This is a genomic window from Methylobacterium aquaticum (assembly GCF_016804325.1).
Classification (GTDB): domain Bacteria; phylum Pseudomonadota; class Alphaproteobacteria; order Rhizobiales; family Beijerinckiaceae; genus Methylobacterium; species Methylobacterium aquaticum_C.
In genome coordinates, this window is record NZ_CP043628.1 from 57,672 (window position 1) to 115,342 (window position 57,671).

The following is a 57,671-nucleotide window of genomic DNA, read 5'->3' on the forward strand; positions in this document are numbered from 1 at the left end:
CCGTCGCCTTCCGGCGGGCGATAGAGAACCTCGTCGACAACGGGGTGCGCTACGGCTCGCGGGCACGGATCGGTTTGAGGATCGCAGCGGCCACCCTGATCGTGTGGGTCGACGACGATGGTCCTGGCATCCCGTCCGGGGACGTTGCTCGCGCCTTCGAGCCCTTCACTCGGCTGGAGGGCTCGCGCAATCGCAACACGGGTGGAACAGGACTTGGGCTGACCATCGCGAAGCGCGCCATCGAGGCCGAGGATGGCACGCTCGACCTAGCGAATCGGCCCGAAGGGGGGCTGCGGGCCGAGATCCGCCTGCCCCGGGTCGGTCCCAGCGGCTGACACAATTTGTCACGAAGGCGGTGACTGGGAGACAAAGGGCTCGGTACATCACGGTCGGACGCGGTCACTGCCGCACCGAAGCTGGAGACGGACCGATGAACCGCATACTGGCCGCGGCGCTCTTCTCAGGAGGGCTGACCGCGGCTGACCCGCTCCAGCACCATGCTGGGGCGGGCTTCGACAGTATTAGTCCCACGGGAGCATGGGTATTAATTTTTTTGAAGCGTTCAACCATAAATTTAATAAATAATATTATAATTTAAAAATAATTATGTTTTATTTTTTGTTTTAGTGATGTCCGCCTAGGCACAACATATGTGTATGGCATTGGTTTGAATGAACCAACCGATAGTGAGGAAATCCTCCGTTCCTAGCTCTATGATAACATTCATGATCGGAGTGAACACAGCCCAAGCTGTCCCAATCAGCATGCTGGGCCATCCGTAGAGTTGAAACCGGTTCCGATGACCGACCATATATCGGGGTTTGGTCTGCAAGTACAGGTGAGGTTGAGATAAAGAACAATGCGCATGCAAATTTCGAGATGCGTTTCATAACCTATCTCCGTTGCTAGTTGGGCGGACGTCAGATTATTATAATTCTGTCGATTAACTGAAGCTTGCGTTTGACGCATATTGGCGGCAGAATTCAAATAAGCAGGTGCGAGCGGCTTCCCTCCTCGGTGTGAAGGCAAACACAATTAGATCACCTTTTTTGAGCCTTGCCAATATGAGGGTAGCGAAGCGCCATCTCTCCATCTTTAGACAGGCGATCCTATCGCCGCCATGAATTGGATCGAGGCTCTTCCCTGGCCTACTCTCTGCTGCGGTTATCAAGATTTTCTGGCAAGCTGATTGGCTAATTGTTGTTGCTCATAGATAAAACATTCTAGATAGGATGAAAGTCGCTAATATTGTGTACGCAATTATTAGAACAAACTTTATGTAAGATAGGCAGATGTCGCATTGCGTCATTGAGTCTCTTCGGTAGATCTGGATAAATTTACGTGGATCGCGCGGCGATGATCATGCCGGAATTTAGGAGATCGAGATCCGCTCTTTCGTAGCGTCGGCGCTTGACGAGCTTGAGTTGGTGATCTGAAATTCAGACTGGCCGCTACTCTAAAGCTATGTCGGATTAGCCCTGACTGCAGCAATGTCCCCATTCAGTCCTGAGTTTGACCGCGTCAGACCGGACACGGGCAAGCTGCTTTTGAGTGCGGATGAACTCGCAAGGCGAGCGCATGCCGAGCCCTTAATGGGGATGGTGTTCGTTGTAGTCGATTATCTAGTGACCCAGGCGCACGAGCACGGTGTCGGCGTCGGGGCTAGGCTGCACGCGGGCATAGTCCCGCTTGAGCGAAAGCGGAAGCCACTCCATGCATGGTTCGCGCTGCGGTCGCTGGCACTCACCCTCACCTCACGGGTCACGGCACTTACGGCTTGGTTGTTGCTTTCGCTGACAGTATCGGATCGTTTTGGTGCCATTGAGCGTTCCTGCAGAGAGTCCACGATGGAATGCGCGATGAAAGTCTTGTCAGCCTTGCTGGTAGCCACAACGTTTGCTGTCGCTCCTGGCGTTGCCCTAGCGCAGCATATCGATGTGGGACCCGGTGGCGTGTCCGTTCATGGTGGCGGCCATGGTGACCGGCACGGCGGTCATGGTGGCGGCTATGGCGAGCGTCATGGTGGCGGCCATGGCGAGCGTCATGGTGGCGGCCATGGCGAGCGTCATGGTGGCGGCCATGGCGAGCGTCATGGTGGCGGCCATGGTGAACGTCATGGTGGCGGCCATGGTGAACGTCATGGCCATTAACCGATGCGTGTCAAACAATGCCCGCCAATGCTGAAAGCTGGGTGGTGTCGGAATTGGGATTGCTCCGTTTATGAAGTTATTGCCCGCTTTGCGTGGATGGCGATGGATTGACTCGGGCCGATGGTGGCCCGATCTGCGCTTCCTACTGTGAAAGGCGTGGACATATCCTTCGCCATCCCCGAGTACCCAGTCTCCGTTTCATCGATCGTCGAACGAAATGAGGATCACCCCGTCATCTCTGGGCTGCTGGGCGCAGCCAGTGGTCGGTGTCAAGATTGTAGGCGTGCAAGCCAGTCCGTATATGGCTGCTACTCCCTCCATTCGACTGACCTAAGGATCGAAGCGGCCCAACTGATCGTGTAGGTCGACGGCGATGGTCCGGGTATTCCGTCCGGAGACGTTGCTCGCGCCTTCGAGCCCTTCATCCGGTTGGACGGCTCGCGCAATCGCAACTCAGGCTGACAATCGCGAAGCGCACTATCGGGGCCGAGGAGGGTATGCTCCACCTAGCCAATAAACCCGAGGGCGATCTGCGGGCCGAGATACGCCTGCCCGGGTCGGCCCCAGCCGCTGACACACTTTGTCACGAAGGCGACGATCGGGAGACAAAGGGCTCGGATATATCACCGTTGGACGCGGCCACTGCCGCACCGAAGCTGGAGACGGACCGATGAACCGCATACAGGCTGCCGTGCTCGTCTCAGGAGGGCTGACTGCGGCCATCGCGCCTGCTTTTGCCTTAGACGGGCACGGCAACGCGTCGAACCCGGAACGTGCGGTCCCGAACACCGGCTCCGTCTCGGGTGGGCCAGCTCACCGTGACGACCCACGGATCCGCGAGGCGCAGGAGAAGAGCCCCGACGGCAAGCCGGCGCACTCCGAGAAGGACGGTCACAACCACGGGCACAGCCACGGCAAGAATTGACGCGATGGCGTGAGGCCGCTCCGATACGGGAAACGCCGACATGCGGATGCTGCCTTTGCTGATCGCTTTCACACTCCTCGCCGCGGGCATCAGCTACGCGCTCGCGACCGAGCCGCTGCATGTCCGTGGCCCATTCGTCACGGTGCAATTTCCCCCATCTCACGCACCGTGATCGGCCCGCTCCAGCACCATGCTGGGGCGGGCTTCGATTGCATTGAGATCTTGTCGTGTGTGGCATGGTGGACACGGGCTTGTGAGCGGAGGCGTCGATCGCACATAAGGAGCGCAATGTTCTCGGCACGACGCCATAGGGTTTTCGAGATGACGACGGGCTGGTGGGCAACCACGGCCCGCATGCTCGCGCTCGTTCTGGTGCTGGCCGTCAGCTTGCCGGTAACCGGCCTCGCCGAGGATATAGACTTCCACGGCGGCCATACCCGGGCCGAACTCACCGCCTCCCTCGACGCTGCTTCGCATGGACTAGGCGCCAAGGATCCCGGCCTGATCGGGCATCTGCACTGTGACTGTCACGTGCTCGCAATCCTAGATGCCGTGGCGCCTGCGCCGGTTTTGGAACTGGCTCGCCCACGCTATAGCCGTGTGAGCGAGGTCGCGTCCTCCCGAGCTCCGGGCCGCCTGCGCAAACCACCACGAGCCTGACGAGACAGCCCGCCAGCGCCCGTCCACACCCGGTTCAAACGGTCCGGGAGTTACTACTGTACACCACCAGACGGGATCGACGGGGACGCATGATCGTCTCTAGATCCCTGCCGAGCAGGCAATTATGCGCATTCTCCTGATCGCGGTCCTCGTGGCCACCGGCGTCTTCGTAGGGGCAGCCGTTCCCGCCGTGTCCGGCTTCATTCAAGGCATTCTTGCCTCAGCTGGCCTCGCTCCATCCAGGCTCTCCGCGTCGGTCGCTGCCCCGACTGCGTCGACGACGTTCCCCTCGGCTGGACCGACGCAAGGCAGCGGTGACGGCCATAACCACGGCAAGCCTGAGACGAAGGGTGACGGCCACGCCCACGGCGAGCACGCCCATTCCGAGGCCGAGGGCGAAGAGGGTCACATCAAGATGACCACCGAGCAGATCGAGAACCAGGACATCAAGGTAGCCAAGGTCGAAGGCGGAGCGATCTCCCGGCACATCCTCGTGCCCGGCACGATCACGCCCGATACCGATCGGATCGCCCGCGTCCCGGCCCGGGTCGTCGGTACTGTGGCCGAGATGCGCAAGCGCCTCGGCGATGTCGTGCAGAAGGGGGAGGTCGTCGCGATCCTCGACAGTCGCGAAGTGGCAGACGCCAAGAGCGAATATCTCACCGCATCGGTCAAGGCTGACCTGGAGAAGACCAACTTCGATCGCCAAGCTGCGCTCTGGGACAAGCGCATCTCGGCCGAGTCCGCCTACCTCAACGCCAAGGCTGTGTATGCCGAGGCGGCGCTGCGGCAGGACCTCGCTCGCCAGAAGCTGTCGGCGCTCGGGCTCAATGCGGCGGAAGTCGCTAAGCTCGCCAAGCAGGACGAGACGACCCCGAACACGTCCACCTTGCGTCAGTACGAACTACGCGCGCCGTTGAGCGGGCGGGTCGTCGAGCGCAAGGTTGACGTCGGCACCACGGTGGGTGGCCAAGGTGATCCCTCCGACCTCTACACCGTGGCCGATCTTTCGACCGTCTGGATCGAACTTTCAGTGTCGACCTCCGACCTCGCCAAGGTCCGGGAAGGCGCGTCCGTCACCGTGACGCCGGGCAGAGAGGGCGGTGAGCGTAAGGAGCAGGGCAAGGTCATTTTCGTCAGTCCCCTTCTCAACGCCGAGACTCGCTCGGCTCGCGTCATCGTCGCACTACCGAACAGGGATATGGGCTGGCGGCCCGGCACCTATGTCAATGCCGAGCTCGAGGTGTCGCGGGACAAGGTGCCCGTTCGCGTACCCAAGTCGGCGCTGCAGACGATTGAGGGCAGACGCGTCGTCTTCGTGCGCACGGACGAGGGTTTCGAGAAGCGCGAAGTCGAACTCGGCCGGTCCGACGATGATGCGGTGGAGGTCGCCTCCGGGCTGAAGCCGGGCGAGGAGATCGCGATCGCTAACTCCTTCCTCCTCAAGGCTGAGCTCGGCAAGAGCGAAGCCGATCACGATCATTGAGGAGAATGGACATGATCAGCCGCATCCTCGACTTCTCGGTCCACCAGCGCTGGCTCGTCCTGCTCATGTCATTGCTCGCCGCCGGCTTTGGCGGCTACGCGGTGACGAAGCTGCCCATCGATGCGGTGCCGGACATCACCAACAATCAGGTCCAGATCAACACGGTCGCGCCCTCGCTCTCGCCGGTCGACATCGAGAAGCAGGTTACCTACCCAGTCGAGACCGCATTGGCCGGCATCAAGGGGCTCGAGTACACCCGCTCGCTCTCACGCAACGGCTTCTCCCAGGTGACAGCCGTCTTCGCCGAAAAGCTCGACATCTACTTCGCTCGCCAGCAGGTAGCCGAGCGGCTTGCGCAGGTGAAGCAGGATCTGCCGCCCGGGGCGGAACCCAGCATGGGCCCGATCTCGACCGGGCTCGGCGAGATCTACATGTGGACGGTCCATTATGCCAAGCCCGTCGAGCGTAAGATCTCGGAAGCCGGCAGGCCCGGCTGGCAGCCGGACGGCAGCTATCTGACGCCGGAGGGGCAGCGGCTGCGCACCGCGCTGGAGCAGACTGCCTACCTGCGTACCGTTCAGGACTGGATCATCCGGCCCCAGATCAAGACAGTGCCCGGGGTTGCCGGCATCGATGGCATCGGCGGCTTCGAGAAACAGTACCACGTCCAGCCCGACCCGACGAGGCTCGCTGCCCTCGACTTATCCTTCAGTGATGTCGCGCGGGCACTTGAGACCAATAACGCCAACCAGGGCGCCCGCTACCTGGAGGACAATGGCGAGGGCTACGTCGTGCGCGCCGCCGGCCGCCTCGAGAGCATGGAGGAAATCGCGGAGGTTGTGGTTGCGACGCGAGGCGGCGTGCCGATCCGGATCCGCGACATCGCCGAAGTGCGTATCGGGCGCGACCTGCGCACGGGCTCTGGCAGCGAGAACGGGCAGGAGGTCGTTGTCGGCACTGCCCTGATGCTGATCGGCGAGAACAGCCGTACTGTCGCAGCCGCGGTCGACGCCCGGATGAACCAGATCCGCCAGTCGCTGCCTCCCGGAGTCGAGGTTCAGACGGTGCTCGACCGCACTCGCCTCGTCGAGGCGACCGTAAAGACGGTCGTGAAGAACCTATCCGAAGGCGCGGCCCTCGTTATCATCATCCTCTTCCTGCTGCTCGGGAACATCCGAGCGGCCATCATCACCGCGTTGGTCATCCCGGTTGCCATGCTGATGACCTTGACCGGCATGGTCGAAGCGAAGATTTCAGCCAATCTGATGAGTCTCGGCGCCCTCGACTTCGGCCTGATCGTCGATGGAGCCGTCATTATCACTGAGAACGCCCTGCGGCACCTCGCCGAGCGGCAGCACGAACTGGGGCGGACCCTTGATACCGAGGAGCGTCTGCAGACGGTGCGAGCCTCGGCCGAGGAGATGATCAAGCCTTCGCTCTACGGGCAGGCCATCATCATCCTGGTCTACGTGCCTCTCCTCACTTTCACCGGCGTCGAAGGCAAGATGTTCGAGCCAATGGCGCTCACCGTTATCATCGCCCTCGCCTCGGCCTTCATCCTGTCTTTGACCTTCGTGCCAGCGCTGATCGCCATTGCGATTACCGGCAAGGTCACTGAGAAGGACAATTTCATCATCCGGGCGCTCAAGGCGGTCTACCGGCCTGTGCTCGACGGGGCGGTACGCGCTCCCTTGGCGTTCATTGGGGGAGCGCTGTTGCTCCTCGTCGCGGCCGGCATGCTGTTCACTCGGCTCGGCACGGAGTTTATCCCGCAACTCGACGAGAAGAGCATCGCGCTCAATGCGACTCGCATTCCCTCGACCTCGCTGACTCAATCGCAGGCGATGCAGCTCAAGGTTGAGCAGGCGATCGCGAAGTTTCCGCAGGTGGCCTATGTCTTCTCGAAGACCGGTACGGCGGAGGTCGCATCCGACCCGATGCCGCCGAACTCCTCGGACACTTTCGTCATCCTCAAGCCGCAGGACGACTGGCCGGACCCGTCGCAAAGCAAGGCCGAGCTGCAGGAGCAGATCGAGGCTGCGGTCGGCAAGCTCGCCGGCAACGTCTACGAGTTCTCCCAGCCGATCCAGCTTCGGTTCAACGAACTTCTAGCCGGCACCCGCGGCGACCTCGCCGTGAAGGTGTTTGGCGAGGAGTTCGAGCCGATGCTGAAAGTGGCCAACCAAGTCGCCGGGGTGTTGCGGGGCATTACGGGCGCCGAGGACGTGAAGGTCGAGCAGACGGCAGGCCTGCCGTTCCTAGAGATCAAGATCGACAAGGCTGAGGCCGCCCGCTACGGCCTGAGCACTGGGGCGATCCAGGAGGTCATCGGCGCGGCGATCGGCGGGCGAGACGCTGGTATCGTCTTCGAGGGCGATCGGCGTTTTCCCATCGTGGTGCGTCTCACCGACAAGGTGCGCGAGGACCGCGAGGCACTGGAAAACATCCCGGTGCCGCTGCCGCCGGGCGCGAACGGCAGGGCGTCATCCGTTCTGCTGAAGCAGGTGGCACGCTTCTCCGTCACCGAGGGGCCAAACCAGATCTCGCGCGAGAACGGCAAGCGGCGCGTCGTGGTGACCGCGAACGTGCGCGGTCGCGACATCGGCTCGCTCGTGGCTGAGGCCCAGTCCAAGGTCGGTAGCCAGGTCCAACTGCCGCCGGGGTACTACGTGACCTGGGGCGGACAGTTCGAAAATCTCGCCTCTGCCAAGCAGCGCCTCGTGATCGTGGTGCCGGTCTGCTTCTTCCTGATTTTCCTATTACTCTATTCGGCCCTGGGTTCTCCGCGGGACGCGCTCCTGGTGTTCAGCGCCGTGCCACTCGCATTGACTGGCGGCATCTTCGCCCTGTGGCTGCGCGGTATGCCGGTCTCAGTACCGGCAGCTGTCGGGTTCATCGCATTGTCGGGTGTAGCAGTGCTCAACGGCCTCGTGATGCTGACCTTCATCAAGCAGCTCGTCGCCGAGGGGCGCCCGAAACGTGAGGCCATTCTCGAGGGTGCCATGACCCGGCTGCGGCCGGTGGCGATGACTGCGCTCGTAGCGTCCCTCGGCTTCGTGCCGATGGCCATAGCAACGGAGACCGGCGCGGAGATCCAGCGGCCTCTGGCGACCGTCGTCATAGGTGGCCTGATCAGTGCAACTCTGCTCACGCTTATCGTGTTGCCAGCGCTCTACGCCCGCTTTGGCAAGGTGACACTCGCGAAGGCGGCCGAGCGCCCGACCGAACCGGTGCCGCGACGCCTCAAGGCAGCGGAGTAGGAGCATGAGCGGTCGATGTGCCAGATGGCTCGGGATGATCGCAGTTGCCGCACGCCTGCACATTGCAGGCGCCGATGCGGCTGAAGCACCTGTGGCCGAGGCACCGTTCGGCTTCGCTTGGGGGCCAACCACCAAGGTGCCGCGCCCAAGCAACATCGAACGCGAGGCGAACCTGACTGCGCTGTTCTACCCCCGCGGTTGGGATCCAGCCACCGGACCTGCAACGTCCGAGGTGATCTTGGTGGTCTGCCGGGACGAAGGTCTTCAGCAGGTAGTCTGGGTCGGGCTGCCGATGGCCGGCGCAACCCTTGAGAGGACACGTCAGGCCATTCATGCCGAAGGTGTTCGTCGATATGGGGAGTCCGGCTCGGGGGCGACTTCCGACTCGGAGGTCTGGCCTGGCGGCCGCGCGCTTCTGGCAAGCCGAGAGGTTGCGGGCGGTCACCGCGAACTCGTCATGACATCCTTCGGTCCTGATTACGCGGCCTGCTCCAAGACCCATCGTACCGAGACCGGGCACCCCGCCGGTACGCACATGGCTGATTTAATCGGCACCGACAGTCCCTGAAATATCTGGCTGTATCGGCCGTCATCACAAGGGGGTCAAAGGCGATTATGGGACACGGACACGCGCACGGCGCCAGCATTCCATCGGGCTCGGCTGCAGCGAGGAACAGGGCGCGCCTCTCCTGGGCGCTGGCCCTGACCCTAAGCTACATGTTGGCTGAGGTCATTGGCGGCCTGCTCACCGGCAGTCTCGCGCTGCTGGCCGATGCCGCACACATGGTGACCGACGCCGGCGGTCTCGCCCTGTCGCTGCTTGCCATCCATTACGCGAGCAAGGCGCCGACGTCGGGCAAAAGCTTCGGCTACCTACGCTTCGAGATTTTAGCGGCGCTCGCCAATGCCGTGGTGCTGCTCGGGGTGACAGCCTACATCCTCTACGAGGCTTATCGTCGCTTCGTGGAGCCCAACGAGATCCTTGGCTGGCCGATGATGCTGGTGGCGTTCGTCGGCCTCGGCGTAAACCTCGCCAGCATGAAACTGCTGGCGGGTGGCTCATCCGAGAGCCTCAACGTGAAGGGGGCCTACTTCGAGGTCTTCTCTGACATGCTGGGCTCGATTGGTGTCATCGTCGCGGCGCTTGTGGTAATGGGGACTGGTTGGCGCTGGGTCGATCCGGTTGTCGGAGCGGTTATTGGCCTGTTCATCGTCCCACGGACATGGCGGCTTCTCAGCGAAGCGTTGCACATCCTTTTGGAGGGAACGCCCCCAGGCCTCGACCTTGCCGTCCTTAAGACCCAAATTGAGACAATGCCGAACGTGATCCGGGCCTATGACTTGCATGCTTGGACATTGACGTCAGGCTTCAATGCCATGACGTGTCACGTCGTCGTGAACGATGTAACATCCGGTCCTAATTTGGTTCGGTCAATTCGTTCTATTATGAAGGTGCGATATAACATTGATCACGTCACCGTTCAGATTGAAGATGAGCAACTTGCATCAGAAGCCTCAGTGTTGCCGGTCTAAATTCCATGTCTGGCAAGAAGCTAGGGCGTCAGCATTACCCGACACAACATGCCCCCAAAGGACGTCGGCGTGTCCGACGTCATATATTAGAAAATGCAAATAGGAAATTTTCGACCATAATAGCGGGTATGATATTTTTACTGATGACATTGTTCCTATTTTTAAGTATTAACAACTTCCATCAATCGTAAATTGTAAAGATGAGATTTTATTTGATATGCAAATTTATTGCCTTGCATACGCTCACTGACAGTATGATAAAATAAATATTTACGACTAAAATAATTGATGTGGTTCTCCCCATTTCTACGACAGCGAATTGCCGACTTTCTTGTCAAAAGCGAGTTTGCCATTTTCGCCAATGATGTTGTTTCCGCTATGGGGCAGTTATCTTGTATGGCTTTGGATCTCACTACATCCGAACTCGAGAGATGAACGGGAGCGCCGGCTTAGTTCTGCCAACTACGATCCCTCCAGACAAATGACTATTTGACGCCCACTCTTTCCGATCGCCAACACGTCGAACTCGCAATTCCAGCCTACCTTCTCTACGCGCTGACCGCTGGAGCGGGTGTGTTCGTCCCAAGCGACCCCGATCACGCGGTAAGGGCCGAAGCCGACGTCGCAGCGTTGCGCACCGACCTGCATTTCGCCTGCCTCGAACTGCTCGACGATTTGATCCCGAGAAAGAAGCACGCCCTCCTGCGCCGGATCGAGCTCATCGGTAAGGGCGTGATCGCAAACTGGGGTGAGCGACCGGCGCTGACCGTCATGTTGGCGCTTTGGTATTTCCTCAAGGACCTGACCGACCGCGAGGTATTGATCCTCTGGGAGGGCTCAGCGATGGAGCGCGCGACGAGCAAGCTCCTGCCTATGTTCGAGCACGGCTTCGACGAACAAAAGCGCGACACCGCGGCCCAGGAACAATTTCGTCAGCTTCTCGCTCACCTGCAGGATGAGAGGTTGTACTGCTAAAGACCGAAGCAATCCATCTTGCGAACTAAGCGCTGTAAGCACATAAGTATGGAATAAGATAGATGTTGAATATCTAATAGACGAACATCAATATTAATTGTTGAGCTTGTAATAAATTGCGGAGCCAGTCAGAAACCAATGAGAAACCGAACTGGGAACGAATACTCCCGGACGATGGAAGCCGGCGCGCCGGGCCCCGGCTGCGGTGACGGTCTCATCGCGCGCCGTCCCTCTTGTCGAGGTCCAGCATCATGCCGTCAAACAGCCGCGACGCATTCTCGCCCGTGCCCAGTCGCTTTCGGTTCTTGTCCGATCTCAGGCAGATGGGGCGCCATCTCTTTATCTCTCGCCAGAAGAACGTCAGTGATGTCAACGATGAAGTTGATCCAGCTGCCGACGTTAGTATCCCTTCTACGCCCTCCTTGTTCCTGCTGAGCGATCCGCCATGGCGTCGGGTGGCAGACGCAGGCGCCGGTAATTTTCGACACTTCGGCCCTGCCACCCTGGCCCCCATCGCGGCTGTTACGGGGCCCGGAAAGTTCGAGGTGCCGGATGAGGATCTCGTGATCCGGTCCGCCAATCTCGCAGATAAGTCGTTCTCGGCCCCGTCCTCTTCCATGCCGGAGGCAGCTTCGATCAACTCGCTGGCGGGAGCGGAGAGCGTCATACTGGCAGCCGCCCTGCCCGCTGCCGGCGCGGCCCCGGTTGGATCGAGCGCGCCCAACCCCAACGTCGTATCGCCGTCCAACGCCGGAGGCTATCCGAGCATTCTCGAGACAATCGCCTCGGGTGCCGCGGTCCAGACCAACGCCGTGGCCTGCTGTGGGACCTGCGGCTACGTCAATTGCCCGCTGCGGCCTCTAGAATTGGAGGCTGGTAGCATCCTGTCGTCGAACGGCCAACTACCCGGAAGCGGCAGTGGGGCGCCCGCCGGCATCACCACGCAGATCCCTGGTGGCGCCGAGACCGGTGTTCTTGCCAACGGTCGGGTCCTCATCCCATCCCTGAGCGGCCCCATCAGGACCGCAGTCGCGCCAGTGCGCACGCCCGGACTGACCGCCAATTCCCTGTCATTTAGTGCCACCGCTACGACAACCAACAAGATCATCCTCGAGAACCAGAAAATCGGCAATCCGGTTAGCGAGTGGGGCATTGATGGCGCGGGTAGTTCGAACATCGAAGGTTTCGCCACGGACATCAGCGTGAACGTCGGCAAGACGACCACTTTCAAGATCAACACCGACTCGACGAATTATCGGATCGACATCTACCGGCTCGGCTATTACGGCGGCCTTGGCGCGCGCAAGATCGACACGATCCAGCATACTGGGCTGCAGACACAGCCGACCCCGTTGCGCGACGCGGCGACCGGGATGGTCGACGCCGGCAACTGGTCGGTCTCAGCGTCATGGACCGTGCCGACGGACGCTGTCTCGGGCGTCTACATCGCCAAGCTGACGCGCCAGGACGGCACAGCGGGCGAGAACGAGATCCCGTTCATCGTCCGTGATGACAGTAGCACAAGCGACATCATCTTTCAGACGGCCGACACGACTTGGCAGGCCTACAACCCTTGGGGTGGGGCCAATCTCTACGGCGGCAACGGCCCGGCCACCGGCCAGGGCCAGGGGCGCGCCTACGCGGTGAGCTACAACCGGCCGATCACCACCCGTGGCGGCGGCCTCGCAGCGGGGCCCCAGGACTACATCTACGGCGCCGAGTTCCCGGCAATCATGTGGCTAGAGCAGAACGGCTATGACGTCTCGTACATGTCGGGCATCGACGCCGACCGTAACGGTGGTCTGATCAAGAACCACAAGATGTATCTCAATGTCGGTCACGACGAGTATTGGTCAGGAGCGCAGCGCGACAACGTCGAGGCGGCACGGGACGCCGGCGTCAACCTGGCGTTCTGGAGCGGCAACGAGGTCTACTGGCGCACGCGGTATTCAAACAGCATCAGCAGCGACGCCACGCCGTACCGCACATTGGTCTCGTACAAGGAGACCTGGGGCGCCAACCAGAACCTCGATCCGACCAATCAGTGGACCGGCACCTGGCGCGATCCCCGTGGACCCGCCGGGACGGTCGGCAACAACGATCCCGAGAATGCCCTGATGGGCACGATGTTCAAAGTCGACTCGTACGTGCTCGACACCATCACGGTGCCGTACGACGACGCCAACCAGCGCTTCTGGCGCAATACCAGCGTCGCCGGCCTGCAGCCGGGCCAGACCGCCTCGCTCAACAAGAACTATCTCGGCTACGAGTGGGACGAGGCGCCCGATGACGCCTCGGCTCCTGCCGGGCTGGTGCGCCTGTCCTCGACCACCCTCGACCAGACGACCTATCTCCAGGATTACGGCAACACCACCGGCAAGGGCACGGCGACCCACAGCCTGACGCTCTACCGCGCCCCGAGCGGCGCCCTCGTCTTCGGCGCCGGCACCGTCTATTGGTCCTGGGGTCTGTCGGCCAACCACGACAACGAGGCGACGCCGACCGATCCCCGGATCCAGCAGGCGATGGTCAACCTGCTCGCCGATATGGGCGTGCAGCCGGGCACCCTCGACTCGGACCTGACTCCCGCCACCGCCTCGACCGACCGCACCGCGCCGACCTCGACCGTCACGACGCCGACCACGGGGTCGAGCGTAACGGCCTTCACCCCGGTCACGATCACCGGCACCGCCAGTGATGCCGGTGGCGGCGTGGTCGCGGGCGTCGAGGTCTCGACCGACAACGGCACCACCTGGCGCACCGCCACCGGTGACGAGAGCTGGAGCTACACGTTCGCGCCGCAGGTCGCCGGGACCTACCAGATCCGCACCCGGGCGACCGACGACAGCGTCAACCTGGAGACGCCGTTGGCCGGGCGCAGCCTGACGGTGACGGCTTCCCCCGCCCTTACCCTCTTCCCAGGCTCGGCCAGGCCTACGGTCACCAACACCGTCGACAGCACGGCAGTCGAGCTCGGCGTGAAGTTCCAGAGTTCCACCGCCGGCACGGTCAGCGGTATCCGCTTCTACAAGAGCAATCAGGATCGCGGGGTCCATGTTGGCACGCTGTGGTCGAGCACCGGCCAGAAGCTCGCCACCGTGACCTTCACCAACGAGACCACGGACGGCTGGCAGACCGCGACCTTCTCGAACCCGGTCCCGATCACCGAGGGCACGACCTACACCGCCTCGTACTACTCGACGCTCGGGCACTATTCGAGCGACGTGAACTACTTCACCGGCAACGTCACCAGCGGCCCGCTCACTGCCAACAACGGTGTCTTCGTCTACAGCACCCAGAGCCAGTTCCCGACTCAGAGCTTCAACAACACCAATTTCTGGGTCGACGTGCTATTCAATGCCGGCGGCACCACGACGAACCAGGCCCCGACCGCCGTCAACGACAGCGGCCTATCGGTGACGAAAGACACCGCCACGACCATCGCGACCTCTGCCCTCATTGCCAACGACACCGACCCGAACGGCGATCCGCTGACGGTGACGAGCGTGAGCGGCGCCACCAACGGCACTGTCTCGCTCAACAGCCAGGCCGGCACGATCACCTTCACGCCGACCACCGGCTACACGGGACCCGCCAGCTTCGCCTACACGATCTCGGACGGGCGCGGCGGCACGGCCTCGGCCAACGTGGCGCTGACGGTGTCTGCGCCGGGTACTACGCCTGTCAGCCTGTTCCCGTCCTCGGCGACGCCGGCAGTCGCCAACGAGAGTGACACTGGTTCGGTCGAGCTCGGGGTGAAGTTCCAGGCCTCCAGCTCCGGCACGGTCAGCGCGATCAAATTCTACAAGGGCAGCCAGAACACCGGCACCCATACTGGCGCGCTGTGGTCGAGCACCGGCCAGGCACTGGCCACCGCCACCTTCACCAACGAGACCGCGAGCGGCTGGCAGACCGCCACCTTCTCCAACCCGGTCGCACTGACGGCGGGTGCGACCTACACCGCCTCCTACCACACCGATACCGGCCGCTACTCGAGCACCGCCAACGGCTTCGCCAACGCGGTGACGAACGGGCCGCTGACCGCGCCGTCCTTTGGCAACGGCGTCTACGCCTACGGCAGCTCCAGCCTGTTCCCGACCAACACCTACCAGAACACCAATTACTGGGTCGACGTCGTCTTCAACCCGAGCGGCACCGCCGCCAACCAGGCGCCGACCGCCGTCGACGACACCGGCCCCGCGGTGACGAAAGACACCGCCGTCACCTTCGCGGCCTCGACGCTTCTTGCCAACGACACTGACCCGAACGGCGACACCCTGACGGTGACGAGAGTGAGCGGGGCGACCAACGGCACCGTGGCGCTCAACACCACCAATTCCACGATCACCTTCACGCCGACCACCGGCTACACGGGCCAGGCCGGCTTCACCTACGCGATCTCGGACGGGCGCGGCGGCACATCGTCGGCGAGCGTGGCGCTGACCGTCTCAGCACCCGGCACCGCCCCGGTGAGCCTGTTCTCGTCCTCGGCGACGCCGGCGGCGACCAACACCAACGACACCAGCCCGGTCGAGCTCGGCGTGCAGTTCCAGGCCTCCTCGGCCGGCTCGGTCAGCGCGGTCAAGTTCTACAAGGGCACGCAGGATACCGGCACCCATACCGGCACCCTGTGGTCGAGCTCCGGCCAGAAGCTCGCGACGGCCACCTTCACCAACGAGTCTGCCAGCGGCTGGCAGACCGCCACCTTCTCGAACCCGGTGACGCTGACGCCCGGCGCGACCTACACCGCCTCTTACCACACCAATGCCGGCCGCTACTCGACCACCGCCAACGGCTTCGCGAGCGCGGTGACGAACGGGCCGCTCACCGCACCGTCCACCGGCAACGGCGTCTACGCCTACGGCAGCTCCAGCCTGTTCCCGACCAACACCTACCAGAACACCAATTACTGGGTCGACGTCGTCTTCAACCCGAACAGCAACGCCACCAACCAGGCACCGACCGCAGTCAACGACACCGGCCCGGCGGTGACGAAGAACACCGCCGTCACCTTCTCGACCTCGACCCTGCTCGCCAACGACACCGACCCGAACGGCGATCCGCTGAGCGTGACGAGCGTCAGTGGCGCCACCAACGGCACCGTCTCCCTCAACACCACCAACTCCACCATCACCTTCACGCCAACCACCAATTACACGGGTGCCGCCGGCTTCACCTACGCGATCTCGGACGGGCGCGGCGGCACCTCGTCGGCGAGCGTGGCCCTGACAGTGCTCGCCCCCAGCACCGGCGCGGTCAGCCTGTTCTCCTCGTCGGCGACGCCGGCGGCGACCAACACCAACGACCTCAACCCGGTCGAGCTCGGCGTGCAGTTCCAGGCCTCCTCGGCCGGCTCGGTCAGCGCGGTCAAGTTCTACAAGGGCACGCAGGATACCGGCACCCATACCGGCACCCTGTGGTCGAGCTCCGGCCAGAAGCTCGCGACGGCCACCTTCACCAACGAGTCTGCCAGCGGCTGGCAGACCGCCACCTTCTCGAACCCGGTCGCGCTCACGCCCGGCGCCACCTACACGGCGTCCTATCACACCAATGTCGGGCGCTATTCGCAGACCGCCGACGGCTTCGCCAGCGCTGTGACGAACGGGCCGCTGACAGCGCCGTCGGCCGGCAACGGCGTCTACGCGTATGGCAGCTCGAGCCTGTTCCCGACCAACACCTTCAACAAGACGAACTACTGGGTGGACGTCGTCTTCAACCCCTCGGCGGCGGCGTAAAGAGTTTCCTCGAGGAGGGTATCGATGATCCAAGAAATCTACACCGACGGCATCAGCGAGGTCACCGTGACCGGCTCGATCGTCCGGGTCAACCTGATGAGTCTGTCGCCGTCCGAGCGCGACCCCAACGGCAAACCGGTGCTGGTCTTGCGCCAGCGCCTGATCCTGCCGGCCGACGCCTTCGCCAATGCCATCGACCTGATGCAGCAGGTCAAGAACAGCCTGATCTAGTCCGGCTTCGTAAGCCCGGGTCAGCCCCCGCGCGAGGCGGTGCCGTTCGCTGGCGTCCGTCCGGGGCGCAACATTGGAGGATGCCATCGCGCGGGCCGAGGAGCTGCTGATCTCTGCTGCGGAGGAGGCGATGCGCATAGTCAGGGTCGGGCTAGAAGCCCGATCGTTGCCGCAGAGACCCGGGTCCGCCACCATTGGGGCCTATCGCAAACGCGAGCGGGCCGCCGTTCACCGACCGTCAGATAAAGCTGCCCAGCGTGCCGCCTCCGCTCCAGACCCGGCCTATGATCTTCGATGCGTGTCCCGCCCGGCCTGTACGAGGGCCTGGAGTTAGCCCCGCCGTGGTTGCCGCTGGTTCGGCAGGCGGCGTTCCTGCGCAGTTACAGCCAGACGCATCCCACCGAAGATTACATGGACGCGGTTCGTGCGCTCTACCGCACTATGCGGTCGCAGACGACGTTGCGGTAACCGAACATAGAGCCACTGGCGTGGACAACCGTTGTTCAATGCCCTGAAATCCGTTTAGATCTTGTTCATCTGGGCGAATGGTGCCGCCTGACTTGAGGGGCATCTTGCGCCCAAGCGGATTTTTCGGTGAACCTTGCTGGCGATCCGGCGTTTCCTGCTCACTTCTGGAGACAGATCGGAGAGCATGCATGGCCAAGTTAACCCTGACCAGTTTCGCCGCCGCGGCGGCGCTCGCTCTGATGCCTGCCGTAGCCCTCGCCCAGCACGTCGATGTCGGCCCCGGCGGCGTGCGAGTGCAGGACGACGACCATCATCACCATGAGCGTCGAACGATCGAAGAGCACCATCACCATGGCGATACCGACCGCACCGGGACCGTGCGGGTCGAGCGTCATCACGACCACCACGACAATGATCACGAGGATTGAGCCTGTCCCGTTCAGGACGATGGTGCGTGCAAGGGGACCCTCACGGGTCCCCTTGTTCTTTCGAGGCCTGCGTTTCGAACTAGCTCAGAAGTGGTAATGCCGGCGACGGTGCCGCCAGTGATGATGGTGGTAGCGCGGACGCCAGTGATGATGGTGCCCCCAGTCGTGATGGTGATGGCCCCAGTGCCGGACCTGCTGCAGCCCCTCGTTCGTGCCGGCTACCGCGGCGCTGCTGCCGGTCGGTCGGGCCTGTGCCGTTCCTGCTGAGCCCAGCAGGACTGCCACGTGAACGGCGAATACGAACACGCCTGCTGTCAGCCACGAAGTCTATCGTGCCGTCATGACACCCTCCTTGCGGGACGATGGCCTCAGCCACACACGTTCCTGATCGTTGACGGTCAATCCACAAAGCTCATTCCTTGAACTATGTGTTTATGAGAAACGATCCTTCCTGGTAGATTGGCGTGTCGGACAATTCTTACGTAGCTTACGCGAGAGATGCGTATGCCTGATGATGTCAAGGAACACTGACGCCTATCCAATTGCCAGGAAAGACTTTTATCAATCGGCCGATGTTTCCATATATCTGTTGCATCAAGGTCTGAAATAATGGAAATTTTCAGATAGGACCCAGATATGCATTTAGTTTTTTGATCGCATCAGGTTCAATAGTCTTAGATCCTATTAGATCAAAGTACCTGGGACAGACCCCATAGCTGTCGGCCACGCGAACACCGAACCGCTCCGGGTTTGTCGGAGACTCACCTCTTGAGGAATTGGGGCTATGACGAAGCATACCCCACCCTTCTCCCCCCAAGGTCCCAGAGCGCGCGATGCGGATAGTCCTGGAGCACCAAGGCGAGCATGACTCGCAGTATGAAGCGATCCGCTCGATCGCTGCCAAGTTCGACTGTTTGGGTGAGGCACTGCGCAACTGGGTCAGACAGGCCTAACGCGATCGAGGCATGCGGGCCGGGCCGGCGACAGACGAGCGCGGGCGGGGCAAGGCGCTGGAACGCGAGGTCCGCGAACTGCGGCAGGCCACGAGATCCTGAAGAAGGCGTCAGCGTATTTTGCCGAGGCGGAGCTCGACCGCCGGTTCCGGTCACGATCGCCTACATCGACGATCATCGTGCGCTCTACGGGGTCGAGCTGATCTGCAAGGTCTTGCCGATCCCCCCGACGTACCACGCCCATGCCACGCGGCGGGCCGATCTGATGCAGTTGCCGACCCGGCCCAAGTGGGATGCGGCGCTCATGGCCGAGATCCGGCGCGTGTACGCGGCCAACTTTGGCATCTACTGCGTCTGGAAGGTCTGGCGTCAGCTCGCCCGCAAAGGGATCACGGTGGCGCGCTGCACGGTGGGTCGGCTGATGCGGGCGATGGGCTTGGAGAGCGCCGTTCGGGGGCGCAAGGTCCGCACTCCCGTCCCCGATCCGGCCGCCTCCTGCTCGCTCGACCAGGTCAATCAGCAGTTCAAGGCCAAATGCTCCAGCAAGCTGTGGGTCGCGGATTGCACCTACGTGGCGACCTGGGGCGGCTTTGTCTACGCGACCTTCGTGACTCACGTCTTCGCCCGCCGGATCGTCGGCTGGCGCCTGTCGCGTCAAGCCCGGGCAGATGTCGTGCTCGATGCCCTAGACCAGGCCCTGCACGAGCGCCGTCCTGTCGCCGGCAGCGGCCTTGTCTGCCATTCCGAATGCGGATCGTAGTTCGTGAGCATTCTTTGCACCGAGCGCCTCGCCGAGGCAGGCATCGAGCCCTCCGTCGGCAGCGTCGGAGACTCGTACGATAATGCTCTGGCTGAGACGATCGTCGTGTTGTTCAAGGCCGAGGTCATCCATCGGCGCGGCTCGTGGCAGTCGCTCGAGTCGGTCGAGTATGCCACCCTTGAGTGGGCTGATTAGTTCAACAACCGCAAGCTGCTCGAAACGATCGGCCACATCCCCTCCCGCCGAGGCGGAAGCACGCTATTATGCGCAGTCCGAGCGAGCGTAGGCTATCGCGCTCTGCGGGCGGCGAACTGGCCAACCACGTATGGGACGTGGCCCGGGACCAGGGGCAGCACGTAGGGGCAGGAACAACCCTGCACCAGCAACGGACGTTGCTAGAAAGCCGACACTGGGGGCATCGATGGCTATCGACGCCAGACCGCTCGGAACGGATGCGGCAGCGCGCTCAATCCCGTCCCTCACTGGCCGTGGCGAAAACCTTCAGAAGGCGCCTCCGCTCCGCCTCCGCGACCGCAGGCCGTGGCGGCGTCCCCACCTTCGGGGTCGCTCCAACACGAGCAGACTCCCGCCTGTCCGCGGAGACGACCAGACCGGCAGCCGGCATCGCGATCTCGCGCGGGTCCGCTGCCAGGGCCTCGGGACGGCTCACCTCGCCAAGCCCGGCTCCCGTCGCCATCATGGGCTCGCGGAACGCCCGATGTTGGCTGCCGTCCTCGTACACTAGCCGAACGGCCGGCGTCCCTGCAGCCACCAGGGCGGCGGTCTTCCTGTCGTCGTCAGCCTGCTTCCGTGCCACCGCGCCCGCTACGGGGTCGTCACCCCCGGCGTCGAACATGTATCGCCCGCCCGCGACACTGACGCCCGGCTCGGCCCTCGTAATCTCGAACCGGTCGGACCCCTCCTTGAGGTTTCTCCAGAACGCGATGTTCGGGTCCTGCCGGTGCCGGGCCAGGTTCTCCGGGGTCATGCGGAACGGGTAGGACTGGAACTGCACGGCGCGCTGCCCGCCCGCGAACGCCTCGCGTACCACGGCATAGAGTTCCGAGATCGCCTCGTCCGTCATCGCGAAGCAGCCACGCGACGAGCAGGAGCCGTGCACCATCAGGTGCGCGCCCGTGCGTCCCAGGGAGCGGTCATACTCGTTCGGGTACCCGAGGTTGAACGAAAGGTAGAGACTCGAATTTGGGTTCATGGACGCTGGCGTCACCGAGTAGAAGCCCTCCGGAGCCTGTCGGTCGCCCTCCCGGGTCTTGGGCCCGAGCTGGCCCGACCAGCGGCACATCGGATAGGTCTTCAGAAGGGCGTACTTGCCGTCGGTGCCGCGCTTCCAGAGCTCGATCTCAGACTCCTTCTTGAAGGCCCGCATCAGGATCGGGTCGTCTGGCGAGACACCCGCTGCCGACATCAGGGCCATGGTCGCGGGTGGGATCGGCGCCAAGTGGCGGGTCGAGGCCGCGTACTGGCCGTCCTGGCAGGCGGACAGTGCCAGGAGGAAGGCCAGACCGAGCGTCGTCTTCAGCATGTCGGCCTCGCTGGGGTCGGTGCACGAGCCTGAGCTCGAAGGATTGATGCCAAGTTGTTGAGGCTGCCGTTCGGCGGAGGCGAGGTTCTCACGGGACCGGCTCCCCGGGACCGGGACGCCTCCCCGACAGGGGCAGGCCTTCGAGGAGCAGCATGACGACGCCGATGGAAATCCAGGCGTCGGCCAGGTTGAAGGTGAACCAGCGGAAGCCGCTCGTGTGCAGGTCGAGGTAGTCGGTGACGGCCCCGTCCCTGAGCCGGTCGACGAAGTTCCCCGCGGCCCCGCCCGCTATCGCCGCGAGCCCGAGACGTTCGAGCGAACCCGTCGCGGCCAGGGCCCACGCAGTCACCAAACACGTCAGCGTGCCCTGGATGCCGAGGAGGAGCGCGAGCGAGGACGGATCGTGCGCCGGGAACAGGCTGAAGCTGATGCCCCGGTTGAACGACAGGGTCAGGTCGATGAAGGGTATCAAGCCCCGTACGGTACCCTCGGCCAACCATGCCTCGGCCATCGCCTTCGCGGCGAGGTCGACGGCCGCGGCGGTTGCCAGGACAGCCGCCACCGTCGCCATGCGGCGCGCCCGTCCTGCCGAAGGGGAACTCATCAAGCCCTCAGGAGACGGAGCGCGTTCGCCGTCACCAAGACAGTCGCCCCAGTGTCGGCGAGGATGGCGGGCCACAGGCCGGTGATGCCGGCGATGGTCGTCACAAGGAAGACCGCCTTCAGGCCGAGCGCGATGGCGACGTTCTGACGAATGTTGCCCAGGGTTGCCCGGGACAGCGCGATCAGCGCGGCCACGTCGCCCACCCGGTCGTTCAAAACCGCTGCATCCGCCGTCTCCAGGGCTGCGTCCGTGCCGCCGCCCATCGCGATGCCTACGTTAGCGGAGGCTAGGGCAGGCGCATCGTTGATGCCGTCGCCGACCATGGCGACCGGACCCATCGCCTTCAAAGCCGCGATCTCGGCCAGTTTGTCCTGGGGAAGGAGCTCGGCCTTCACATTGAGGCCAAGCTCTGACGCGACCGCCTCGCCCGTACGGCGGTTGTCGCCGGTCAGCATCACGCCCCGCACGCCCAGCTTCCGCAGGGCCGCGATCCCAGCAGCCGCGTCGGCACGGGGTTCGTCCCTGACCGCGATGGTGCCTACCGCCTCGGTGCCCCGGATGACAATGACCACCGTCTTGCCGCTGGCCTCTAGGTCCGCGACCACACGTTCGGTCGCCGAACCGAGACGGACGCTCTCCGCGGCATGGCGCGGAGAGGCCACGAGCACCGTCTGGCCCATGACGGTGGCCTGCATCGCCTTGCCGGGAATGGCGCGGGCATCGCGCGTCGGCCGCAGCGGCACCCCGTCCTCAGTTGCCCGGTCGAGGATGGCCCGAGCAATAGGGTGGCTCGATCCGTTCTCGACCGCTGCGGCTAACCCCAGGACCGACCGGTCGGACGCATCCGGCGCGAGGGCCAGGATGTCGGTGACCCGGGGCCGTCCGGCCGTCAGGGTTCCCGTCTTGTCGAACGCCACCGTGCGCACCCGCCCGATGATCTCGAGCGCCGCACCGCCCTTCACGAGAAGCCCGCGCCGGGCCCCGGCGGCCAGCCCGGACGCGATGGCGGCCGGTGTCGAGAGCACCAGGGCGCAGGGGCAGGCGATGAGGAGAAGCGCGAGCCCCCGGTAGACCCAGGTGCCCCAATCCGCGCCGAGCAGGAGCGGCGGCAAGAGTGCGACTGCAGCCGCGAACGCGAAGGCAATGGGCGTGTAGATCGCGCTGAACCTGTCGATGAAACGCGCCGTAGGCGACTTCGAGGCCTGCGCCTCCTCGACGAGGTGCAGGATGCGGGCGACCGTGTTGTCGACCGCCGTCCTAGCGACCCGGACTTGGAGCGCACCGTCGGCGTTGACGCTGCCCGCGTAGACCGGGTCGCCGACCTCCTTGGGCTTCGGGACCGACTCGCCGGTGATGGGGGACTCGTCGAGGCTCGACGAGCCATCCGTGATCACCCCGTCAGCGGGCACGCGGTCGCCCGGCCTCACCACGACGACCTGTCCAATGGCCAGAGACGCGGCGGATACCTCCCGGATGCTGCCGTCGGCCTCGACGAGGCGGGCGGTCTTCGGCACCAGGGCTGCGAGCGCCTTGATGCCCGCGCGTGCGCGCCCCGCAGCAACAACCTCCAGCATCTCGCCGACCGTGAAGAGCAGCACGACGATGGCGGCCTCCTCGGCCGCGTGGATGGCGAGCGCCCCGGCGGTCGCCACCGACATCAGCATTTCGATGGAGAAGGGCGTGCCGGCGAACGCCGCCGAGACCGCGCGGCGGCCATAATAGGCGAGCCCCACGAGGGCGCCAGGCCAATAAGCGTACTCGCCCGTCAGGCCCGGCGCGACCCGGTCGACGACGAAGCCGGCAACGAACAAGGCGCCGATGAGGATGGCCAGCAGCGCTTTGCGGCTTCGCCAGAGCGGCGGCTCAGCATCCTCCGAGGTCTCGGCCGGCAGGGCCCCGCCCTCAGCCTGGGCCTTAGCCAAGTCCGCGGCCGTCGGCAGCGGAGCGACGCCGTAGCCCAGACGCTCGATGCGCCCCTCAAGCTCCGACCTCGGGGTCGCGGCCTCGTCGAGCGCCAAGTCGAGGAACTGGCTGCCGTAGTTCACGCGCACGTCCGCGACCCCCGGCAGCCGCGAAACGGCGGTTTCGATCTTCCCAGCGCAGGTCGGGCAGTCCATCCCCCTGACCCTGTAGCGCAGGACCTGGGCACGGCTCGTGAGAGAAGATGGCGCGTCCGTAGTGGCGGCTAGGTTCATGTTGCGCTCCGTCCGCCGGGCTCCTGGCTCGGATCGTGAATGCCACCTACATGCACCCTGTAGTCACTATAGGGTCAAGGCCATGGCACGCGTCTCTTCCATGACCATCGGCAGCCTCGCGGAGGCGACGGGAACGCGCGTGGAGACGGTGCGGTGGTACGAGAAGGTCGGGCTTCTTCCCGCGCCCGCGCGGTCGCGCGGGAACTACCGGCTCTACGGTCCCGAGCACCTGCGTCGGTTGAGCTTCATCCGCCGCGGTCGTGCCCTGGGCTTCACAGTGGACCAGATCCGGGATCTCCTTGCATTGGCCGACGACCGGGAGCGCTCCTGCGCCGAGGTCGACACCATCGCCCGCGCCCATCTCGCGGACGTAGAGCGCAAGCTGGCCGACCTGACCAGGCTCGCCTTGGAACTGCGGGAGGTCATCGGGCAGTGTGGCTGCGGGTCGGTCGCCGATTGCCGCATCATCGAGTCCCTCTCCCCTTTGGGCGGGACTGCGTAGGGAGCATGATGCCGCTTCAGCGTGCGAGGTAAGGCGTCATCAGCACGCGGCTCTCGAACAGCTCCCTGGCCACGAACCCGCAGCACGCGCCGGCGACGATAGCGCCTATGGCCATGACGAAGACGCGACGCGCTGCAGCCTGGACGGCAGGCTTGACCCAGTGTCGCCGCCCAGCGTTCCTCTGGCCCCAGGAATGGTGTTCCAACCGCGCCATCCGGTCCCTCTTCCTCCTTGCACGATCGAGATCGCATCGAGGCTACCGGATGGCACGGCCGAGGTCGAAGCTGCCGTGGCACGGCCTGACCCGTGCTCAGGTCTCAAGCCAACTCCGCACCGTGGTACGGAGCGAAGACGCTTCTGGTTTCCGGCCCGAAGAGGACGACGTCGTAGGTCTCGGGCTTTGTGCCCCCGACCTCCATAGGGCGTAGGCCATCGGCACGCCGGCCGCGAAGGCGACGGCCGAGTTCAGGGTGACGCCGATGGCGGCGAGCAGCAGCACGAGGAACAGGTCGGCGTCCTCGACCCGCTGCGGCCTCGCCGACTGCGCGCCCGACACCTCCCTCATTCCCCAGCGGAAACGCTGCGGTCGCGTCGCCCCCGGCTCGGTCACCGCCCTGACCTCGGCGTTCATGCGTTCCCCTTTGCGTCGTCGACCCCCTGCAGGGCGTCGCACGCGGCCGTTGCGGCCGGCAGTCGCAACGTCAGGTCTCTCGCGGTGCGTGCTTCAGGGCCGCTTCCTTGCATGCCACGCCGCGCTCGTACCAGCCTTGGCTGCGGTTCACGATCCACACGACCAAGAGCATCACGGGCACCTCAATGAGCACGCCAACCACCGTGGCGAGCGCCGCGCCCGAGTTGAAGCCGAACAGGCTGATGGCGGCCGGTAAGCGCCTTCCTTTTACCCACATCCTGGCGATGTCTGGGCGAGGGTGGCGCCGAGCGTAATGTCGGCGAGCCGTGCAAAGCTACGCCATATGACGAGATTGCCGGGCGGCGGATCGCGTGAGCGGGCGAGGTAGCCGCCGAGGCGCGCAACCTTCACCACGTAGGCAAAGAGGGACCGCTCACCGGCTGGCAAGTCGGGCACGGGTCGGTCAAGCAGCGCGATCTCGTGGTTGGTTACGGCGAGGTGCGGGTCTGCTTTCGGCGCCGAGCGACCGATCATGGTCGTCCAGAACACCCGCCACGCCAGGATGCAGTACACGGCGATGAGCTTGACCAAGCGCTCGGCCGTGCGCAGCCGCGCATGCTCGGCGCGGCAGCCTGTCTTCAGGATGTGGTGGAACACCTCAATGGCCTGATCACAAACGACAGGTTTTGTCTGGTGCGCACGGCGCAGCTTGTCCTGACGTGGTGGCGTCGGCCGCAGCGTCGGCGCGGCTGCACAGCGTCCAGCCAGAGGGCAGATCTCGATCGGGAGAGCGATCGGGGAGGTGCCCATGCGTCGCCACTGGCAGATCCGCCGTCAGACCACGACCACGCCGGACGCAGCCCGGCGGTGGGATCGGGCCTACGGCTTCATTCTGAGTTGGGGATCACCCGAAGCCCCACCGGCAGCGATGCAAATGGCCTTCCCCCTCGCAGAGGAGGCAAGCCATGAGGACAGCTGTCTACGTGCGGGTCTCGACGGCGCGCCAGGCCCAAGCCCAGACCATCGATCAGCAGCTCGACCGTCTCCGGGTCCATCTGCAAGCACAGAGCACCACCCTGGACGACAGCGCCATCTTCCGGGATGACGGCCAGAGTGGAGCGACGCTGAACCGGCCTGGTCTGGACCGGCTACGCGATGCCGTGCGCGCTGGCGAGATCGATCGGGTTCTGATTACCGATCCCGACCGGCTGTCGCGCAACTACGTCCAGATGATGATCGTGTTGCAGGAACTCGAACGCTTCGGATGCGAGGTGGCGTTCCTCGATCGTCCGATCGGGCGGGATCCGCACGACCAGCTGCTGTTGCAGATCCGCGGTGCCGTGGCAGAGTACGAGCGCACGCTGATCGCGGAACGGATGCGGCGAGGACGCCAGATGCGCCTGCGTGCCGGCAGCCTGCTTCCCTGGACCCGAGCGCCCTACGGGTATCGGCTCGATCCCGACCGGCCGCGCGACCCGGCCGGGGTTCGGCTGGAGCCGGCCGAGGGCGCCGTGGTCCAGCAGGTCTTCGCCCGCTACGTCGAGGAGGAGGCCAGCCTGTTCGGCCTGGCCAACCACCTGCGGGCTCTCGGCATCGCCTCGCCGACAGGCCGCCCCCACTGGAGTTCGGCCTCGCTGCGCGGCCTGCTGACGAACCCGGTCTATACCGGCCAGGTCTTCGCCGGCCGGTGGCGCAGCCGACCCCCGCGCATCCGCCGCTCGGCGACGCATCCGATCGGATGCCCCTCGACCACGTCGGTGCCGGTACCGGCGGAGCAATGGCTGCTGGTCGCCACCGTCCCGGCCCTCGTCAGCCCCGCGCTGTTCGCGCAAGCGCAGGCCAAGCTGGCGCAGAACCGCGCCTTCGCCCGACGCCACAACACCCGGTATAGCTACCTGCTGCGCGCCCTGGTGAGCTGCGGGGTCTGCCAGTCGAGCTGCCTGTGCCGGACGATCCATCCCGGCTACGACTACTATCTATGCCGCGCCAAGGGGCATCCGGGCCGCAGCGGCCGCGCGCAGCCCTGCCCGGCGCGCTACGCGCCGGCCCATCAGCTCGATGCGCTGGTCTGGCAGGATCTGTGTGCCCTGCTGAGCGAGCCCGAGCAGATCGCCGCGGCCCTGGCCCGGGCCCATGGCGGCGGCTGGCTGCCGCAGGATCTGCAGGCCCGGCGCGATCAGCTGCGGAAGGGGCACCGTGGGCTCGTGCAGCAGGTGGAGCGCCTGACGGAGGCCTACCTGCAGGGGATCATCCCGTTGCCGGAGTACCAGCGCCGCCGCCGCGTGGCGGAGGAGCACCTGCAGGCTCTGGCGGCGCAGGCCGAGCAGTTGGAGGGCCAAGTCGACAGACAGGCGCAGCTGGTCGGCTGGGCGGGATCAGCCGAGGCGTTCTGCCGTCGCGTCTAGGATGGTCTAGCCGGCGCCGACTTCGCGCAGCGCCGCCGATTGATCGAACTACTCGTCGGCCGGGTCGTGGTGACCGAGGCCAAGGTCGAGATCCGCTACGTGATTCCCATCGGCCCGGACGGCGAGCGCGGACGCTTTTGTCATTTGCGGAAGGACTATTTCGATTTTCCAGCGCCGGGCATACCAGTCCAATTTCTCGACGGCCTGCTCGGGGCTGTCCACGAGCAAGTCCGTGATCAGCCGCCAATCGATCGCTGGACGATCCTTCGGCGTTTCCGGCTCACATGCGTGCAGGACGGTGAGTGATAGCAGGGGATAGCGCTTTTGCTTGCCGATCGGCGGTAGAACCGTGATGCGGCGATAGCGGAGTTCGACCGAGGCGGTAACGAGCCGCCCTCGCTGATCGCGAACCTCGACCCGATGAAGGCCTTGGACGGCGACCTCATCCATCTCGTTGGCGATCGTGTGCTGGCCGTCACCAGCAAGCCGATCTACGCAGCTGCGCACGATGAAGTGCGTGCCGAGGTCATGGGCCAGAGAAAACAATTCGTAGATGTCGCTCTTGCGGTCACCGACATGCACGCAACGGTCCGGCGCGGCAAACAGAGATGTGGACTGGCGAAGGTTCTCCAGCCAGCGGAAGCTCTCTTTCTGCTCGATTGGCACACGGGTCGGATTGACCTTGCGCTTGAGTGCATTCGTGCCCTTGAACTTCTGCCGCGACCAGAACTTTACCGCCGCAAGCCCGACCGGCAGGCCGTCAGTGGTCACCGCGAGCGAGGCATGCATGAGCAGGCCACACAGCGTGTGCATGCGAACCTGACCTGCCTTGTCGCGCCCAGTGTTGACGGTGCGGGTGATCCCGACGGCCTCATGGCTCTCGCGCTGGAACGTGAACTCGGTCGTATCCTGGAGGACCAGTACGGGGCCCTCACTGGCCCGCACACGCTCGCGTGTCGATGCGAAGTGACCCGACAGGATCTGCGCCTCGCTGACCCGTTCGTTGGAAAAGAAACGGTATGCGGCTTTGGTGCTGGCCCAGTCCTGGCAGGCAAACGGCAGGCTGGCGCCGAGGCTACGGTCCATCTGTCCGACGAGCCGGTGCAGCCGCTGCTCGAGGCGGGCATCGGCGAAAGTGCTACCAGCGAGTTCCTCTTCCCACCAGCACCGTGTGGCAACGGGCATGGAACACCTCGTCGTCCAAGGGTTCAGAAGCCCTTCAATCACGGGCGACGCCGATCGCGCAACGCTCCAAGCTTGACCTTAGATATGGGTAAAAGGAAGCGTCACCGAGAGCTTACGTCCGACCTGTACCCCAAACCGCGTCCGACCTTCGCCGATGCTCTGGCTGCCGTGCGCTGTGCGATCTGGCGCGAGCGGACTTTGGCAACATCACTGCGTCGGTCCGCCCGAACAAAACCCCGCTTCCGCTTCCCCGCTCCCTGGGCTTATGCCCTCTGCCACGCCGCATGGATGGCCAAAGTCGAGCTAAGAGGGTCCCATAGCGCGCGACTTGAAAGCGAGAGGTCCCTCATCGGCCCCATTGACTCCGTACCATAGTACGGACTGTACGAAGGTTCGGACATGAGCATACAGCACCTGACTATCGGGAAAACCGCCGCCGAAGCAGGCGTGAGTGTCGAGACGATCCGCTTTTACGAGCGGCGCGGACTTATCGTGCAACCACCGAAGGGTGAGGGGTATCGCGTTTACCCGGCCGAGATGGTCGCGCGCATCCGTTTCATCCGTCAGGCACAGCAGATCGGCTTCTCACTACGCGAGGTGCAGGAGCTCCTGTCGCTGCGCGCCGATCCGGCTTCCGACTGCGCTGACGTCCGCCGTCAGGCAGCGCAGAAGATCGAGGAGGTGGATCGGAAGATCGCTGACCTCCAGCGCATGCGCGCTGCGCTGGAAACCGTGACCTCGTTCTGCCCCGGTAGAGGCGGGTTGATGGACTGTACTATCATGGTCGCGCTTGAAGACGCGGCGCGATGAACTCTCGACAGAGGTGATAATGACTGCAACACCGCAGGATCAGCAGGACATCGCACGGGAACGCCTACTCCGGGTGCTCTCGGCGGCCACCTTCGTGATCTTCTTCCAAGCGTTCATGGTCGCTCCGATCATCCCGACGTTAGCGACCGCGTTCGAGGTATCGCCCCAGAATGCGGGGCTGATCGTTCCGGCGTACCTCGTCCCCTATGGGGCCGCCACGCTGGTCTACGGCCTGCTGGCTGATCGCTACGGGCTCGGGCGCATCATGGCCGGTTCGCTCCTGGCCTTCGCTATCCTCACGGCCCTGACAGCTACGGCGCGCACGGTGGAAGAACTCGCGCTCTGGCGCATCGTGACCGGTCTGGGAGCCGCAGGCGTCGTGCCGCTGGCTCTCACTCTCGTCGGCAAGCTGTTCCCCTACGAGCTTCGCGGCCGACCTCTCGGTTGGTTGTTCGGGGCGATGGCAGGCGGCATGGCCTTCGGCTCGACCTTCGGGGCGGTGCTTGAGCCCTACGTCGGCTGGCGCGGCCTCTTTCTGGCAGTGGGGCTCGCTGGGCTGTCTATCCTCCTCGTCCTGCTCCCCCGCCGCCATCTCCTCGTCGGTACCGCTCTAGGGGCTGGAGGGGGCCTCGGTGCGTTGCTTCGAGGCTACGGAAGCTTGCTTGGGACGCCGCGCGGCGCACGCACCTACAGCTTCGTGCTGGCGAACTCGATGTTCCACTCCGGTGTCTTCACATGGCTCGGGCTCTACTTCGAGCAGCGCCACGGTCTCGGGCCTGTCGGCATCGGATTGGCGCTCGTCGGCTATGGCGTTCCAGGCTTCCTATTCGGCCCCGTAATCGGCCGCATGGCCGACCGGCATGGTCGTGGTCGGCTCCTGCCGTTCGGTCTCGCCCTCAGTGCCATCGGGGCAGCGGCCTTGATCCCCGACGTGCCCCTCGTCGTCGCGGTCGTGGCCGTGACGGTGCTCTCGCTCGGGTACGACACGACGCAGCCGCTGTTCGCGGGCATCGTCACCGCGCTCGGCGGCCCCCGACCGGGGCAGGCGATGGGCCTCAACGTGTTCACGCTGTTCCTCGGCTTCGGGCTCGGCAGCCTCGTGTTCGGTGAGATGCTTCGCGGCGGCTTCGGAACCGCGCTGCTCCTGTTCGTCGCGATAGAATTCGTGCTCGCCCTGGTGGCGAGCAGGCTGTTCCAAGCCGAGCGGCCAGTCCCCGCCAACCAAACGGGAGAGAATCATGCCCCACCACCCGGCACGCAGGCCGCCCCTTAGGACCGCGCTTCTCGCACTGCTCAGGCAGGCGTGCTCTGAGCACGAATTCAAGGTGGCCGATCACCTGCTGTGCGCCCTGGAATGCCTCGCTAGAGAGGCTGACGCGTATCCGCACGGTGAGCCGTCCTGCCTGGACGAAGGCTACTTGATCGTTGCCGACGAGTTCCGGCCGGAACTCTTGGCGAACCATTGTGGCCGATACGGGCCGCATAAGAAGCGCCCGCACTGACGCGACAGCGCACGTCACAACCAATTCACGTTCGAGCCAACGCAAAACGGGGCGGTATGATCTATTTTAATAGACAGCAGGCAGCAAGAGATCTCGTGCATTGGGGTGCGACGCTCGATTAGTATCAACCAGGTTCTATTAAGCCCTAAGCGCATGCTCTTATGCCGGGTGACGATCACCAGCGGAGCAGGCGTGGTCCAAGCAACGCGCCGGCAAGCGTGCAGGATGCGATGGTACCGCCGTACCAGAGCGCCACAAAGGGGACGGAGTCATCCATGCAGTGAAGGGCGTAGCCCATCGCGCTGATACCGCCGGCCACAAGGCCGACGAGTGCGCCGGTGCGGACCAAGTCGGTCGGCGCGGCGAACCGGCGGACGGCCCAGACCAGAACGGCGAAGGGCACCAGGGCGATGATCGGGATCGAGACGAGGCACTCCAGCCACATGTGACCGACCAGCATATGGTCCCAATGCGCGCTCGGAGCCGAGGCGAGGCTGAGAGCCGCGAGCGCCATGATGGCGCCGAAGGGCAACAGCGCCGCGAGCACAGGAGTCCGGGCCTCACCGCCCGGGCGGGCGACCTTGGCGAGGAGGCAGGCGGCGAGGACGACGATGCCGGCGCTGAAGGCGAGCTTCAGCAGGAGAAAGCCAAGAACGCCGGGCGAGGCGAGATCCGGGCGAATGCCGAGCGCCAGGAGCGCTATACAAAGTGCTGCGCCCGCACCGAGCGCAGCGGCGAGGCCAACGCTTCGCATGAACCGGCGGCGGTCGGCCGGCTCAATGTTCGTGCTGAGTATCTCGATCAGTTCGTTCGTTCTCATCGTGCTCTTCCTTGGCTGATCCCGGACGCCATGGCCTTGATGCCGCGATGCACGCTGACCTTGACGGCAGACTCCGACATGCCGCAACGCTTGGCCGCCTCCGCGACGCTCAATCCATCGAGCTTCACGAAGCGGATCACTCGGCGCATCTTCTCCGGAAGGCCCGACAGGAGGCGGTCGAGGTCGTGCGCGCTCTCGGCACCGACATGGTCGTCCTGCGCCTCGAAGTCACCCGCGTCCTCGATAGGCACATCGGCCATTGAGGCGCGTGTATGGCGTAGGTGGTCGATCAGCTTGTAGCGGGCGATGGCCTGCGCCCACGGGGTGAACGGCTGGCTCACGTCGTAGGTATGCCGACGCGTATGGATCGCCATCAGCGTGTCCTGCACGAGGTCCTCCGCCTCCGTTTGGCTCCGTCCGATGCGCGTCAGCTTGCCCCTGTAATAGGCCCGCAGGTGCCGGCTGAGCCGGTCCAGCAGGGTCCGGTACGCGCCCGCATCACCCTCCAGGCTGGCCCTCATCAGACTCCTGAGTTCTGGTTCACTGGCAATCATCATGCACTCCCCACGGAGTTCGGGAGGGATGCCTGAATGGTTACAGTTGCCCACTGGCGCGACAGCTGCGTGGCCAAGTCACGGCGGCTTTCAACGCGGGCTGTCGCCCCAAGTGCTGGGTCACGTGCCGGAGCGCGAACGGTAAGTTTTCGTGCCCGACCCTGCGCCGAAGATGGCCGGCCATGAGCCGTGTCACGGTGGAATGACATCGATCTTGTCCTTGATATCCATGAAGGCCTGCAACCTCAACGCGGTCCCCGGCACAAAACCGCGCAAGGACAATCGCCAGAAGCGCCGCTACGAGCGTGCCAAATGGCCCGGCGCGCCTAAACTCAAGGCGGGGCTCTTGGGCGGAAACGGATCAGGCGGCGCTTGCAGGCTCACACCCTCGGCATCCGCGAGCGCATACGCGAATGTGGCCTCGATGATCCGGGGACCGACCTTGGCCGGAGCAACTGCGATAAAACCGGCGCACAGCAGTGAGCAGGTCGCGAAGGCTTTCCCTCCCTCGTCGCATCCACCGCAGCCGTCGGGCATCGATGCCTGCATCGCCGCTACAGGCATAGAGGTTTTCGTGTGCGCGGCCTGCACGCCATGTAGCGCGAACCCCGCCACGAGGGCGAGTGTCAGGAACCACGCGCAAATGGAACGGGACCGCAGCCAGGACATCCAGACCGGCATAACAGGCCATTGTAGGCACCGGAAGGGCGTGCGACGGCGGGTCGATCGGTTCGACGTGCAGGGTTGCGTGGTTGGGTGCCGGCGGGGCCGTCCACGCGCGGAGGCGCCCCTACACCGCCGGATGCTTGAGGGGCGCCGACCCTTATCAGGTGTGCGTGCGTTCAGCTGGTGTCACCCCGGTTGTTCGCGTTGTAACGAAGTGTCCGCTTCCTCCGAACTCAGCACCATAGAACCGATGTCGCAGGTGGCTCGTGCCTGGGATTGCGGCGGCTCGCCTCTTGGGTCGGTGCGGGTGCCACTACTGCGGATTGCGCTCCAGGCCGGCGAGGGACACGCGGCGCTAACCTACCGCGCCAGGGACTAGCTAGACTTGGCCGGACATGAGCGGAGCAGCTTCGATACATATGGGCCCTCCGAGTGGGAGACGCAGCAGTCATAGAAATAGGGCCTCACGGGAAGGCCACGCCAGACCTGCAGACAGTGTCGCGAGGCTTACCGAGAGCGCTCAGAAGAAGAGGCCAACGCGAACCTATGTGATCTTCGAGTGCCGGTTCGCCCAGGATCTGTTCTGCGCGGTGTCGACAAGCCTCTCAATCCCGGACTTCCTCATCAGTGGGGGGTGGCGGTTCCGGGGCACCGTCGGCAAGCAAGGCTTCATGCCATCAGGCTTCAACGCGGCTTCGGCCCAGAAGGCGCTCAGCCGTGACGGGTTCTACCTGTTCACTTCGACCAGAACCGAAGATTGAAGCCTCCTGGAAGCCTTGCACATTCTCAACTCGCGCGGCGGAGCGCCCTCCTCCGCTGGGTGTGAATGCGATGGTCCCTGCCAATCCCACCATGCCATATAAAAAATTTTGCGCGTCCTGTAACGAACTTCGCGAGGCATCCGAACTTATGAATGGAAGCAACAAGTTCCGAGAACATAAAAGGGGTCTTGCCATGAGAAAGTCATTCGCCGTTTTGAGCGTCGGAGCATTTCTAGTCTCGGGCCTACCAAATCAGGCCTCGGCAGCGTATTGGGAGTCGCTGCCCCCGTCGTGGAGAAAGCACCAAACGGCGGCTGCACCGTCGATGCTCGCTCCGCCCTCGGGAGTCCTGACGACAGGTTCGATCAACAATGCCCCTCGTCGACCCGCGCACCGTCAGCCGAGGCCCGCTGGCGAGAAGTTCTAAAACATCACGGCACAGGGCGCCTGTAGCGGTGTCCAAGGCTGGAGCCGGGTTTTCGGGTCCTTGATCTGCTCAAATAAGCGCAGGAAACCAGCTCTCACAGAGTCATTACTCGGCTGGCCATTCCGATGTCGCTGTGGTCGCCGTTAATCGTCCGGCTCTATGTCGGCTTGGCGAGGTGTGTGGAGAAGTGCCTCTTGGTCGAGTTCGGACGACGATACAAGAATGCCTGCCGTCGGCGTGCTGATGTTTGATCCCGGCGCTGTCGTGACGGCGCCGGGCATCCCGCTCCTTCGGATGTAACGAAAAAATTTTGCTCTCCGAACTCATGAGCAAGGGCGCTCCCACCGAGGACGATGGACAAGATCATGAGGTTCTTCGTTGGCACGGCATCGGCCGCACCCACTTGGCAGACGCGAACCGGCCCGCGCCTTCACGCCTCATATCCCACGCGCTCCTTGCGTGATCCGGAGACGACAGGAAGCCTCATGTGCAGCCTGAACCGCACGCACGGCCTGCGCGACGTGCGGGGACGAGACTTCCGCTGCGGCATAGGCGGTAACGCGCAGTTCCCGGGGCGCCTGCCCGTTCAGCAGAACCTCGGCTATACCTCAGGCGGCCCAGCATTATGATCCCCCCTCCTCGCACACCCCTGTTGAGGCCGGTAGGCGCGGCACCTGCTTGCATGCGGCACCTCCCGTTGTGGCGTGCTCTCGCGCTGGTGCTGCTCCTCATGGGCACCGGCGTCGCCGTTGCCTCGTCCTCCAGCCGAGGCTCGCCGGACCATTACGCCTTCGAGCTCGTGGAACGTGAGGTGAAGCAGGGTTCCGGGACGACCATCCTGGTCCGTCTCGTCGACGAGCGGACCGGCAAGGTGGTTCCGGACGCGGTCCTGTTCATCAGCCGCATCGACATGTCGCCTGACGGGATGGGCTCGATGACCGCCCCGCTGGAGCTCCAGGCCGATACGCTGCCCGGCTACTATCGTTTCGAGACTGACCTCTCGATGGAGGGTGCCTGGGCGCTCACGCTCGCAGCCAAGATCCCAGGGCTCCCAAGCCCCATCCAGCGCAGGCTCGTCCTGCAGGCAGTGCCATGATGCATCAGAACACACCGTTCGATGACTTCGAGGAGTTCGAGTCCGCCCCGGGGGGCAGCGGCTGGGCAAGATGGATCACCGGCATCGCCCTGTTCGCCATGATGCTCGTGGCCGCGGTTGCCCTCGGCTACGGTTTTGGGCGCCGGACCTGGACGGTGCCAAGTGCGATCTCCGACCACGTTCCGGCCGCTCTTGCCGGTTGGCTGCCGCACCGAGGCACGAACTCCGAAGCGGCAGGTGTACCAGCCGCGCTCAAGGATTACGCCTTCAATTTTGTCGGGAGCCAGGCCAAGCAGGGCGAGGCGACGCTGGCGGTGCGCCTGATGCACAAGCCGACGGGCAAGCCGGTCCAAGACGCGGTCGTCTTCGCGTATCGCCTCGACATGGCACCCGCCGGCATGCCGACCATGACGACGGAGCTGGAGCCGCAGCCTGCATCCGAGCCCGGCTTGTACCGGTTCAAGACCAACCTCACGATGGTGGGCGATTGGCAGCTCTCGCTGGCCGCCAAGGTGCAGGGCGAGACCGGCACTGTGCAGAACCAGCTCGCCCTCAAGGTGGTACCGTGATGGACCAGAGGACGCCTTTCCACCTCTCCGAGGCCCAGGGACGCGGGGGCGGTCCCTCGCGCCTGGCGGCCCGAATCGCGGCCCTCACGCTCGTGCCCATCGCGCTCGGCGGCGCGGTGCTGGTCGGCCTGACGGCCGGCAAGGCCGACTGGCCCTTGCCGGCCTGGGTACCGGTTCCGATCTCGGGCCTGCTCGTCAGGGGCGGGGCGGGTCCGGCGGCGGATGCCCCCATCCTGTATTACCGCGATCCCGACGGGAAGGCCGCCTACGCGCCGGCTCCGGCGAAGACGCCCGACGGGCGGGAGTACCGGCCCGTCCGCGTCGGCGAGGATGTCGGCTTCGACCCGAAGCCGGCGGAGCCGGCCGGCGGCGGGACCTTCGGCATGGCGGAGACCGGGAGCAAGAAGGTGCTCTACTACCGCAACCCGATGGGTCTGCCGGACACCTCGCCGGTGCCAAAGAAGGACTCGATGGGGATGGACTACCTCCCCGTCTACGAGGGCGAGGCGGAGGACGGAAACACCGTCAAGATCTCGCCCGGCAAGGTCCAGCGCACCGGCGTCCGCTCCGAGACGGCACAAAGTCGCGTCGTCAGCCGAGCCGTGCGGGTGCCCGGCACCGTCACGCTCGATGAGCGGCGCGTCACCGTCGTGGCGACCCGGTCGGACGCCTATGTTGACCACGTCGAGAACGTCACGACAGGCGACCGCATCCGCAAGGGTCAGCTCCTGGTCCACGTCTACTCGCCTGAGATCAACGCGGCCGCCGCCCAGCTCATCGCCAACCCGGGCTTCGAGGGCTCCCGGCGGCGCCTGCAAAACCTGAACGTCTCGGAGGAAGTGATCAACGAGATGGAGCGCACCCGGAAGGTGCCGATGGCCATCACTTGGTCGTCCCCGCGCGACGGGGTTGTCCTGGAGCGAAACGCCATCGAGGGCATGAAGGCCGCAGCCGGCGACACCCTGTTCCGGATCGGCGACATCTCGGTGATGTGGGTACTGGCCGACGTCCCCGAGTACGACCTCGGCAGCGTCAAGGTCGGCCAGCCCGTCAGCGTACGCGTGCGCTCGCTGCTCGGGCGCAGCTTCACCGGCAAGGTCGGGCTGATCTACCCGCAGGTGAACAAGGATACCCGCACCACCCGCGTGCGGATCGAGTTGCCGAACCTCGACGGTGTGCTCCTGCCCGACATGTACGCCGACGTCGAGATCGGGACCGGGGCGACGAAGCCCGTCGTCGCGATCCCGAACGATGCTGTCATCGACACGGGCGCGCGCCAGGTCGTGCTCGTCGACAAGGGCGAGGGCCGCTTCGAGCCGCGCGAAGTCAAGGTCGGCGCCCGCGGCGAGGGCTACACCGAGATCCGCGAGGGCGTACAGGCCGGCGAGCACGTCGTAACCGCGGCCAACTTCCTGATCGATGCCGAGAGCAACCTCAAGGCGGCGCTGCAGAGCATGGCGGCCCCAACGCCGCCGGCTCCGCAGGCACAGGGCCAGGAGAAGCCGTAATGATCGCGCGTCTCATCGGCTGGTCGGCCCGCAACCTCGTCCTGGTGCTAATCGGCACCGTCTTCGTGGTGGCGGCCGGTCTCTACAGCGTGCGCACCCTGCCCCTCGACGCCATCCCCGACCTCTCGGACGTGCAGACCATCGTCTACACCGAGTACCCCGGCCAAGCGCCTCAGGTCGTCGAGGACCAGGTCACCTATCCGCTCACCACGGCCATGCTGACGGTGCCGAAGTCGAAGGTGGTGCGCGGCTTCTCGTTCTTCGGGGTCTCGTTCGTCTACGTAATCTTCGAGGACGGCACGGACCCCTACTGGGCCCGCTCGCGGGTGCTCGAATACCTGAGCGCGGCCGGCAAGCGCCTGCCGACCGGCGTGACGCCGACGCTCGGGCCCGACGCGACGGGGGTCGGCTGGGTCTACCAGTATGCCATCGTGGCCAAGCAGCAGACGCTCGCCGAGCTGCGCTCGCTCCAGGACTGGGTGGTGCGCTTCGGGGCCTCGCGCGCCGAGGGCGTGGCCGAGGTCGCGGGCGTCGGCGGCTTCGTGAAGCAGTACAACGTCGTCGTCGATCCGAACCGGCTGCGCGCCCAGGGCGTCACCCTCAGCAAACTCCGGGACGCGATCCGGTCGAGCAACGCGGATGTCGGTGGCCGCACGGTCGAACTCTCCGAGTTCGAGTTCATGGTGCGTGGCCGCGGCTACCTGAGGAGCGTCGCCGACATCGAGAACATCGTCCTGAAGACGGACGCCGGCACACCGCTGCGAGTGCGAGACATCGCCCGGGTCGAACTCGGGCCGGACGAGCGGCGCGGTATCACCGAGTTGAACGGCGAGGGCGAGGTCGCCGGCGGCATCATCCTGCAGCGCTTCGGCGCAAATGCCCTCAACGTCATCGAGGGCGCCAAGCAGCGCCTGGCCGAGGTCGCCGCGAGCCTGCCGAAGGGCACGGAGATCCTGCCAGTCTACGACCGCTCGCAGCTCATTGAGGCGGCCATCGAAACCTTGAAGCACACGCTAGTCGAGGAGAGCGTCATCGTGGCGCTCGTCTGCATCGTGTTCCTGCTGCACCTGCGTAGCGCACTGGTCGCCATCCTGATGCTGCCAGTCGGCATCCTGATGGCGCTCGGCGCCATGCATCTCCTCGGGATCGGCGCCAACATCATGTCGCTCGGTGGCATCGCCATCGCGGTCGGCGCCATGATCGACGCCGCCATTGTGATGATCGAGAACGCCCACAAGCACCTGGAGCGGGCGCCCCCGGGCAAGCCCAGGGTGGAGATCCTGGTGGAGGCGGCGGCTGAGGTCGGGCCTTCGCTGTTCTTCTCCCTCCTCGTGATCACGGTGAGCTTCCTGCCGATCTTCACCCTGGAGAACCAGGAGGGGCGCCTGTTCGGGCCACTCGCCTTCACCAAGACCTTCGCCATGGCGGCGGCAGCGCTCCTGTCCGTGACCCTGGTGCCGGCACTCATGGTGCTGTTCGTGCGTGGGCGCATCATCCCCGAGCACCGCAACCCGCTGAACCGCTTCCTGATCTGGGTCTATCGCCCGGTGATCAAGGTCGTGCTCAGGGCCAAGGTGCTGACCATCCTGCTGGCGGTGGTGGCGCTCGGACTGACGATCTGGCCGGCCCGCCAGCTCGGCTCCGAGTTCATGCCGGACCTGAACGAGGGCACCCTGATGTACATGCCCACGACTCTGCCGGGCATCTCGGTTACCCAGGCCGGCGAGCTACTCGCCACCCAGGACCGCATCATCAAGTCCTTCCCCGAGGTGGCCTCCGTCTACGGCAAGGCCGGGCGCGCCTCGACGGCGACGGACCCGGCCCCAACCGAGATGTTCGAGACCATCATCACCCTGAAGCCCAAGGCGGAGTGGCGTCCCGGCGTGACGCTCGCGAGCCTCAAGGCCGAGATGGACAAGGCCCTGCAGTTTCCCGGGGTATCGAACGCCTGGACGCAGCCGATCCGCGCCCGCATCGACATGCTTTCGACCGGCATCCGTACGCCGGTCGGCATCAAGATCTACGGCACCGATCTGACTGAGATGGAGAAGGTCGCCCGGCAGGTCGAGGCGGTCGTGCGCAACGTGCCGGGCACGTCAAGCGCTTACGCGGAGCGGGTCATCGGCGGCTATTTCCTCGACATCACGCCGGACCGGGAGGCCCTCGGGCGCTACGGCCTCATGGTCGGGGACGTGCAGGACGTCATCGCGACAGCGCTCGGCGGCGAGAGCGTCACGAACACGGTCGAGGGCCGCGAGCGCTACACGGTCAACGTGCGCTACCCGCGCGCCTTCCGTTCAGATCCGCAATCCATCGCCACCGAGGTGCAGGTGCCGTTGCCGGCCGGCGGCACGGTCCCGCTTGGCGAGGTGGCCAAGGTGCAGCTGACCCGGGGGCCGACCTCGATCCGCACTGAGAACGGGCAGCTCGCGGTCTACATCTTCGTCGACCTGACCGGGCGCGATCTCGGCGGCTACGTCGCCGAGGCCAGGGACGCGGTCAACAAGGAGGTGCAGCTCCCGCAGGGCATGAGCATCCAGTGGAGCGGGCAGTTCGAGTACCTGGAGCGGGCGGAGGCCCGGCTGAAGATCGTGGTCCCCGTGACGCTGCTGATCATCTTCCTGCTGCTATATCTCAACTTTCGACGGCTGACCGAGACGCTCATCGTCATGCTCTCGCTGCCGTTCTCGCTCGTCGGGGGCGTCTGGCTGATGTGGTGGATGGGCTTCAACATGTCGGTCGCGGTGGCGGTCGGCTTCATCGCGCTGGCCGGCGTCGCCGCGGAGACGGGCGTGATCATGCTGATCTATCTCGACCATGCCTGGGACGAGCAGCGGGCCGAGGTCGCCGCCGCGGGCCGGGAGGCGACTCGCACGCACCTCTACCGGGCGATCATGGTGGGCGCTGTCGAGCGGGTGCGCCCGAAGATGATGACGGTGGTGGCCATCATGGCTGGCCTGGTGCCGATCCTGTGGAGCACGGGCGCGGGCTCTGAGGTGATGCAGCGCATCGCCGTGCCGATGATCGGCGGCATGGTCTCCTCGACCGTGCTGACGCTCGTCGTGATCCCGGCCATCTACGGCTTGGTCAAGGCTCGTGGCCTCCCGCACCGAAGCCGAACCAGCACCGGAGCGCCGAGCACCGATCAGGCCCTTGCTCGCGTGCGACCGCGCCTCGTCAATACCGCCGAGTGAGTGCTGGTCGATCGCGCACGGTCGACCGCCCGGCGCGGACAGCCCCCATTATCGACGACGGAGAGGAGCCGGAACCATGCCGGAGAGCGTCCTGGATTGCCTTGTCATTGGGGGTGGACCGGCTGGTCTGACCGCGGCCATCTACCTGGCCCGCTTCCGCCGGCGGTTTCAGGTGGTCGACGCCGGCCGGAGCCGGGCGGCCTTGATCCCGACCTCGCACAATCATGCCGGTTTTCCCGAGGGCATCCACGGCAGGACACTCCTGGGCCGGATGACGGAGCAGGCGCGCAGGTACGGCGCCCACATCGTCCACGGCTCCGTCACGCACCTGGAGCATCGACCGGACGGTGTCTTCATCGCGACTGTCGGTTCAAAGCGGATCGCGGCGCGCACGGTTCTGCTCGCGACCGGGGTCGTCGACCGCGAGCCGGCGCTGCCCAACGTGCCGGACGCGATCCAGCGCGGGTTGGTGCGCCATTGCGGGATCTGCGACGGCTACGAGGTCCTCGGCAAGCGGGTCGCGGTGATCGGGCACAGCAGCAGCGGCCTGCACGAGGCGCTGTTCTTGAGGACCTATACCTTCGACGTCACGCTGCTGTCGCTCGGCTGCCCTCTGACCCTGTCCGAGCAGGAGCGGCGGCAGGCGGCGGAAGCCGGGATCGGGGTGGTCGAGGAGCCGGTCGCGCGGGTGGTCATTGACGGTGACCATGTCCGTGCCCTGTCCATGCGCGACGGAAATCACCAATCCTTCGATGCCCTCTACTCGGCGCTGGGCAGCGACGCCCGATCCGACCTTGTGCGCGGCCTCGGCACGGACCTTGACGACAAAGGCTGCGTGGTGACGGATGCGCACCAGAGGAGTTCGACTGACGGTCTGTTCGCGGCCGGCGACGTGGTGCGCAGCCTCGACCAGATCAGCGTCGCGATGGGCCAGGCTGCCATCGCGGCGACGGCGATCCACAATCGACTGCGCGGGGTGCCCTCTCCGGACGAAGCCCCCGACGGTACCCTCTCGTTCTCGCCCCAGGATCTCTGCACCTGCTGCACGCCGTCGGAGGTTCGATAGAGTAAAACCTCGGTGTGGATCCCACGCGCTGAGGGCGGACCCGTACGCATGGTCCCGATCCGGACGCTTTCACGGTGGCGGCCACTGCCGGAGGCAAGCTCCTGCCATCGGAGTCTGCCTCAGAATGCTGAACGCGTATCGGATCGCGGGTCTCGTCACCCACGCTCTGGTCTTCCTGATCGAGGTCGGCGCGCAGGGTTCGGGCTGGTGCTTATGGCAGCTGCGATGACCATCGTGGTCCTCGAGCCGCGGCTACGGTTGGGAGCGGTCGGAGTCGGCGCCTACGTCGTAGGCTTCCTGAGCGGACTTGACTCCTTTGCGTCCGCGTATCGTGCTGCGGCCGGACCGGCAGGATAGCGCTGGGCCTTATTATCCCGAACTCATCGAGGCTCGAAAGTGAGCCGGAGCTTGAGGACTGTCAGCCTGCGCTGGTGGGCAGGGCTCGATCCAGGAACGGAACGTAGAAAGTAACCTTTCTTCCCCCAGGCCCGAAGTCTTGTGTGACGGCGGCCAAGCGCAAAGGTGTGCCGTCGCAACACAGGTTCAGGATCCGGGGGCGGGGCGCCGGCAGGCGGGCCCGATCTGCCGGAGCAAGGAGAAGAGGGATGATGGTGCTCAACCTCGGCCAGTCACGCCGGACCGGAACTGTGGCCGCTGCGGCTGCCTTGCTTCTCGCCGGAGCCGTGCAGGTGCAGGCCGCGCCGCCCTCCAAGATGGGCGACATGCCGGGCATGAGCGGCAACGCGGGCTCGGACAGTACGAAGGGCCAGACGGCCAGCGCGACAGGCACGGTCGCGGCCGTGAATGCCGGGCAGCGCAAGGTCACCTTCGATCACGGGCCGATCCCGGCGATCGGCTGGCCGGCGATGCACATGGAGTTCCCCGCGGCGCAGTCGGTCGACCTGACGAAGGTTAAGCCGGGCGAGAAGGTCCAGTTCACGCTGACCGGATCCAAGGGCAACTACACGGTCCAGTCGATCACGCCGGCTCCGTGAAATGAACCCAGGCGGAGGACGTGAGATGATGAGACGACGCACGGTCCTCGGATTGCTTCTTGCGGTCACCGCGCCGGCGACGGCCGTGGCGCAAGGGGTGCAGGGCGCAATCCTCTACAAGAACCCGCAATGCGAATGCTGCGACGCCTACGCCAAGGTGCTCCAGCGCAGCGGCATTGCGGTCACCGTGAAGGCGACCCCGAGGCTGGCGGCGCTCAAGCGCGAGCACGGGGTGCCGGAGGGGCTCCAGGGCTGCCACACCCTCCTCATCGACCGCTACGTCGTCGAGGGACACGTGCCGATGGCGCAGGTCAAGCGGTTGCTGGCCGAGCGCCCGGATATCAAGGGCATCTCGTTACCCGGCATGCCCGCTGGCTCGCCCGGGATGGACGGTCAGAAGACGGAGCCATTCACGATCTACGAGATCGGGGGCGGTGCCCCGAAGGTCTTTGCGCGCGAATAGCGCACTGGCAAGGCCAGTATTCCGTTTGAGGCGCAGGTTTCTGGTTGGGGAGTTAACATTGTTGGCTTACCGGTGCACTGTTGAGGTGTTGAGTATGTTTGGATCATTAGATCTAACAGAGTGCATTTGATGAAGGGTGTGAACAAATGTGCGGGATGATGGGTGGTGGCAAAGTTCTCTCGTGGGGCTGGCTGCTGCACGGTAATCTCATAACATGGATTTTTATATTCCTGACCCTCACGGCTGTCGTCGCGCTCATCATGGCGAGCGCCGCGTTGGCGAGAACGTTGATCCAATTTATCGGTCGTCTCTGGCGTTCCCGTCGAGCTCCGGCCTGATCAAGTTGTCAGTGGCTGGGCCCGAACGGCTCAGCCACTAACGGCCGCCACCCGGCTCCGAGCGGCGGCATCCACTCCTCGGCATAACGGAGACACACGATGAAACACTCGACGATCATCCCGGCCTCGGCCGCGATCGCTTTCGTTCTCACGGCGGGCTTGGCGCTGGCCCAGGGCATGAACGAGCAACCCTCTTCCCAAGGCAGTGATCAAAAGACGCAGCAGGGCGGCGGCATGGCCGGCATGAACATGAGCGGCGGCAAGCAGGGCGGCATGGGCATGATGGGAATGGGCGGCGACAAGCAGGGCGGTATGGGCCAAGGCGGCAAGCAGGGCGGCTGCGGCATGATGGGCATGATGGGGATGGGTGGTATGGGGCAGCCGCAGGGCGGTGGCACGGGCCAACAGCAGGGGGCCGATGTGACCGCGCTGCAGGAGCGCGTGAGCCAACTGGAGCAGCGTCTTAACTCGGTTCAGGCGCAACCCTCGACCCCGTCCAAGCCTCAATGATCAACCCGTCCTGACCCTGCCATGCCAGTTCGCGGTCCGGTTCATGGGCCGACGCGCGATGGTGCGCCGGCCCATCTGTGCAGGACCGCTTGCCTCGTGGCCGCTCCTTCGGCGTGCCGCAGGTTCCTATAAGGGGCAAATTACATTTCTTCCTCTGCACTTTCACCAAACGCCAGGACGATGGCCAGCAATGTCGATCCCAGCATCAGCACGTTGCGGGACGATCCTGCACGGCAGAGGCCGCGGTGGCCGGCCACCCTGTCAGTCATCATTCACTGGCTCGCCGCAGCGGCCTTATTTGGTGCCCTCGCGGGCGGGTTGTTCGTGCACCGGCTCTCGTCCTGCTGCGATGTGGGGCATTGGACAGTCTACAACCTGCATGCCTCGTTCGGCTTAGCCCTGCTCGCGCTTGTGGCGCTCAGGATTTTGGTGCGCCTGCTGCGCCCTTGGCCGGCGCTGCCTGGCCACACCCCGCCCTGGCAACGTCTGATCGCACGCGCAACGCACACAGCGCTTTATGTGCTCATGATCGCCCTGCCGCTGGTCGGATGGAGCATCGTCTCGGCCCCGGGCTGCTGCCACATCAATCCCTATGTCTTTGACTGGTTCACGCTGCCGAGCCTCGACCCGGCCCCGATCCCCGATCGCACGGTGGCATTCGCCATCCACTCTGCCCTAGCCTGGATCGCCATGGGTGTGATCGCGCTCCATGCATCTGCAGCCTTGTTTCACCATTTTTTCTACAAGGATGACATTCTCGCACGCATTGTACCGAGCTTGCGCTCAAGCCTGTACAGCAGAGACAAAGGATAGATCAGGATGGATTTTATCTGCTGCTTGGGCAGTCCTCCAATATTATCCAACCAGAGGTGAATAAATTATTATGTTGCCTAGATTGATCGCTTTAGCTAATAATAAAAATTTGTAGCGGTATTAGCAAAGTAGAATTAGTGACGAATATGGTAGAACTTCAGGAGAAATTTCTATGCTAACAATTTTTAAAAGACATTACGGTGAGACTATAATTGGCTTATCCCATGATGGCAGGGAATTGCGGGCGGCTGTCTTCAATGAGAACCAAGTGCGCGCCGCAGCAGGCGTGACGATGGTCATGGGCGCGGTGGCGTTCGTGTACGCGTATTTCGCCAAGGTGTACGTGCCGATCCAGGTCGTCACAACGATGTTCTTCATCGAATTTCTGATCCGCGTCACGGCAGGGCTCAAGTACAGCCCGGTCGGTACGCTCGCGCGCTGGATGACACAGCGCCAGCCGCCACACTGGGTCTCTGCCAAGCCGAAGCGGTTCGCCTGGACGCTCGGCTTGGTCATGTCCCTAGCCATGATGATCATCACGAACACCGGGCTCCGCGGCGTGCTGCCCCTAACGATCTGCCTAACCTGCCTCGCCTTGATGTGGCTGGAAGCCGTGCTCGGGCTGTGCCTCGGCTGCGAGATCCACGGCCTGATGGTCCGGCGCGGCTGGGCTGCGCGGGATGACGCCTTCGAGGTCTGCGCGCACGGCGCCTGTACGATCGACGGACAGCGCTAACCCGGAGGGCTTCCCGTGAACATGGCAGCCGACATCTCGCCTTTTGTCCCCCTGTTGCCCTGCGAGAGCGGATCGTCGGCATCGACCAACGCGTACCGGTGCTCGATGGGTCTTTGCGGCGCTACGTCAACCTGGACAATGCCGCAAGCACACCTGCTCTTCGCGATGTCTTGGATACCGTCAATCGCTTCATGGAGTGGTACGCCTCGGTGCATCGTGGCACCGGCTTCAAGAGTCGGGTCGCGACGCGGGCCTACGAGGATGCGCGCGAGACCGTGGCGCGCTTCGTCGGCGCCGATTCGCACCAGCACGTCGTCATCTTCGGCAAGAACACGACTGAAGCCATCAACAAGTTGTCTTATCGTCTGCCGCTGGCTTCCGAGGACGTGGTACTGGTCTCGCAGATGGAACACCACAGCAACGACCTGCCCTGGCGGGCGCGGGCGCGCGTTGAGCACATCGGCCTCGATGTGCTCGGTCGGCTAGACGAGGCTCACCTCGGCCGCTTGCTCCAAACACATGCAGGGCGGATCAAGCTGGTCGCGATCACTGGCGGATCCAATGTCACAGGGGCGATGCCCGATCTTCACAGGGTCGCGGTGAAGGTGCATGCCGCAGGGGCGCAGATCTTAGTCGATTGCGCTCAACTAGCGCCGCACCGAGATCTCGACATTGGGGCCCTCGATGATCCGGCCCATCTGGACTACGTGACCCTCTCAGCACACAAGATGTACGCGCCGTTCGGCACCGGTGCCTTGATCGGCCGGCGAGACACGTTCGAGCGCGGTGAGCCGGAATACCGCGGTGGCGGCACGATCGAGTTCGTCTCGCTCGACGATGTCACCTGGGCCGATGCGCCGGATCGTGATGAAGCAGGAACGCCGAACGTGGTGGGAGCCGTGGCACTGGCGGCCGCGATGCGGGCCTTAAGCAGCATTGGCATGGAGCGCATCGCCCGCCACGAAGCCGAACTCACGGCCTACGCGCTAAAACGGCTGACGGCTATCAGAGGTCTGCGCATCTACGGTGATGCCGATCCACTGCGAGCGTCTCAGCGCCTGGGTGTGATCGCGTTCAATCTCGAACCGCACCCGCACGCCCTGGTCGCGGCCGTGCTCGCAACGGAGTTCGGCATCGGCGTGCGCAACGGTTGCTTTTGCGCACATCCCTATCTCATCCATCTGCTCGGATTGACGCATGACGACGTACTTCAGGTTCGCTCCAGCATGGCCGTGGGTGACCGCAGTGCCGTGCCGGGCTTGGTGCGCGTGAGCTTCGGCCACTACAACACAACCGACGACATCGACAGGCTCGCTGAAGCACTAAGTAATATATCGCGCGGCGAATATCAGGGTAAATATTACCAAGATCGAACCACGGGTGAGTATGCGGCGCAAGGCTGGCGTCCAGATCTGAATGGCCATTTCTCCTTGAGTGGCTAACTTTGGTGACCTAGCAGCGTAGAACTGACTTTGCGGTCTCTTGAAGCAGGAGTTTGCCGGTGCCGCTGGCCGATGAAGGTGTGCTGACGCAGCTCTGGTCCGATAGGCCGTTCGGTCATTCCCTCTCTTCCGCCAAAGCCGCATCCGAGGAGGTGACGCTCATGACGCAGGACGCTCACTGGAACATGGCAGCAGATGATGCCGCCGCTGCCGCCCACGAGCAGGTCAGGGATCCCATCTGCGGGATGATGGTGGATCCGGACACCACATCACATCGGCGCACCCTCGGTGACGCGACCTATCACTTCTGCAGCGCCGGTTGCGCGAGCAAATTCGAGACCGACCCGGACCGTTACCTCAACCCGCCAGACCGTGATCCGGCGGTCTTGGAGCCAGCTATGGACGCGCTGCCCGAGCCAGCCGAGGGCGCGGCCTGGACCTGCCCGATGCACCCGCAGGTGCGCCGCGCCGGTCCCGGCAGTTGCCCGATCTGCGGCATGGCCCTGGAGCCGGCCGCGCCCACCCTGGAGGAGGGCCCGAACCTCGAACTCATCGACATGACCCGCCGGTTCTGGCTCAGCGCGGCCCTATCACTGCCGCTGCTGGCCCTCGCCATGGGTCACGAACTCCTCGGCTGGACCCTGCTGCCGGCTCGGGCGTCGATGCTGGTCCAGCTCGGTCTGGCGACCCCGGTCGTGCTGTGGGGCGGCTGGCCCTTCTTCGAGCGGGGTTGGGCGTCGGTCCGAACGCGCAACCTCAACATGTTCACCCTGATCGGCCTCGGTGTCGGCGTGGCCTACGCCTACAGCGCCGTCGCCACGCTGGTGCCCGGTCTGTTCCCGGCCTCGTTCCGCTCGCCTATGAGCGGCGCGGTGCCGGTCTACTTCGAGGCTGCCGGAGTTATCGTCACTCTCGTCCTGCTCGGCCAAGTACTCGAACTGCGCGCCCGCTCCGCCACGGGCCGGGCCATTCGCGCGCTGCTCGGCCTCGCCCCAAAGACGGCCCGCGTGGTTCACGACGACGGCCGCGAGGAGGATCTCTCGCTGGATCTGATCGAGGTGGGCACCACCCTCCGCGTCCGCCCGGGCGAGAAGGTGCCGGTCGACGGCGTGGTGGTCGAGGGCCGCTCCGTCGTCGACGAGTCGATGCTGACCGGCGAGCCGGTCCCAGTCGAGAAGGGAGCGGGTGACAAGGTCACCGGCGCGACCGTTAACGGCACCGGCGGTTTCCTCATGCGCGCGGAGCGCGTCGGCCCCGATACGATGCTGGCCGGGATCGTCCGGATGGTGTCCGAGGCGCAGCGCTCACGCGCGCCGATCCAGGCCCTGGCCGACATCGTGTCGAGCTGGTTCGTCCCTGGTGTCATCGGGGTCGCCGTCCTCGCCTTCGTGATCTGGAGCGTGTTCGGCCCGGCGCCGGCCTTCGCCTTCGGCTTGGTGAACGCGGTCGCGGTGCTCATCATCGCCTGTCCCTGCGCCCTCGGGCTGGCCACGCCGATGTCGATCACGGTGGGCACGGGACGCGGCGCCCAAGCCGGCGTGCTGATCAAGAACGCGGAGGCTCTGGAACTGATGGAGCGGATCGACACGCTGGTCGTCGACAAGACCGGCACGCTCACCGAGGGCAAGCCGCGCCTTGTCTCGGTCGTGTCAGCTCCGGGCATGGCTGAGGACGACCTCCTGCGTCTGGCCGCCAGCTTGGAGCGCGGCAGCGAGCATCCCCTGGCGGCGGCCATCGTCATAGGAGCCGAGGAGCGAGGCCTTCGCTTGAGCGAAGCTGCCGACTTCCAGTCGGAGACCGGCAAGGGCGTCCTGGGGCGGGTCGAGGGTCGCTCCGTAGCCTTGGGCAACCGTGGCCTGCTCGACGCCTTGCAGGTCGATCCCGGTGACCTGGAGCGCGAGGCTGACCGGCTTCGCTCGGAGGGGCAGGGCGTGATGTTCGGCGTCGTTGATGGCCGCGCCGCTGGCCTCCTCGTCGTCGCTGACCCGGTGAAGGACAGTGCCGCCGGAGCGATACGGGCGCTACAGGCCGATGGGGTGTGCATCGTCATGCTGACGGGCGACAACCGCCGGACCGCCGAGGCCGTCGCCCGCCGGGTCGGCGGCATCGATGAGATCGTCGCCGACGTGCTCCCGGATCAGAAGCAGGCGGTGGTCGAGCGGCTTCGCGGCCAGGGCAAGCGGGTCGCCATGGCCGGTGACGGCATCAACGACGCGCCGGCACTCGCCGCCGCGGACGTCGGCATCGCCATGGGCACGGGCGCAGACGTTGCCATGGAGAGCGCGGCCGTGACCCTGGTCAAGGGCGATCTCAACGGCATTGTGCGGGCTCGGCGGCTCTCACGGGCGGTGATGCGCAACATCCGCCAGAACCTGTTCTTCGCCTTCATTTTCAACGCGCTCGCGGTCCCAGTGGCGGCGGGCGTGCTCTACCCGTTCACCGGAACCCTGCTCAGCCCGATGATCGCGGGCGCGGCTATGGCACTGAGTTCCGTCACCGTGATCGGCAACGCGCTTCGTCTGCGCACGGCGCGTCTGTCCTGACCGACTTACGGGCTGGCAGATCCGCAGACCTTGGCGGCACCCTCACGCAGGCGCCCTGTCATTGGTCCAACCAGCCGGGCCGGTCCCGAAACTGGGCGGCGTCCATTGCGGCAGGAGTAGGTCTCGCTGATCAGGAAGCCGGCCATTCTGCTTTCCGATGCCCAGTGGGTATTCACGCGGCCTGGACTGACGGGAGCGGTAAAAGGCGGTGCCTCGTCCCATGGCAGTGTTAAGGCCGTTCGAAGGCCTTCGTGACCTCCTCGAAGCGCGCGTTCGCGTCGGACCAACTCTGGATGAAGTCGAACAACTCCCGCAGCGCCGGCGCGATCTCCTTGTAGGCCGCCAGCGCCGCAACGAGCGCGCCGAGCGAGATGCGCCCCTGGACGACCAGGTAGCCGCCAATCGAGAAGAAGAAGAACGGCGTGAGATTGGACGTGAAGCTATACAAGCTCTTCAAGCGGCCTTTCAGCTCGCTGATCTCGACGCGCACCCGCTCAAGATCCTCGGCCTGCCGCATCTGCCGCAACAGGGACGATAGCCGCCGCGTGGCGGCCTGCACAGGCACGGCAGGCGTGACGGCCTGGTCGGCGTCCGTCGCGGTCAGAAGCCCTCCCAAAACCCGTGTTGCGTGGACCCTCTCACGAACTTTGGCGTTCAGCCGCTTCTGCAGACGCGGGAGGAGACTGAGCTGCACCGGCAGCATGACGAGAGCCGCGAGGGCCAGCGTGGTGTTCTGGAGCAGCAGGAACGCGATGCTGGTCGCGAGCGTGCCTCCCTGGACGAGCGGCACGACAACCATGCCGGCTCCGAAATAGCCAATTGGCTCGACCTCCTGGACGGCGATGGCCGCGAGGGTGGCACGATGCTCGAGAGAGCGTTCGCCACGCGCCCGCCGGAAGATGGCCAAGCGCAAGCGACGCACGATACGCTCGCTCACGCGCCCGCGCCCTTGGTTGACGGCGTACTTGGCAAGCGCACCCATCGTGAGCGCGCCCAGGTAGCTGGCGCACAGCGCGAACAGGAGCTCCACGCGTCCGAGATCAAGACCCAGAAAGGTCATCTGCGGATGGCCGCCCCCGTTCGCGCCGGCGAGGGTGTGGTTGATGATGTGCTTGGGGATTTCGAGAAGCAGCCACGCCGACGGCAGCGTCAGCAGGGAGAGCAGGACGAGACGGAGCTGGAAGTGCAACGTCGCGCCAACGATGAAGCCTTCCAGCCGCCACCCATTCACCCCCGCGGGAACAGTGCGTGCCGTTCGCGACGCGAGCGCGGCTGGGGCGCCGCACAGCGAGGCAGCAACCTGGGCTTGGCTGCGGCGCCGACGCTCCGCCCACCGCAGACTCGAGCGGGAAGCAAGCCATGGCGTCCAGGCCGGCGCGACAAAGCAGGCCAGCGCAGCCAGTGAGCTGAGCCATCGGTCGTTGTGGAAATGGCGGCGATCTGGGACTCGGCCCATCAGATCATGAATTAATGCCGGCGCGGTCACTGAATGCTCGAAGGCGGGGGCCCGACGGCTCGCGTCAGACTCGCCCAGCTCCCCCATGGCGCTTCTTCCGTGCGCGCCTATGGCCTCATGCCGATCCAAGAGCATAGTCACCCTACGGTCTCCTCGTACCGTAAGTCCGGTGCCCGGGCCGGTTTGGTTACGAAAGGTGGCCGGCGCTGACGCCTGCCGCACTTGCCCCCGTGCCGGGCCTCCCGTTCATGCCCGCTTGGTTGGGGCGCTCCGCTCTCTCGTCGTGCCAGCGCTCACGCCAGCGACATCGGGTTCAGGCTCCAGGAGGCTCGGACGGGGGCGCCTGAGCCGGGCTTGCGAAGGCGGCGTCGCCATCCCAGGCCACGCCCAGGGCAACGGGTGCGGGAACCGATGGGCCAACGCTCATCGGTAGATCGGGGACGACCTCCGCCGGGCAGAGCGCCATCAGGGGGCAGGCCTTGGAGCAGTCCGGCATAGCCGGCCTCTCGTGGGGACAGCAGGGCATATCGTCCATGACCATTCCAGCCACGTCGTCGGCGCTCATCTCCGCCATGAGGTTGTGGTCGGCGCTCATGGACATCGACGCGCGTATCCCTGCGGCGGCCGTGGAAGCGGTCACCACGGCGAGGGCAAGGCTGAGAACCGCCAAGCGGGAGCCGCCGGAGGGCGAGCCAATACGTCACGAGGTGACGATGCAAGTTTTTTAGTCCGAGCGGAAGAGGGATGTCCGGCAGGGTACCCCCTCCCCCATGCAAATGTAAAGGGTACGAAAGAGGGGGGATCTGCAGCGCCAAAACTGATTTGCTGCGATCGACGAGTTGCACGGAGCGGGTCGAGCAGCATCCAAAACGATTATGGGGGCGACCCGCTCGAAGGGGAAAAATGTAGTCCTTCACTGCTCAAAGGTCATCGACGCCGATGGGTGCCAAGCGCCAGATCTCTCGTTAGATCACCGGGTAGGGACCGAGGAACAGATCCCCGAGCGCGCGTCTTCGCAGGTAGGTCAGGCGCCGCCGGCGCAGATGCTCCGGCCGGTCGTGGATCAGGTGACAGCGCTGGCACCACGCTGCAAGATCCCGGTCACCGTTCAGGCTGGTGTCGTGCTCGCGGTGGCATGCGGCCAGGATCGGCACTGTCAACCGAGCGCGAGACAGAGCTGCAATCCCGGGTTGCCGCCGTAGCGGTCGGCCTCGGCCGGAGCGCCAGTGACCGGCCTCGGCGTCGAACCATGTCCCTGCCTCCAGGCAAACGATCACCTGCCCGTGCGGACGCCCGCAGGCCTCGCAGCGACCGCCGGCGCGGCCGAAGCGGATCACTGCCGAGAGCTGCGGCCAGTCGATCGGGTAGAAGTGGCGGTGTTCGGGACGGATCGGCACGGTGCAGTCACGCTAGCACGGCCAGGTTAAGAGCGAATCCCCCCTCCGCAGCCAATCGGAGATTACCGAGGCCGTCCGTCTCGCAGATCCAGATCGAAATATCCTGCCGCACGCCTGAATGCGCGAAGCTGACTACGGTATGCCCCACAGCTGCAAAGTGCTATCGGGTACGGCAGCCTTATTATGACCGTAATTTTTAGTAATTTCTGCGAATATTATTGGTATTTGGTGGCCTAATAGGGTAAAATCATGAATTTTAACTGGAAATACCTCAGTTAGACTTCCTGGATCGTTTTTGAGTTTTTCTCTCAATTCCATTAGAAGCCGGCCAAGAACGTTACTGCCGTGGAAGTTGCCGTCATTTCCCTTGATTGCTCCCCAAAATTCGTCCTTCCGTGAATCTTCGACGATTGGCTTATCTTCCGTACGGAGGAGAAGATTGCCAAATTTTATCCAGTTCTGCGCAAGTTTGACACGGAGACACCACTTCATGATGGGAACCCGGATATCGTCCCATTGCTCGCGGCTGTCATTCCGATATGGCTTGGAGCGCATCTTTGCCGTCATCGGGCTTGTCTCGCTCACGATGAGCTTCTGCACCTCGGGACGATGCGGAAACCTGCACGCTTGGTACAAGGCTTCCGAAGTCCGCACCGACACGCCGGCGATGCGAAGCGGAAAGCCCGGCGCCATGTTGGACAAGCCGCCAAACTCCTCTCCGGTCTTGCGGAACGAGACCACTTCGTCGACGCGGTAGGTCCGTGGATCGGCGTTGGCCATGACGGTCAGTTCGTTATCCTGGGGAGCAGAGGATACCACGGATCGCCTGCCCACAACACCAAGGGTGCGTTATTGGGACAATTACGATAAGTGGCGAATAATGTTCCAAAGCCGAACGTTCTCATAGTGGTGTTGCCGAGAGGGCGCTGATGAACATTGAGATAGGGACACATCGCGCGCACCTCGACTCCTTTTTTGAGGAATTCTTGCTCAAGCACCTCCCGTCCTTCGTTGGATGAGAAGAATTGTTTGGGTCCGACGCTGGTTCCTGTTCGCCATGTTTGGGGCTTTCCAAGTTGCGCAATGTAAGCGGTCACGGCCGGATCGGCGCCAGGAGTAGTTGGTCTCAGAACGTCTGAATAATCTACTTTAAACAATCCGTCTTCGATGGCTATGTAGTGCGCCCAGCTCAGGGAAATATTCTTTCCTGATCTTGCAATTGCGCTCTTGAGGCTTCGATCCGTGAAGTAGTGTCCCTGTGTGTGCAATGCAATGACCGCGATCATAAGCTCCGCGTTTTGAGGTGCCTGACCGATGATCCAGTTTTCCAGATCAGTGCCGATCCGGCCCCCAGAAAACAAGCCATCGTCAAGGTAGAAAAACTTATTACCTTGCGCGCAATCATTTATCGAGAAGCCGCACTCTTTATTCAGTCTTTTATCAAAAATTGCCAGCAACTCCCGCTGGCTGTTGCCTCTCGGTTGCATGTTAAGAAAATTCATTTGTCTCCAGAATGCATGCGGGTTGCCTGCAGTCCATCCAGGATGATGGATGAGACCCCTCAGAATACCCCTCACGCGGATTTTAGAAAAGTATGTTTTTTCTAGTACGTGGTTTATCTCGCTCAGTATCGGCAGCTGAGATGCTTGATTGAACTGGCTGACCCATTTTTCGACGTGCTCAGGGGTCGGGGTAGGAAGGGTGCCGGCCTGGTAATCCTCGATCGTGGTTGCAATCGATCGCAACAACCTGTTCCGCTCGCTCATGCTCACCCCTGCAATATCAAGACCGACGATGGCGATTGCAGCGGCGGTTGGCAACCTCAAGTCAGGGGCAGGTCGGTAGCACAGGAGCCGTGAGGCTTCTAAACGGAACGCATGATCGAAGAGAGGCTTTGGTGCCCGTCATAAAGTCACGGCGATGGCCCGCCTTCTCATCCTCGCCTTCTCGGTCATCAAGGGTCCCGACCGCCTCCCGGCACGCGTGCGCTACGATGATGCTGATTGGTGCGCACTTCCCAGGCCGGCCCGCGGCCGTCCCGGAGGCTGCGCGGTGCCGTCTCAGGCTCGACGCGGCCCAAAGCGCCGTCACGCCAGGGTCGTTTCACCTCGTACCCCTGCAGACGCACTCTGCGCTGCGCCGACGGCCGGTTCGGCCCAGCCTTTACGCGCATCGTGCTGCCACGATGGCTACGTCGATCCGCGCGGCAACTCCGAACGGTCCAGCGCGAGCGCTGATCTACGGGAGTGTGGGCCAGTTAGATCGGAGCTATGGCCGCACATCGCTATGCCATTGATACCCTGTCGCTGTCGCGCCTGGTCAGCAGTGGACGACCCCGCTCTCTCGCAGCAACCCCGATAGGCCGTCGCGGCCTTCCACGATCAACCCTCAAGGGGTCCGCTCCGCAAGCGGGCGGCCGCTCCCGGCTTCGCCTCCCGCGGTGATCGCGGCCGCTCCCGGCCTCCTTGGGGCGCTGTCGAGCGGGGATCGCCCCCGCTCCGTCAGGAGCAAGACCCCGATGGCGACCGATCTCACCCTCGCGAACCGCTACGCCTACAGCCTCGCGCTCTCGCTGATGGTCCCTGTCACCGTGTTCCGCTCCGAGGCCGGTTACGGCGTCGTCACCTCTGACGAGTTCGAGGGCGATCCCGCCAGTGTCGTCACCGAGTTCGACCCCTACGAGGCGTGAGCCTCGCGCGGGGCAGGACGAACCTGCCCCTCTCACCGTCGCGCCGCGCGGCCTTGCCCCGCGTTCCGCCTCGGATATCCTCTATATCCGATTGGGATAGGCATGGCCCTCTTCGTCAAGGACCCGGAGGTTGGCGCCCTCGCGCAGGAGCTGGCCTCCCTCAAGCGCACGACCACGACCACGACCGAGGCCGTCCGCCTCGCCCTACGCGCTGAGATCGAGCGCGAGAAGGACCATCTCGACCTCGTCGCCCGCCTTCGCGCGGGGCTTGCGCGAGCGGGCCGGCCCGAACCCGCAGCCCGTCGACAGGGCGTTCCGCGACGGATTGTACGGAGATCCCTGATGTTCGTCGATGCCTCCGCGCATAAATGGATAATAGCATGGCCGAGCCGGCTTGGGAGCGCTCACATGTAGCGGCACACTCATTACGTCTGGGGTAAGCAAGCGGCTGAGTCTATCATGAGGGCGATCGGATAAAATTCGATAGATTGCGCAATCCGATCTAATGATAAAAATCTCATCTTATTAATGAGAACATCGATGAAATACGACTGGTGGATCGTATGGAATTATAGTGGATGCAGCCGAGGATTTTACAATAGGGGGTTGGATTGGTGGCAAATTACAATTCCATGGTCGCGCCGACTTCCGCGCATCGCACTGATTGTCAGGCGAATAGACGATCGAGCGTGAGGCAATTCTACTCAGGCTTCGTACCAACCCTTTATGGCTGATGGTGGCCGAGGCGGGTAAGATCATGACGAAGTGATTGATTGAGACCTCGTAGAAGTCTGCTCCCCACCCCGAGCGGTCCTTCAACCATCGCAGCCCATCTATGCTCGAGATGATTGGGTTTTGACCCTTGATCACGACAGCTGAACCCGTTGTTGAGTCCTGATACGATGGCGACACCGGCCCAGATCTGCCGTAAGCAGGTCGTCGCGAATGGCCTCGGCACCCGGTACGGCCGGTATCCCGGCAGCAAGGAGAGGGCGTCGCGGCGCCGGCGGTGAGGGCACGCAATCGTCGAGGTTCCCTGTCCCGCCGGCACGATCGGCTGGTGTCCGCAGGAGCCGGCGGTATCGCCCTCACGGGCCCTCGAGCGGAGGCCTCCCTCACGGCGAGCAACTGGCACACCGGCCCTTTTCGGTGCAGGCACGGATGGCCGCAGGGAGCGGGCTGGCCCGGCCGGCGCAGCTCTGCTCCGTTGCGTCCTCGTACCGCGCTCATGTGGGAGGCGCTACGGAGCCATCGGCGTAGGGAGGCACCTTGTGAGCCGACCAGGGTGTTCCTGCCAGCTGGCGCCGAGCCGCCCAAGGGCCTCGTGGATGAGCGGTTCTATCCGGGTCGCCCGGGACCACCGCAACGGCGGAAGCCGGGTTTCTTCCCCGCCGCCTGCGGCGTCTCCTCGCGCTAACCAAGAAACCCGGCCCTCGCCGTCCTCCGCTGCGCTGCGGCCTGCACGCAGGTGCGGCGCCGGTCGCCTCCGGCTCAACGACCGCCATCGAGGCCGCAAGGGTGCGGCTCCGGGCAATGGGACAAGGAACACCACCATGGCGACCATCGGCACCTTCACCCAGACTCAGACCGGCTTCTCAGGCGACATCGCCACCCTGACGATCCAGGCGCGTAAGGTCACGATCGTGCCGGAGACGGAGCGCAGCGGCGAGACCGCGCCGACCCACCGGATCTACCTCGGCAAGGCCGAGATCGGGGCCGGCTGGGCCAAGGTGTCGAAGGGTGAGCGGGACTACATCTCGGTCAAGATCGACGACCCGAGCCTGCCGGCTCCCCTCTACGCCCGCCTCTTCGCCGAGGAGGACGGCAAGACCCACTCGCTGATCTGGACCCGCGAGAACAACCGCCGCCGGAGCTGACCCAGGCTTTCACGGGCCCCGCCGATCGCGGCGGGGCCGTACCTGCGATAGAAGGAGCCCGCTCGATGGCTTACGCGTTGGCCAGGATCACGCCCAGGCGCAAGCCCAAGCCGCCCGGGAGTTACATCATGGTCGATCTCGTCACGAAGGAAGACCTTCTCACCTCCCAGGAGCTTCAGACGCTCACGATGACCGTGCGGCTGGGTGGCATGATGGTGGCCGGCTTCGTCACCATGTTCGGGGCGCTCGCCGCTCTCATCAAGCTCACCAGACCGGCATCTCGGCCCGCGCCGCCGCCCGCCGTTCGCTCCGGACTGCGTCCTCGCGGCCGGATCGTCTCCTCCGCCAATTCCCGCAGGATCTCGGCGCGCGTGGCCAAGCCCTTCGGCACGTAGCCGAGTTGTACGAGTAGCAGGTTCAGCAGCTTGAATTGGTGCGTGTGCTCGACCTGTGCATTCGCCAACTCGCTCTTGCTCACACCGGCCGCGGGCCGGCCATCGTCCTCCAGCACATCGAGCCGCATCAGCGCCGTGAGATAGAGGCGGTGGGCTGTGCGGGTGCGCTGTTCGAGAGTCTCCCCTTCGCCGCTCGTGCGATCCAAGGTCGTCCCCCTCGTCTTGCCCTGCCGCAGGGAATTCCGTGCGGTTCCCTTGCAATCGTAAGATATATTATTTTATCGATCCAGCAACCAAGAGGCGAGTGTGCCATAAGCGCCTGTTGCCGGCGCGCATCTCCCTGGCTCGCGTCGTGGCCAGGCCGGGAGGTCGCGCCGGAGGCAGAGAAGGCCTGGAAGGTCACGACGGGAGATCA

The 57,671-nt window shown here is 64.4% G+C and carries 45 protein-coding genes, 2 pseudogenes and 1 other annotated feature (1 of these 48 only partly in view); of the genes and pseudogenes, 31 read left to right on the forward strand and 16 right to left on the reverse strand.

The features are described from left to right. Positions 1 to 335: the 3' portion of an ATP-binding protein gene (locus F1D61_RS32615; RefSeq protein WP_203159484.1), read on the forward strand. Its footprint begins 997 nt before the window's first position; only the last 335 of its 1,332 coding nucleotides appear in the window; its start codon lies off the left edge, out of view; the stop codon is at positions 333 to 335. A gap of 1,584 nt (positions 336 to 1,919) precedes the next feature. Here the strand turns inward: F1D61_RS32615 and F1D61_RS32620 are convergent. Further along, positions 1,920 to 2,141 (reverse strand): hypothetical protein, encoded by a 222-nt coding sequence (locus F1D61_RS32620; protein WP_203159486.1) that lies wholly within the window; start codon positions 2,139 to 2,141, stop codon positions 1,920 to 1,922. A 679-nt stretch (positions 2,142 to 2,820) separates the two neighbouring features. On the opposite strand from F1D61_RS32620, the gene F1D61_RS32625 reads away from it, so the two are divergent. From F1D61_RS32625 to F1D61_RS32670, 10 genes and pseudogenes are all read left to right on the forward strand, one after another. Further along, positions 2,821 to 3,075 carry a hypothetical protein gene (locus tag F1D61_RS32625; RefSeq protein WP_203159487.1) on the forward strand — a complete coding sequence of 85 codons (255 nt, stop codon included), beginning with the start codon at positions 2,821 to 2,823 and terminating at the stop codon, positions 3,073 to 3,075. 784 nt (positions 3,076 to 3,859) lie between these two features. Continuing rightward, positions 3,860 to 5,221 carry an efflux RND transporter periplasmic adaptor subunit gene (locus F1D61_RS32630; protein ID WP_203159489.1) on the forward strand — a complete coding sequence of 454 codons (1,362 nt, stop codon included), beginning with the start codon at positions 3,860 to 3,862 and terminating at the stop codon, positions 5,219 to 5,221. A gap of 11 nt (positions 5,222 to 5,232) precedes the next feature. Then, on the forward strand, positions 5,233 to 8,481 hold the full coding sequence (locus F1D61_RS32635) for an efflux RND transporter permease subunit (RefSeq protein WP_203159491.1): 3,249 nt from the start codon (positions 5,233 to 5,235) through the stop codon (positions 8,479 to 8,481). A gap of 34 nt (positions 8,482 to 8,515) precedes the next feature. Next, a complete protein-coding gene (locus tag F1D61_RS32640; RefSeq protein ID WP_203159492.1) occupies positions 8,516 to 9,049 on the forward strand; it encodes a threonyl-trna synthetase in 534 nt (177 codons plus the stop codon). Positions 9,050 to 9,096: 47 nt separating this feature from the next. Next, a complete protein-coding gene (locus F1D61_RS32645; RefSeq protein WP_203159494.1) occupies positions 9,097 to 10,014 on the forward strand; it encodes a cation diffusion facilitator family transporter in 918 nt (305 codons plus the stop codon). Between the two features lie 489 nt (positions 10,015 to 10,503). Then, positions 10,504 to 10,989, forward strand: coding sequence for a hypothetical protein (locus F1D61_RS32650; protein WP_246776048.1), 486 nt, complete (start codon positions 10,504 to 10,506; stop codon positions 10,987 to 10,989). Positions 10,990 to 11,606: 617 nt separating this feature from the next. Beyond that, entirely contained in the window at positions 11,607 to 16,724 is a 5,118-nt protein-coding gene (locus F1D61_RS32655; protein ID WP_432443342.1) for a DUF4082 domain-containing protein, read from the forward strand. A gap of 24 nt (positions 16,725 to 16,748) precedes the next feature. Next, positions 16,749 to 16,955, forward strand: coding sequence for a hypothetical protein (locus F1D61_RS32660; RefSeq protein ID WP_203159409.1), 207 nt, complete (start codon positions 16,749 to 16,751; stop codon positions 16,953 to 16,955). Between the two features lie 656 nt (positions 16,956 to 17,611). After that, positions 17,612 to 17,851 carry a hypothetical protein gene (locus F1D61_RS32665; RefSeq protein WP_203159410.1) on the forward strand — a complete coding sequence of 80 codons (240 nt, stop codon included), beginning with the start codon at positions 17,612 to 17,614 and terminating at the stop codon, positions 17,849 to 17,851. Positions 17,852 to 18,684: 833 nt separating this feature from the next. After that, positions 18,685 to 19,850, forward strand: a pseudogene (locus tag F1D61_RS32670) (IS3 family transposase). After that, positions 18,917 to 19,033: a sequence feature (AL1L pseudoknot), on the forward strand. (Overlaps the previous pseudogene by 117 nt.) Positions 19,851 to 20,030: 180 nt before the next feature. Here F1D61_RS32670 and F1D61_RS32675 read toward each other — a convergent pair. The 3 genes from F1D61_RS32675 to F1D61_RS32685 form a co-directional block, all read right to left on the reverse strand. Next, positions 20,031 to 21,107 carry a L,D-transpeptidase family protein gene (locus F1D61_RS32675; RefSeq protein ID WP_203159411.1) on the reverse strand — a complete coding sequence of 359 codons (1,077 nt, stop codon included), beginning with the start codon at positions 21,105 to 21,107 and terminating at the stop codon, positions 20,031 to 20,033. Positions 21,108 to 21,195: 88 nt separating this feature from the next. Next, entirely contained in the window at positions 21,196 to 21,678 is a 483-nt protein-coding gene (gene lspA / locus F1D61_RS32680) for a signal peptidase II (protein ID WP_428914658.1), read from the reverse strand. 32 nt (positions 21,679 to 21,710) lie between these two features. Next, the gene (locus F1D61_RS32685; protein ID WP_203159413.1) at positions 21,711 to 23,906 is read right to left on the reverse strand and encodes a heavy metal translocating P-type ATPase; all 2,196 of its coding nucleotides are present in this window, start codon (positions 23,904 to 23,906) and stop codon (positions 21,711 to 21,713) included. A 100-nt stretch (positions 23,907 to 24,006) separates the two neighbouring features. Between F1D61_RS32685 and F1D61_RS32690 the strand changes: the two genes are divergently transcribed. Continuing rightward, complete coding sequence (locus F1D61_RS32690) at positions 24,007 to 24,408, forward strand: MerR family transcriptional regulator (protein WP_203159414.1); 402 nt, start codon at positions 24,007 to 24,009, stop codon at positions 24,406 to 24,408. A 310-nt stretch (positions 24,409 to 24,718) separates the two neighbouring features. On the opposite strand, the gene F1D61_RS35180 is transcribed toward F1D61_RS32690, so the two are convergent. From F1D61_RS35180 to F1D61_RS32705, 3 genes and pseudogenes are all read right to left on the reverse strand, one after another. Continuing rightward, the gene (locus F1D61_RS35180; protein ID WP_203159415.1) at positions 24,719 to 25,039 is read right to left on the reverse strand and encodes a hypothetical protein; all 321 of its coding nucleotides are present in this window, start codon (positions 25,037 to 25,039) and stop codon (positions 24,719 to 24,721) included. A gap of 70 nt (positions 25,040 to 25,109) precedes the next feature. After that, positions 25,110 to 25,289: pseudogene (locus F1D61_RS32700) on the reverse strand (arsenical-resistance protein); the annotation flags it as partial. Between the two features lie 17 nt (positions 25,290 to 25,306). Further along, positions 25,307 to 25,849, reverse strand: coding sequence for a hypothetical protein (locus tag F1D61_RS32705; protein ID WP_203159416.1), 543 nt, complete (start codon positions 25,847 to 25,849; stop codon positions 25,307 to 25,309). Between the two features lie 155 nt (positions 25,850 to 26,004). Between F1D61_RS32705 and F1D61_RS32710 the strand changes: the two genes are divergently transcribed. Next, the gene (locus F1D61_RS32710) at positions 26,005 to 27,444 is read left to right on the forward strand and encodes a recombinase family protein (protein ID WP_246776032.1); all 1,440 of its coding nucleotides are present in this window, start codon (positions 26,005 to 26,007) and stop codon (positions 27,442 to 27,444) included. A gap of 48 nt (positions 27,445 to 27,492) precedes the next feature. Here the strand turns inward: F1D61_RS32710 and F1D61_RS34655 are convergent, their stop codons facing one another. Further along, positions 27,493 to 28,629, reverse strand: a complete 1,137-nt coding sequence (locus F1D61_RS34655) for an IS4 family transposase (RefSeq protein WP_246776033.1) — start codon at positions 28,627 to 28,629, stop codon at positions 27,493 to 27,495. A gap of 399 nt (positions 28,630 to 29,028) precedes the next feature. On the opposite strand from F1D61_RS34655, the gene F1D61_RS32715 reads away from it, so the two are divergent. Together F1D61_RS32715 and F1D61_RS32720 are read left to right on the forward strand one after the other, a co-directional pair. Continuing rightward, a complete protein-coding gene (locus tag F1D61_RS32715; protein ID WP_203159417.1) occupies positions 29,029 to 29,439 on the forward strand; it encodes a MerR family transcriptional regulator in 411 nt (136 codons plus the stop codon). Between the two features lie 19 nt (positions 29,440 to 29,458). After that, positions 29,459 to 30,712 carry an MFS transporter gene (locus tag F1D61_RS32720; protein WP_203159418.1) on the forward strand — a complete coding sequence of 418 codons (1,254 nt, stop codon included), beginning with the start codon at positions 29,459 to 29,461 and terminating at the stop codon, positions 30,710 to 30,712. A 404-nt stretch (positions 30,713 to 31,116) separates the two neighbouring features. Here F1D61_RS32720 and F1D61_RS32725 read toward each other — a convergent pair whose 3' ends face one another. The 3 genes from F1D61_RS32725 to F1D61_RS32735 all read right to left on the reverse strand — a co-directional run bounded on the left by F1D61_RS32725 (position 31,117) and on the right by F1D61_RS32735 (position 32,996). Then, complete coding sequence (locus tag F1D61_RS32725) at positions 31,117 to 31,761, reverse strand: NrsF family protein (protein ID WP_203159419.1); 645 nt, start codon at positions 31,759 to 31,761, stop codon at positions 31,117 to 31,119. Next, positions 31,758 to 32,315: a sigma-70 family RNA polymerase sigma factor gene (locus F1D61_RS32730; RefSeq protein WP_203159502.1), complete on the reverse strand. Its 558-nt coding sequence runs from the start codon at positions 32,313 to 32,315 to the stop codon at positions 31,758 to 31,760. The genes F1D61_RS32725 and F1D61_RS32730 overlap by 4 nt, the downstream gene beginning before the upstream one ends. A gap of 297 nt (positions 32,316 to 32,612) precedes the next feature. Then, the gene (locus tag F1D61_RS32735; RefSeq protein ID WP_203159420.1) at positions 32,613 to 32,996 is read right to left on the reverse strand and encodes a hypothetical protein; all 384 of its coding nucleotides are present in this window, start codon (positions 32,994 to 32,996) and stop codon (positions 32,613 to 32,615) included. Positions 32,997 to 33,529: 533 nt separating this feature from the next. Here F1D61_RS32735 and F1D61_RS32740 point away from each other — a divergent pair. From F1D61_RS32740 to F1D61_RS32800, 13 genes are all read left to right on the forward strand, one after another. Next, positions 33,530 to 33,742, forward strand: a complete 213-nt coding sequence (locus tag F1D61_RS32740; RefSeq protein WP_203159421.1) for a hypothetical protein — start codon at positions 33,530 to 33,532, stop codon at positions 33,740 to 33,742. A gap of 1,145 nt (positions 33,743 to 34,887) precedes the next feature. After that, a complete protein-coding gene (locus F1D61_RS32745; protein WP_246776034.1) occupies positions 34,888 to 35,265 on the forward strand; it encodes a FixH family protein in 378 nt (125 codons plus the stop codon). Next, positions 35,262 to 35,834, forward strand: a complete 573-nt coding sequence (locus tag F1D61_RS32750) for a FixH family protein (protein ID WP_203159423.1) — start codon at positions 35,262 to 35,264, stop codon at positions 35,832 to 35,834. Before F1D61_RS32745 ends, F1D61_RS32750 begins: the two co-directional genes overlap by 4 nt. After that, positions 35,834 to 37,342, forward strand: coding sequence for an efflux RND transporter periplasmic adaptor subunit (locus tag F1D61_RS32755; protein ID WP_203159424.1), 1,509 nt, complete (start codon positions 35,834 to 35,836; stop codon positions 37,340 to 37,342). The genes F1D61_RS32750 and F1D61_RS32755 overlap by 1 nt, the downstream gene beginning before the upstream one ends. Further along, complete coding sequence (locus tag F1D61_RS32760) at positions 37,342 to 40,536, forward strand: efflux RND transporter permease subunit (protein WP_203159425.1); 3,195 nt, start codon at positions 37,342 to 37,344, stop codon at positions 40,534 to 40,536. Before F1D61_RS32755 ends, F1D61_RS32760 begins: the two co-directional genes overlap by 1 nt. 76 nt (positions 40,537 to 40,612) lie before the next feature. Beyond that, positions 40,613 to 41,602 carry an NAD(P)/FAD-dependent oxidoreductase gene (locus tag F1D61_RS32765; protein ID WP_203159426.1) on the forward strand — a complete coding sequence of 330 codons (990 nt, stop codon included), beginning with the start codon at positions 40,613 to 40,615 and terminating at the stop codon, positions 41,600 to 41,602. Positions 41,603 to 42,207: 605 nt separating this feature from the next. Then, positions 42,208 to 42,597, forward strand: coding sequence for a copper-binding protein (locus F1D61_RS32770; RefSeq protein WP_246776035.1), 390 nt, complete (start codon positions 42,208 to 42,210; stop codon positions 42,595 to 42,597). Between the two features lie 25 nt (positions 42,598 to 42,622). Further along, the gene (locus F1D61_RS32775; protein WP_203159427.1) at positions 42,623 to 43,060 is read left to right on the forward strand and encodes a DUF411 domain-containing protein; all 438 of its coding nucleotides are present in this window, start codon (positions 42,623 to 42,625) and stop codon (positions 43,058 to 43,060) included. 437 nt (positions 43,061 to 43,497) lie between these two features. Beyond that, positions 43,498 to 43,908: a hypothetical protein gene (locus tag F1D61_RS32780; protein WP_203159428.1), complete on the forward strand. Its 411-nt coding sequence runs from the start codon at positions 43,498 to 43,500 to the stop codon at positions 43,906 to 43,908. Positions 43,909 to 44,088: 180 nt separating this feature from the next. Then, positions 44,089 to 44,721, forward strand: coding sequence for a cytochrome b (locus F1D61_RS32785; protein ID WP_203159429.1), 633 nt, complete (start codon positions 44,089 to 44,091; stop codon positions 44,719 to 44,721). A 268-nt stretch (positions 44,722 to 44,989) separates the two neighbouring features. Next, complete coding sequence (locus F1D61_RS32790; RefSeq protein WP_203159430.1) at positions 44,990 to 45,457, forward strand: DUF4395 domain-containing protein; 468 nt, start codon at positions 44,990 to 44,992, stop codon at positions 45,455 to 45,457. 113 nt (positions 45,458 to 45,570) lie between these two features. After that, positions 45,571 to 46,899: an aminotransferase class V-fold PLP-dependent enzyme gene (locus F1D61_RS32795; protein ID WP_246776036.1), complete on the forward strand. Its 1,329-nt coding sequence runs from the start codon at positions 45,571 to 45,573 to the stop codon at positions 46,897 to 46,899. A 161-nt stretch (positions 46,900 to 47,060) separates the two neighbouring features. Continuing rightward, positions 47,061 to 49,442 (forward strand): heavy metal translocating P-type ATPase, encoded by a 2,382-nt coding sequence (locus F1D61_RS32800; protein ID WP_203159505.1) that lies wholly within the window; start codon positions 47,061 to 47,063, stop codon positions 49,440 to 49,442. Between the two features lie 229 nt (positions 49,443 to 49,671). Here F1D61_RS32800 and F1D61_RS32805 read toward each other — a convergent pair whose 3' ends face one another. The 4 genes from F1D61_RS32805 to F1D61_RS32820 all read right to left on the reverse strand — a co-directional run bounded on the left by F1D61_RS32805 (position 49,672) and on the right by F1D61_RS32820 (position 54,115). Further along, positions 49,672 to 50,985 carry a multidrug ABC transporter ATPase gene (locus tag F1D61_RS32805; protein WP_246776037.1) on the reverse strand — a complete coding sequence of 438 codons (1,314 nt, stop codon included), beginning with the start codon at positions 50,983 to 50,985 and terminating at the stop codon, positions 49,672 to 49,674. An 878-nt stretch (positions 50,986 to 51,863) separates the two neighbouring features. After that, the gene (locus tag F1D61_RS32810) at positions 51,864 to 52,295 is read right to left on the reverse strand and encodes a hypothetical protein (protein ID WP_203159431.1); all 432 of its coding nucleotides are present in this window, start codon (positions 52,293 to 52,295) and stop codon (positions 51,864 to 51,866) included. A gap of 132 nt (positions 52,296 to 52,427) precedes the next feature. Further along, the gene (locus F1D61_RS32815) at positions 52,428 to 53,075 is read right to left on the reverse strand and encodes an NADAR family protein (RefSeq protein ID WP_203159432.1); all 648 of its coding nucleotides are present in this window, start codon (positions 53,073 to 53,075) and stop codon (positions 52,428 to 52,430) included. 5 nt (positions 53,076 to 53,080) lie between these two features. Next, on the reverse strand, positions 53,081 to 54,115 hold the full coding sequence (locus F1D61_RS32820; protein ID WP_203159433.1) for a phosphoribosyltransferase-like protein: 1,035 nt from the start codon (positions 54,113 to 54,115) through the stop codon (positions 53,081 to 53,083). A gap of 698 nt (positions 54,116 to 54,813) precedes the next feature. Between F1D61_RS32820 and F1D61_RS32825 the strand changes: the two genes are divergently transcribed. The 3 genes from F1D61_RS32825 to F1D61_RS32835 all read left to right on the forward strand — a co-directional run bounded on the left by F1D61_RS32825 (position 54,814) and on the right by F1D61_RS32835 (position 56,861). Next, entirely contained in the window at positions 54,814 to 54,984 is a 171-nt protein-coding gene (locus F1D61_RS32825; protein WP_203159434.1) for a hypothetical protein, read from the forward strand. 102 nt (positions 54,985 to 55,086) lie between these two features. Further along, positions 55,087 to 55,398: a type II toxin-antitoxin system VapB family antitoxin gene (locus tag F1D61_RS32830; protein ID WP_246776038.1), complete on the forward strand. Its 312-nt coding sequence runs from the start codon at positions 55,087 to 55,089 to the stop codon at positions 55,396 to 55,398. Between the two features lie 1,139 nt (positions 55,399 to 56,537). Next, complete coding sequence (locus tag F1D61_RS32835) at positions 56,538 to 56,861, forward strand: DUF736 domain-containing protein (RefSeq protein ID WP_203159435.1); 324 nt, start codon at positions 56,538 to 56,540, stop codon at positions 56,859 to 56,861. A 175-nt stretch (positions 56,862 to 57,036) separates the two neighbouring features. On the opposite strand, the gene F1D61_RS32840 is transcribed toward F1D61_RS32835, so the two are convergent. Continuing rightward, positions 57,037 to 57,462 carry a hypothetical protein gene (locus F1D61_RS32840; protein WP_203159436.1) on the reverse strand — a complete coding sequence of 142 codons (426 nt, stop codon included), beginning with the start codon at positions 57,460 to 57,462 and terminating at the stop codon, positions 57,037 to 57,039. Positions 57,463 to 57,671: the final 209 nt, after the last annotated feature.

Coding starts and splice junctions, on each gene's coding strand:
- F1D61_RS32620 (WP_203159486.1), bottom strand. CDS start 2,141: ATGACGTTCACCATGGCCGCCACCATGACGTTCACCATGGCCGCCACC.
- F1D61_RS32625 (WP_203159487.1), top strand. CDS start 2,821: ATGAACCGCATACAGGCTGCCGTGCTCGTCTCAGGAGGGCTGACTGCG.
- F1D61_RS32630 (WP_203159489.1), top strand. CDS start 3,860: ATGCGCATTCTCCTGATCGCGGTCCTCGTGGCCACCGGCGTCTTCGTA.
- F1D61_RS32635 (WP_203159491.1), top strand. CDS start 5,233: ATGATCAGCCGCATCCTCGACTTCTCGGTCCACCAGCGCTGGCTCGTC.
- F1D61_RS32640 (WP_203159492.1), top strand. CDS start 8,516: ATGATCGCAGTTGCCGCACGCCTGCACATTGCAGGCGCCGATGCGGCT.
- F1D61_RS32645 (WP_203159494.1), top strand. CDS start 9,097: ATGGGACACGGACACGCGCACGGCGCCAGCATTCCATCGGGCTCGGCT.
- F1D61_RS32655 (WP_432443342.1), top strand. CDS start 11,607: ATGCCGGAGGCAGCTTCGATCAACTCGCTGGCGGGAGCGGAGAGCGTC.
- F1D61_RS32660 (WP_203159409.1), top strand. CDS start 16,749: ATGATCCAAGAAATCTACACCGACGGCATCAGCGAGGTCACCGTGACC.
- F1D61_RS32665 (WP_203159410.1), top strand. CDS start 17,612: ATGGCCAAGTTAACCCTGACCAGTTTCGCCGCCGCGGCGGCGCTCGCT.
- F1D61_RS32675 (WP_203159411.1), bottom strand. CDS start 21,107: ATGCTGAAGACGACGCTCGGTCTGGCCTTCCTCCTGGCACTGTCCGCC.
- lspA (WP_428914658.1), bottom strand. CDS start 21,678: ATGGCGACGGTGGCGGCTGTCCTGGCAACCGCCGCGGCCGTCGACCTC.
- F1D61_RS32685 (WP_203159413.1), bottom strand. CDS start 23,906: ATGAACCTAGCCGCCACTACGGACGCGCCATCTTCTCTCACGAGCCGT.
- F1D61_RS32690 (WP_203159414.1), top strand. CDS start 24,007: ATGACCATCGGCAGCCTCGCGGAGGCGACGGGAACGCGCGTGGAGACG.
- F1D61_RS35180 (WP_203159415.1), bottom strand. CDS start 25,039: ATGAACGCCGAGGTCAGGGCGGTGACCGAGCCGGGGGCGACGCGACCG.
- F1D61_RS32705 (WP_203159416.1), bottom strand. CDS start 25,849: ATGGGCACCTCCCCGATCGCTCTCCCGATCGAGATCTGCCCTCTGGCT.
- F1D61_RS32710 (WP_246776032.1), top strand. CDS start 26,005: ATGAGGACAGCTGTCTACGTGCGGGTCTCGACGGCGCGCCAGGCCCAA.
- F1D61_RS34655 (WP_246776033.1), bottom strand. CDS start 28,629: ATGCCCGTTGCCACACGGTGCTGGTGGGAAGAGGAACTCGCTGGTAGC.
- F1D61_RS32715 (WP_203159417.1), top strand. CDS start 29,029: ATGAGCATACAGCACCTGACTATCGGGAAAACCGCCGCCGAAGCAGGC.
- F1D61_RS32720 (WP_203159418.1), top strand. CDS start 29,459: ATGACTGCAACACCGCAGGATCAGCAGGACATCGCACGGGAACGCCTA.
- F1D61_RS32725 (WP_203159419.1), bottom strand. CDS start 31,761: ATGAGAACGAACGAACTGATCGAGATACTCAGCACGAACATTGAGCCG.
- F1D61_RS32730 (WP_203159502.1), bottom strand. CDS start 32,315: ATGATTGCCAGTGAACCAGAACTCAGGAGTCTGATGAGGGCCAGCCTG.
- F1D61_RS32735 (WP_203159420.1), bottom strand. CDS start 32,996: ATGCCGGTCTGGATGTCCTGGCTGCGGTCCCGTTCCATTTGCGCGTGG.
- F1D61_RS32750 (WP_203159423.1), top strand. CDS start 35,262: ATGATGCATCAGAACACACCGTTCGATGACTTCGAGGAGTTCGAGTCC.
- F1D61_RS32755 (WP_203159424.1), top strand. CDS start 35,834: ATGGACCAGAGGACGCCTTTCCACCTCTCCGAGGCCCAGGGACGCGGG.
- F1D61_RS32760 (WP_203159425.1), top strand. CDS start 37,342: ATGATCGCGCGTCTCATCGGCTGGTCGGCCCGCAACCTCGTCCTGGTG.
- F1D61_RS32765 (WP_203159426.1), top strand. CDS start 40,613: ATGCCGGAGAGCGTCCTGGATTGCCTTGTCATTGGGGGTGGACCGGCT.
- F1D61_RS32770 (WP_246776035.1), top strand. CDS start 42,208: ATGATGGTGCTCAACCTCGGCCAGTCACGCCGGACCGGAACTGTGGCC.
- F1D61_RS32775 (WP_203159427.1), top strand. CDS start 42,623: ATGATGAGACGACGCACGGTCCTCGGATTGCTTCTTGCGGTCACCGCG.
- F1D61_RS32780 (WP_203159428.1), top strand. CDS start 43,498: ATGAAACACTCGACGATCATCCCGGCCTCGGCCGCGATCGCTTTCGTT.
- F1D61_RS32785 (WP_203159429.1), top strand. CDS start 44,089: ATGGCCAGCAATGTCGATCCCAGCATCAGCACGTTGCGGGACGATCCT.
- F1D61_RS32800 (WP_203159505.1), top strand. CDS start 47,061: ATGACGCAGGACGCTCACTGGAACATGGCAGCAGATGATGCCGCCGCT.
- F1D61_RS32805 (WP_246776037.1), bottom strand. CDS start 50,985: ATGGGGGAGCTGGGCGAGTCTGACGCGAGCCGTCGGGCCCCCGCCTTC.
- F1D61_RS32815 (WP_203159432.1), bottom strand. CDS start 53,075: ATGGCCAACGCCGATCCACGGACCTACCGCGTCGACGAAGTGGTCTCG.
- F1D61_RS32825 (WP_203159434.1), top strand. CDS start 54,814: ATGGCGACCGATCTCACCCTCGCGAACCGCTACGCCTACAGCCTCGCG.
- F1D61_RS32830 (WP_246776038.1), top strand. CDS start 55,087: ATGGCCCTCTTCGTCAAGGACCCGGAGGTTGGCGCCCTCGCGCAGGAG.
- F1D61_RS32835 (WP_203159435.1), top strand. CDS start 56,538: ATGGCGACCATCGGCACCTTCACCCAGACTCAGACCGGCTTCTCAGGC.